Below are 57671 nucleotides of genomic sequence, written 5' to 3' on the forward strand. Positions count from 1 at the left end.
AGGAGAAGGATCGCCGCCCTCTACGACCGGGCGCTCCGGGACATCGAGGGAATAACCGTGCTCACCCACCCCCAAGGCGCCCTTCCCACCTACAACCAGTACACCGTCCTGGTGGGGGAGGGAAGGAGGGACGAGCTCGCGGAACACCTGCGGGAAAGGGGCATAGCCACGGCGGTCTATTACCCCGTGCCCCTGCACCGCATGGAGGCCTTCCGGGGGCGCGCAAAGGAACACGGCGGCCTGGAGCACAGCGAGAGGGCCTGTGCCCAGGTGCTGAGCCTGCCCGTGGACCCGCTGCTGGGAGGAGCAGAACAGGAGGTGATCATGGAGGCGGTGCGGAGGTCGATGGAACCGTAAACTCCTCGTGTGTCTGTTGTATTCTTATATAAGGCAAAGGGGTGAGGTGCCTCGGCGCGAAAAACGCGACACGAAAGCGTTACGACCCTCCATCATGGAGCGGCCGCTTAACCATATGCTTAGGGGTTTGAACGGGTATTGCCCATAGCGCGAACCTGAAAGACTTGGAACAGGAGCTGAGAGATGAAGAAGGTGCTGGTCACAGGGGGAGCGGGGTTCGTAGGCTCCAACCTGGTGCGTATGCTGGCGGTGGAATACGGGTGCGAGGTAACGGTGCTCGACGACCTTTTCACTGGTCGAAAAGAGCTTTTGGAAGGGATAGAGCACGAGTTCGTCGGAGGCTCCGTATTGGACGCCGACCTGCTCAATGGATGCATGTCTGGCATGGACACCGTCTTTCACCTTGCGGCCCGCAACATCATCGTCTCTATCGAGAGGCCGCGCGAGGATATGGAGGTGAACATAGGGGGAACCTTCAACGTCCTGGAGGCAGCGCTCAGGAATAAAGTGAAAAAAGTGGTCTACGCCTCCACCTGCTCCGTCTACGGGAACCCCAGGCACCTGCCCATATCCGAGGACGAGCCCCCCAGTTTCCTTAACTTCTACTCCGTTAGCAAGTATGCGGGCGAATGTTACTGCCGGACTTTCTACGAAGTATATGACTTCCCCGTGGCGATCGTGCGCTACTCCAATGTTTACGGCTACAACCAGAGCCCCGAGAACCCCTACTGCGGAGTGGTGGGCAGATTCATGGACAAGGCGCTACGAGGAGAACCCCTGCCCGTGCACGGCGACGGCGAGCAGACGAGGGACTTCACCTTCGTGGAGGACGCCTGCAGGGCGACCGTGCTCGCCGCCTTGAGCCCTAAGTCTCCGGGCGAGGTTTACAATGTCGGGACCGGCGTGGAGACCTCCGTCAACAGGCTCGCGCACGCCATCCTTTCCCTCGTTGGTGCGGCCAACGAGGTGGTCCATATTGACCGCCGGGATATAGACAACATCCGAAGGCGCGTGCTCAACGTGGAGAAGATACGGCAACACCTGAAGTTCTTCCCTTCCTATACCCTGGAGATGGGCCTGCGGAAGACGCTGGACTGGCACAGGAACACCTACCCAGAGGGATCAAGCTAGTCAAGAAAAGAAATGGGGTATTCTTCCATGGTCAAAATAGCACATATCGTCGGCGCGCGCCCGCAGTTCATCAAGTTCTCCGCCGTCTCCAGGATGCTGAGGGAAAGAGGCAGTAACGCGAAGGGGAGCCCCACGCAACACCGGCACGTCCTCGTGCACACCGAACAGCATTACGACTACGAGATGTCCAGGATATTCTTCGAGGAGCTGGGCATCCAGGAGCCCGACTGCCACTTGGGCGTGGGCTCGGATACCCATGGCGCGCAGATCGGAAAGCTTCTCCAGGGGCTTGAGAGCTACCTGCTCCAGGATAAGCCGGACGCCGTGGTGATCTACGGGGACACCAACACCACCCTGGCGGGAGCGCTCGCGGCCGCGCGCAACAAGATACCCGTGGCGCACGTGGAGGCGGGCCTTCGCAGCGGTGACCGCGGGATGCCCGAGGAGCAGAACCGCGTGGTGGCCGACCACCTCTCCGACCTTCTCTTCGCTCCCTGTGAGCATGCGGTGAGGAACCTGGCGCGCGAAGGGATGTCCCGTGTCTTCTCAGGCGGAAAGCTGGCGCCCCTGGAAGATTTGCGCGGCGAGTTGAAAGACCTGGCCCCGCGAGCGCTTGCGGACGAGCCCCTCACCGTGAACATAGGGGACATCATGTACGATTGCCTCCTCCACGCCCTCGAGCTCCTGAAGGATGAGGGGAAAAGGCTGGGCCGTTTGGGGCTTGAGCCCCAGGAATACTCCGTGCTCACCATACACCGGGAGGACACGGCCACGGACAGGGAAAGGCTTGAAGGCATCATAGACTTCGTAAACGAGGCCTCCGCCGGGGAGAGGGTCGTCTTCCCCATGCATCCACGCATGAAGAAAGCCTGCGCGGAGGCAAGCCGGCGCTTCGGTGACCACGTCATGCTCATGCCCGCCGCCGGGCATCTCGACATGATCTCCCTGGTCAAGAACGCCAAGACCCTCTTCACCGATTCCGGAGGTTTGCAGAAGGAGGCCTACTGGCTGCGCGTGCCCTGCGTGACCTTGAGGGAGAGGACGGAATGGGTGGAGACCTTGGATTCCGGCTGGAACGTCCTTTACCGGGACTACAGCGGCAAGCACGACCCTTCGCCGGAAGAGCCCCTGGCCTATGGCGACGGGCACGCGGCGGAGCGCCTGCTGGCTTTCCTGGAAGCTTTGTGCTGACATGGGAGAACGATGAAGGGGAGGCGCCCTCTTATGCGCGTCATACACTGCCCGGAGAACATCGCAGGGCAGGCCTGGGCCTACGCCAGGGCCGCGGAAGGATACGGGATCGCCGCCGACGTGGTGACCTACGAGCGCCACCCCTTCGGCTTTAAGGACGACCGTTGCCTGCACCTAAGCGCGGAGCCCTCAAGGCTGGCGCGGGAGCTGAAGAGACTCCGGCTTTTCCTCGAGGTCGTAAGGGGCTATGACCTGGTACACTTTCACTTCGCGCTCACCCTGCTCCCCAAGTACATAGATCTCGGGATCCTGCGGGCCCTCCGCAAGCCCATGGTCATGAGTTTCTGGGGAAGCGACGTAAGGCTGGGTGGGGAGGCCGCGCGCCGCAACCCCTATTTCCACCTCATACGGGGCTATGAGAGAAACGATGCCCTGACTATCATGAAGATGAGGAAAATCGCAAGGCATATCGGCGTGGCGATGGTGCCCGACCACGAGCTGTACGGCTATGTCGCAGGATATTTTAAAAAAACCCATGTGCTTCCCAACTGCGTGCCATGTCGGGAACTCGAGCCCGTTTACCCCAATCCCCGCGAGGGACGGCCGCTCGTGGTGCACTGCCCCAGCAACAGGGACATCAAGGGGACGCGCTATATCCTGGAGGCGGTGTCATCCCTGAAGGACAAGCGGCGATTCGAGTTCATGCTGTGTGAGGGAAAGAGCAACCGGGAGGTAAGGGAGATCATCGCGCAGGCCGATATCGTCATAGACCAACTGCTTCTCGGGGCGTACGGAGTCGTCGCGACGGAGGCCATGGCCCTGGGAAAACCGGTCATCTGTTACCTGCGCCAGGACATCCTGGAGCAGTACCCGATCCCGCCCCCTATCGTAAACGCCAACCCTGATAATATAGTGGACGTATTGCGCGACCTGCTGGAGCATACGGAGAGACTGGATGAGCTGGGAAGGCGGGGAAGGGCCTTCGTTGAGGATTATCACGACACGGGGGCGGTGGGGAAGAAGCTCGTGGATATTTACGCCGAAGCCTTGCGCGACAAAGGCGGCTTGAGCTTAATCGGTTGAGCGGAGGCCTGTGAGCGAAGGAAAATTCTTCCGTGGAACGGCTTTTACCCTGGCCAGCGGCGTCATAAGCCTCGTGGTGGGGTTGGGCACCTCCATAATACTCGCGAGGGTGCTTGGCCCCGAGGGCAGGGGCGTATACGCGCTGGCGACGCTGCTGCCGACCCTCATGGTGACCTTCGGTAACTTCGGCATCGGCCCGGCCACCGCTTTCTACGTGGCCCGAGAGGACTTTCGCCGCCAGGAGATACTAGGCAACAATGTCCTCCTCTCGCTCATCTTCGGCGCCTTGGGCATCGCGGCCGGGGTGGTGGTCATCGCCCTCTTCCGAAGCCGTCTCTTCCCGGGAGTCGCCCCCGGCTACCTCGTTCTTGTCCTCGCGCTCATACCCGTGGAGCTTTTCATGCTCTACTCGAAATACGTCCTTTTGGGCACGCAGTCGATCAGGAGATACAACTATGTCGAGATCATCCAGGGCGTGCTGTTCCTGGCCCTCATATCCCTCGCGCTGCTCGCCTTCGGCGCGGGCGTAGGCGGAGCGCTCGCCTGCCTGGCGCTCGCCCTGGCGACGACGGGTGCCGTGGCCTTCGTGTGGTCGAGGTCGGCTGCGGGAGGAGTCGAATTCGCTTTCAACAGAACATACATGCGGAGAGCCGTGAAGTACGGATTGCAGGTTCACCTGGCGAACATCCTCGGCTTCCTTAACTACCGCATCGACATGTTGTTTATCAGCGCCTTCCTGGGTCCCTCCGCGGTGGGGCTCTACGCCGTGGGGGTCGGCTTGGTCGAGAAGATCTGGCTTGTGTCCTATGCCGCGAGCACGGTCCTATTCCCGCGCGTCTCGGCGGAGAGAGACGAGGAGGAGAGGAACGCATTCACGCCATTGGTCGCCCGCACGGTTCTATGGGCCACGGCGCTCGGGACCATCGCGCTGGTCTTCCTTGGCCGGATCATCATCCAGGCGCTCTATTCGGACATGTACCTTCCCGCCGTGGGCGCCTTGCGGGCCTTGCTGATCGGAACGGTGACCTTGAGCGCCGGGCGGGTGTTGAGCAACGACATCTCCGGCCGAGGGCGGCCCGGCTTGAACATCTACATCGGCCTTGCCGCCGTGGCCTCCAACGTCGTTCTCAACTGGATATGGATTCCCCGATTCGGCATCTCCGGCGCTGCCTGGGCCTCCACCGTATCCTATTCCGTGTCCTTCCTGGGAGCGATGGTGTTTTACTGCCGACTTTCCGGGAACAAGTGGTATAAGCTCGTGTTGCCCCAAAGGGGCGATATGGCCGTCTATCTTCGCGCGCTGAAAAGCCTGTTCGGCCTGGTCCGCGCCGTTCTTGGAGGAAAAGGAAAAAAGCTTGGCATGCGGGGTAAAGTAGGGTGAAAATCATAAGAAGACCGCCTTTCGGCATGATGCGTGATCATGCGAGGCTGCCGTTTCCCGGTACGAGGAAGCAAATAGCGGTTAGGACATGGCAAAAAGAGCGCTGTTGATAACCTACTACTTTCCGCCGCGCCCGGGCATAGCTTCGCTGAGGCTACGAGGCCTCGCGAAATACCTGCCCGAGTTCGGGTGGGATGTGGTCGTTCTCACCCCGGAGCTGCCGGACATGCCGGAACCTCGATATGACGTCGTGCAGACGGATTATCCTGGAGAGGCGACCGATGTCTGGAAAAAGAGATTTGGGTTGGGGACGGATAAGAGGTTGCAGGACCAGGTGGGGATCCCAAGAGCCATATCCGAAAGCAAATACTCGCCGGTGTTAAAGGCGATCAACCTGCTGAGGGCGGTGATAGCCTTTCCCGACGAACAAAGAGGATGGCTTCGCCCCGCGACGCAGGCAGGGATGCGGTTGCTGGCCGAAAACCGCTTCGACGCGATCATCAGCAGCCACAGGCCGCCCACATGCCACCGTATAGCAAAGGCACTGAAGGAACGGCATGACGTTCCCTGGATCGCCGATTTTCGCGACCTCTGGACCCAAGATCATTTTTTCCCTTACGTGACTCGGGTGAGGGCGATACGCACCATGGAGAGGCGCCTGGAGATAAAGACCTTGGAGAATGCGGACGCCTTGGTGACGGTGTCCGAACCGCTGGCGGAAGAGCTCCGTTCGCTTCATCGCGGGAAGAAAGTCGTCAGTATACCGAACGGCTTTGACCCCGATGAAGTCGTCCCGGCGCCCTTGACCGAGAAATTCACCATTACCTACACCGGGCTTACCTATTTAGGCAAGCGGGACCCGTCCCCTCTCCTCCGCGCCGTGAGCGAGCTGGTGGCAGAGAGAAAGCTTGACAGGCAATCGATAAGCATCCGTTTTTACGGCACGATTGAATACTGGCTTGAAAGGGAGATAGAGAGATTGGGTCTCGATGACGTGGTGGCCCTGTATCCCCAGGTCCCACGAGCGGTTGCCCTGGACAGACAGCGCGAATCGCAAGTGCTGTTGCTCCTGAACTGGGATCATCCGGGCGAAGTCGGCGTTTACACCGGAAAGCTCTTCGAGTACCTCGCCGCGCGGAGGCCGATCCTCGCGATAGGTAAACCTGGAGGTGTCGTAGACGAGCTGCTGCGGGAGACCGGCGCTGGGATCTATCCGCCAGGATATGAGCAGCTCAAAGGGGTGCTGGAAGACCTTTACAATCAGTATAGAGCCTTGGGATACGTTCCTTTTACGGGCATAGAGGAGAAGATCGCCAGGTACAGCCATAAAGAGATGGCCCGGCGCTTCGCCGCATTGATGGATGAGCTGAGCCATGGAAGGTCGCGCGCGCAAGATTGAACGATGCCGTTGGCCGTGGTCCCCAACAACCCGCGGAACGAGCATTGCCGCAAAGAAGGAGCACACCCGACGGGGTCACATCTTCGATCATCGATCCCGGTAACTTATGCCTGTGCGAGCGGGCAGGGAAGCCCCCTTTCGCCCCACCTTCGCCTCTGGACCCCCGTAAATAAACCCGCATCGAAGATCGAAATTAGGACATATGTCCTAATTTAAAAAGGCTGCAGCATACGGAGCACAAGCACACCTGGCTAACATTCTTGGCTTCCTGAACTATCGGATCGATATGTTCATGGTAAATATATTTCTTGATCCTGCAGCGGTTGGATTATATGCCGTTGCGGTTGGGCTAATCGAGAAGATATGGCTGGTTTCTTATTCAGCCAGTACAGTTCTTTTTCCACGAATAGCGGCGGAAAGAGAAGAGGAGAGACAGAAGGACTTTACGCCTCTTGTGGCCCGCACCGTGTTATGGACAACCGCAATCGGAGCCTTGGTATTGGCGCTCCTTAGCCGCTGGATAATACTTTTTCTCTTTTCAGAAGCGTTCTTGCCTGCCGTCGGAGCGCTACGAGCTTTGATCATCGGGGTAATAGCGCTTAGTGCCGGTCGGGTTCTGGCCAACGACCTTGCCGGCCGCGGTTTTCCGCGGTTAAACATCTATACAGGCTTGGCGGCTGTGGTTACGAATGTGGCCTTGAACAGCATCTGGATTCCTCGCTACGGAATTGTCGGAGCTGCATGGGCATCAACTGCATCGTATTTGGTCACTTTCCTCCTGGCTCTATTTTTCTATTGTCGCGTATCTGGTAATAGGTGGATAAAAGTCGTGCTACCTCAAACAGGAGATTTCTCACTATACTGGAAGGCAGAGTTAAAGATTGGTCGTCGAATGTTTAGCAAGAAAAAGTAATACACCGAGGTTATTGTTGCATCATGGTTAGGCGAGTTCTCATTGTAAGTTATTATTTCCCAATTATATAATAAATCGTACTAATAAATCGTACCAACGGAGAATATATACCCCTCCCCGCCGGCACCCCCAGGCCGTCGCTCTTTCCCTCTTTCCGCGCCCCCGCTCAATCCTTGAGGACGGATTCCGGCCGTCCCAGGCCTCCTTCGCGCATGGCCGCGACGATCTCGCCGTAGACCTTCCCCGCCGGCACCCCCAGGCCGTCGTGGTCCCCAATCTCCCCGCGGTCGAAGTCGTATTCGTAGAGGCCGAAGCGGGGCTCGTAACTCCCCCATTCGTAGTTGTCGGTGAGGGACCAGTAAGAGTACGCGCCCACCTCGATCCCCTCCCCGAGGCAGGCCGCGATCTCCGCCAGCATACCCTTGAGGAAGACGTCGCGGGTGAGCCCGTCGCGGCGCGGCACGGCGGCAGCGCCCCTCGCCTGTCGGTGGCACATGCCGTTCTCCAGCACCAGTATGGGCATATCGTCCGCGCCCTCCGCGTGACCACGGATCACCTCTCCGAACTCACGGGGGTGGTAACGGTTCTCCCAGAGCGGGGTGTGCAGGAGGGGCTCCTTTTCGCGCAGGCGGCGGGGGGTGGGGAACTTGGGCGCGCCGGCGGCGGCGAAGGGATCGTAGATGTCCAACCCGAGATAATCTACCGCCCGCTCACGCGGTAGGGAGTACGCCGCTTCGATGGCGCGTTCCCGGTCCAGGGGAGCCGCGAGCCGGTCGTAAAGCCGGTCTATAAAGCGGTAGTAGGCGTACTGGAGGGAACCGCGTCCCCACCGTTCCTCCGCCAGGCGCGAGAACCTGCGCTCCCATGCCTCCCTGCGGTCATGGATATAATCCCTGAGCTCCCGCCTGGAGATCCCCCTGGAGGGCGCCAGGAGCAGGTCGAACCCCGCCCTGTCCAGGGCATAGAAACACATGCAGTAGTTGTTGAAGCCCACGCGGGGGTACTCCCAGCCCATCTCCTCGTACAGGGCGTGCAGAGCGTCGTAGGCCTGGAGGTGGGCGAGGGAGAGGTTCTCGCCGGCGCGTCTGGCGACGGCCACGCCTTTCCTGCCGTGGGGGTGTTCGCCGGTGACGTAGGTCAGGAGGCCCAGGAGGTTGGGCTCGTTTATGGTCACCCAAAAGCGCACGGGCCTCTTACCATCTTCTGACAGGCGGATGTTCACTTCCCGCGCCGCCCTCGAGGCGTAGGCGGCAAACAGTTCTGGGGCGCTCTCCTCCAGCCAGAAGTCCGTGCCGCACCAGGCGGGGTGGGTGAAGTGGTGCAGGGTGACCACGGGCTCCATGTCCGCCTCCACCACCGTCCCGATGATCTGCGCATAGCGGTCCAGGGCGGCCTCGTCCCAGGGAGGCGGGGAAGCCTTTCCCGACGAGGCGGCCGGCTGAAGCCGTGCCCACTCCAGGCTCATGCGGAAGGCATTGAGCCCAAGGGACGACGCCAGCTCGACGTGCTCCGCGTAGCGGTCCCAGAAGCGGCAGGCCTCTCCCGCTTTTTCCACCTTGCCCCCGCGTTCCCACTCCGCCCAGTTGTTGTGAGGGCCTCCCGGGCGGTTGTATCCTCCCTCCACCTGGAAGGCGGCGTTGCTCACCCCGAAGAGGAATCCCTCCGGCAAGCGGAAACCCGCCCCGCTCCCCTGCCCTTTCTCTCTTTCCATAACCCCTCCTTGTCAACGGAGAAAGAACGGCGACGTCTCTCCTGTGCCAACCCCGGCGCGGCTGCGGCCCCGACCGCCGCGCCCCTCTCCCGGAGCCATTATGTAAATAGACGCGCTCCGCCCCGCGGCCCCATTTCATGTCTCACGACGGCCGGGAAGGGCGAGGCGGCTGCCTCTCAATCGATCATGATGCCGCCGTCGATGATAAGTACGGGGTCAATACGGCGGCGTGGCATACGGCCTTATCTCTCAATCGATCATGATGCCGCCGTCGATGATAAGGGTCTGGCCGGTCATGTAGGTGGCGTCCTCGATGAGAAAGGCCGCCGCCCTGGCCACTTCCTCGCCCGTCCCGAACCTCCGCATGGGGATGCGCGGAACGATCTTGGCCCGGTAGTCCTCGGGCATCCAGGATATGAGCTCGGTCTCGATGTACCCGGGGGCGATGGCGTTCACCCGGATGCCGTGCCTGGCGACCTCCCTGGCCAGGCAGACGGTGAAGGCGGTGATGCCGCCCTTAGAGGCGGCGTAGGCGGTCTGCCCCGGCCCCCCGATCATCCCCAGGATGGAGGAGATGTTCACCACGCAGCCCCCGCTGCCCCGCCTGATCATGTCCCCCACGGCGTGCTTGGCCATGTAGAAGTAGGAGAAGAGGTTGACGCGCAAGGTGCGTTCCAGGTCGGAGTCCTCGAGGTCCTGGATGGGCGAGAGCTGCCCCATGCCGGCGTTGTTCACCAGGATGTCCACCCCGCCGAACTCCTCAACGCACCGGCCCACCACCGCGGCGGCGCCCCCCTCGGTGGCCAGGTCCGCCTGGGCGATCACCGCCCGGCCCCCCCGTTCCTCGATGATCTCCCGCACCTCGCGCGCCGCGTCCAGCCGGCTCTGGCAACAGACCACCACGTTGGCCCCGCGCGCGGCCAGCTCCAGGGCTATGGATTTCCCTATCCCCCGCGAGGAACCGGTCACGATGGCGTTGCTTCCCTCGATCACCCTTACCTCCTTTTTCCAACCCCGTCCCTCTGTCTGCGCGCCCCTTCTCCCCCGGCCGGAGGACCGGCGCCGGCGAGGTCGGGCCTGGGGCCGTGACCCTCCCGCCCGCAGGGCCGGCGGACCGTGTTCTTCATTCCCTCGCCAACCTCTCGCGGAGGAAGCGGCCCGCCTTCTCGAGTGCCGCGTTGCTCTCCGGCACCAGGGGCGTGAAGAACTGCCAGACATGGAACATGCCCTCTCCGACATCCAGCTCCACCTCCACCCCCGCCTCTCCCGCCCTCTCCGCCAGCCTCCTGGCGTCATCGAGGAGGATCTCGCGGGTGCCTACCTGGATGAGCAGGGGCGGAAGGCCCGCAAGATCCGCGTGGATGGGGGAGGCCAGGGGGTTCCTGGGGTCCTCCCCCGCCAGGTACATGGCGGCCTCACGCCTGAGCGCGCGGGCGGAGAGCATGGGGTCTTTTCTCCCCACCGTTTCCACGCTCCTCCCCCTGACCTCCAGGTCCGTCCACGGAGAAAAGAGGCATGCCGCCGCGGGCAGGGGAAACCCCCTGTCGCGCAGATAGACCATGGCCGCCACCGCCAGGCCTCCGCCCGCGGAATCCCCCGCCAGGGCGGTGCGCTCCGCCCCGCAGCCGGCGTCCAGGAGCCATTCGTACGCCCTCGCCGCGTCCTCGACCGCGGCGGGGAACGGGTTCTCGGGCGCCAGGCGGTACTCCAGGCTGAGGGCGTGGCAGCCCGCTTCCCTCGCCAGCCGGGATACCAGGGGGCGGTGGCTTCCGGCGGAGCCCACCACGTAAGCTCCCCCGTGCAGGTAGAGGATGACGGGCCCCTCTCCCGCCCCCTCCGGGACCGCCCACTCCGCCCGCAGACCCCGCACGTCCTCCGCGCGGTATCTCACCCCCTTTACGGGCGTGGCGAGGCGGGGCACCACCCCGTCGAACCACCAGCGCTGGTGGGCTACTGTGGAAAATGATTCCATCTGGACCACGCGGCTCAACCTCACCAGAAGCTCCGCGAGGCGAAAGCGCAGGCTGGGCATGCTCTCGTCCCCCTCTCCCCGGTCTCCCGCCGCCCGCCTCATTGCCGCGTCCGCGACGGTCCCGGAGACCCCGGAGCCCCTTGCCTGCGCGCCTTTCTGATGGCGCGGTCCATGGCCAGCTCCACCACCCCGGGCAGGTAACGCTTCATGATGTAGAGCATGCGGGCGGAACCGGGGCCGATGAAGAACCTCCCCTTCTCCATGCCCTCCACCAACGCCCGCGCCACCTCCTCCGGCTGCATGAGGCCGCCGCCCTCGCTCACCGCCACCGTCTCCGGCGGCTTGTTGCGGTTCTCCACCTCGAAGCCGGGGGTGTCGGTGTCCGGGGGGCAGAGGACGGAGACTCGTACCCCGTGGGGCTTCAGCTCGCTCTTCAGCACCTCCGAAAGACCGAAGAGGGCGAACTTGGAGGCGGCGTAGTCCGCGTATCCGAAGACCCCCATGAAGCCCAGCACGCTGGAGACGTTGACGATATGCCCCCGGCGTTGCTTGAGGTAGGGGAGCAGGGCCTTGATGGTGCACCAGTTCCCGTAGAGGTGCAGCTTCATGGTCTCGTCAAGCTGGCGGTAGGAGATGTTTTCGAAGTAGTCGGGGAGCGCCCTGCCCGCGCAGTTGATGAGGATGTCGGGGGGACCGAACTCCTCCACCGCCGCGCCCATGACCCGTTCCACCGCCTCCGGGTCGGTGATGTCCAGCTGCCTGCAGGCAAAGCGCTGCTCCCCGCCCGCCGCCCGTGCGGACGCCCTCTTCACCGCCTCCTCGAGGCGCTCCCGGCCCCGGGCGAAGATGATGACGTTGCAGCCGTGCTCCGCGAGGAGCTCCGCCGTCGCGAGCCCGATGCCGCTGGAGCCTCCCGTGATATAGACGTTCTTTCCCCTGAGATCGGATCTCTTCATCCCCCTCACCTCCGGAGGTCACCCCCGTGCAGGCCGCGTCCGCTACCGCCGCGCGCCGCCCCCTTCCCCGCCGGGGGACGGCTTCCGCCGACCCGCGCGCGGGCGCGTCCCGGGCGCGCCCGGCACATGAGACAAGCAAAGGATATAACGCTCGTTCCTCCCTGACAAACCGCCGCGGGAAAAGGTCGGCGCCCGAGCGGGCGGCCGCCTGAGGTACGTGGCCTTCTCCTTCGGGGGCGTCTCCACCGGCGATCGTCGAGGCGTCAACGGCATGTTTCGTTTGTCGGCGAAAAAGGCGACCGCGGCGCGGAGAGGGTCCGGGGACGGGTCCCGGGACATCGCCGTATGCCGGGAGTATGGGCGCTTTGTCCCGGAAAGCCTTGTCGTCGGGGCATATCAGCATCGGGGTGCTATCATTATTAGAAATGACCGGCACGCCAGGCTATCCCGTGGCGAAATCGCCTCGGCGGGAAGCGTTTACCCGCCGTTCTCGCCCGAAAGAGCAGCCATCGCGTTCAACGGGGCCGGCGAAGGGCCGGCGGTGGTGATGGCGAAAGGGGGGAAAGATGATCGGCCCTCGGAGCATCCTGGACACGGACCTCTACAAGCTCACCATGCAGCAGGCGGTGTGCAAGCTCTACCCTTGGTTCAAAGCGCGTTACCGGTTCATCAACCGCGGCGGGACCCCCTTCCCGCCGGGTTTCGGCGCGGAGCTGGCCGCCCGCGTGGAGGAGATGAGCGCCCTGCGCCTGAGCGCGGAGGAGAAGTCGTGGCTGGCGGGGAAGTGCAGGTACTTCAGCCCCGTCTACCTCGATTTCCTGGAGGGATACCGCTTCGACCCCTCCGAGGTGGACATCCGCCAGGAGGGCGGGGAGCTCTCCATCACCATCGAGGGCTACTGGTACACCACCATCCTCTGGGAGGTGCCCCTCATGGCCCTCATCAGCGAGCTCTATTTCGAGATGACGGGCGAGAAGGAGCGGGCATACCCGGAGGAGAGGATCCGCGCCCTCAACCGGGAGAAGGCGCGCTTCTTCCGGGAACACGGCATCCGTTTCGTGGACTTCGGCACCCGCAGGCGCTTCTCCTACGAGAACCACCGCCGGCTCATCCCCGACCTCATGGAGGCGGGGGAGTTCCTCCTGGGCACCAGCAACGTGCACCTCGCCCACCTCTATGACCTCACGCCCGTGGGCACCCAGGCCCACGAATGGTTCCAGTTCCACTCCGCCAAGTACGGTTTCCGCATGGCCAACCAGATGGCCTTGCAGCGCTGGATAGACGTGTACAAGGGCGACCTGGGCATCGCCCTCACCGACACCTTCGGGACCGAGAACTTCTTCCACGCCTTCGACGGATATTTCTCGCGCATCTTCGACGGGGTGCGGCAGGACTCCGGAGACCCTTTCCATTTCCTGGAATGTGCCATCGCGCACTACCGCAGGCTGGGCATAGATCCCGCGACCAAGACGGTGGTGTTCTCCGACTCCCTCAACCTGGAGCTCTCCCGCGCCCTGCACGAAGCCTGCGCGGGGCGGGTCAGGGACCTCTACGGCATCGGAACCTTCCTCACCAACGACGTGGGGGTCAAGCCCCTGAACATGGTGATCAAGATGGTGGCCTGCCAGCCCTTCTACGGCTCCGAGCGCTGGGTGGACGCCATCAAGATCTCAGACGACGAGGGCAAGTACACCGGCGCCAGGGAGGTCATAGAGCTGGCCCGCAGGACCCTTTTCCTGGAGGAGTGACGCGGCCTCGGCACGGCACGGCGAGCCGGCATACGGCGATATGCTGCCCTCGCATCTCCGCGGCACCCCGCCCGCGCGACGGCGCCGCGGCCCGGAGCGGGTGATCTTTACCGACAGTGCCGGTAGCCCTGCGCTCCCGGATCTCCCGCCCGGAGAAAGCGAGAGCCGGCCGCGCGGCGCTCACCGCCGATCCGGGCCCCGGCCCGGGGATCCGCCGGGATAGATGCATACCCTGCAGGCGGGGGAGCCGGCGGGGATGCTCTCCTCGATGACCAGACGGGCGCCCACGTACGCGAGCATGGCCCGGTCCTGCTCCATGGCCGCGTCGCAGACCCCGACGTGCTCGGGTCGGTGGAAGCCGTAGGGACATCTGGCCAGCACCAAATCCAGCCTTTCTCCGCCCTCTTTCAACTCCAGAAAATCGATGTCCATCGCCACCAGCGCCTTTTCCAGGTCCCTGCGCAGGGCAGCGACGGAGCCTCCGTCTTTCATCCCGTAGGGGGAATGATGCCCGGCGAAGGCGATGAGCCGCCCCATGCCCCTAACCGCCCCGTCCCCGACGACCGGCAGGCGGTAGAGCATGCGGTAGAGGAGGCCTAACCCCCTGATGATGCCTTTGCGTAGACCCATTGCGTTCACCTCCACGTCTTATCGCCGCCCCGCCGCCCCGCCCCTCGTTCCGGACCCCCTTTTCGACGTCTTTGCCCCGCGCCCGTGCCCCTCCGGCTCTTCCATCCGGACACGGGTTGCCGGCCGGGGCTGGGAAACCCTCACCGGAAATGGCACTCCTCGCCGGGAGGGCATGCCTCGATCTCCGGCTCCAGGGTGACGTGCACCACGTTGTGGTCGTGGCGCAGCATCTCCTTGAGCCCCCTTATGGTCTCCTGGAGCTCGCTCACGGACATATCCTCCACCACGACATGGGCGCTCAGGGAATAGAGCCGGGACCCGATCTCCCATATATGGAGGTCGTGGACCCCTCTCACGCCCGGCGCCGCGGAGAGGTCGGAGAGTATGTGCCGGTAGTCCACGCCCGAAGGGACGGATTCCATGAGGATATGCGTCGATTCGCGCAGGATCTGAAAGGCGCTCACCAGGATGAGCATGGCGATCCCCAGGGTGAGGGCGGGGTCCACGAAGGTCCAGCCGGTCAGCACCACCACCACCCCCGACACCACCACCCCCAGGGAGACCAGGGCGTCGGTGAGGAGGTGGAGGAAGGCGCTGCGCAGGTTCAGGTCCCCCCTGCCCCGCCGCAGCAGCAGGGCCACGCCGCCGTTGACCAGGAAGCCCGCCCCCGCCACGGCGACGACCATGCCCCCTTTTACCTCCACCGGGTGGATGAACCTGCGTATGGCCCCGTAAGCCAGCATGAAGCATATCCCCGTGATGAGCAGGGAGTTGACGAAGGCCACCACGATGCCCATGCGGTGGAAGCCGAAGGTCTTCCGCTCCGTGGCGGGCCTGGCCATGGTGCGCACGGCGATGAGGGAGAGGACGAGGGCGAAGGAGTCGGAGAAGTTGTGGCCCGCGTCCCCCAGCAGCGCCATGCTGCCCGCCAGGATCCCGAAGACCACCTCGAAGAAGAGAAAGGCGGTGTTGGCGGCCAGCGCCGCGGCCAGGCGCCGTGACGGATCGAAGGCGGGACCTCTTTCCCCGGTCATGGCGCCTTCCTTCCCAGCACTATCTCGACCGGCAGCCGCCACATGGATACGGTCTCGTGCTCCTCGATGCGGAATCCCGCCTCCTCGACAAGGCGGCGCGCGAAGACGGGACGGCAGTCCACGAGCCGGGGAAACCTGCGGTGCGCACGGAGGTAGAGCCGCGCCATCATGCCCTGCCGCCCCTGGGTGGACATGCAGGCCACGCAGAGGCGCCCTCCCGGCATTAGGACCCTCAGGCACTCGGCCAGGACCTGCGGGATCTCGGGCGGGTCGAAGAGCTCCAGGGTGAAACTCATGAAAACGGCGTCGAAGCAGGCGCTCCCGAAGGGCATGGCCGCGGCGTCGCCTCGGATCAGCTCCGTCCTTCCGGTAAGGCCCTCGCGCCGGAGGCGTTTCCTCGCCGCCTCCACCATGCCGCCGGAGAGATCTATCCCGCAGACCACGCCTTCCTCTCCCACCATCCCGGATATCGCCGCCAGCGCACGCCCCGTGCCGAAGCCTACCTCCAGGATGCGCTCTCCCCGGCGCGGCTGGAGGTGGCGCTCGACGGCGGCACTCACGCAGCTCCACTCCCCACCCGATGAGAGCAGGTCGTAGATACGGCTGAGGCGGTCGTAGCGGCGGCGGGTGTCCTCCCGGAAGCACGAACGCGTCCGGCTCTCCGCCCGTTCCGCGCCGTTTTCCGCCGTCATCACGCATCCCCTTTCCATCTCTTTCCCATTCCATCATTATTGGGTATTGAGAAGAGGGCGACAAAGGGCCCCGTCAAAGCCCGGGGGGGCAGGGGGGATGAGGCACCGGCCGGGACGATGCACATGGAGCCGGATGTCGCCGTCCGGGGTCGCCCCGTCGCCCTTACCGCCGCGTCTCCAGCAGCAGAGCCTCGTGCGGGGCCAGCTCCCACGCCCCGGCGCGCAGCTGCGAGCCTTCCTCGCGATGGGTGGAGAGAAGAACCTGGAAATGATTGCCATCCCATTCCCGTGGCCCCGCGGACAGCGGCAGGGCGCGCGGGGTGAAGTTGAGCAGCACCGCCACTTTCTCCTCCTCCAGCTCCCGCAGGTAGGCGAACACCCCCCGGGGCACGCCGTCGATGGCGCGGTAGCCGCCGGCGCGCAAGGAGGGCTTCTCCCCGCGTAGCCGGATCAGGCGACGGTACCAGTTGAGCAGACTGGCGGGGTCGGCGTCCTGGCGCTCCACGTTTCTCTCCACGTAGGAGGTGTCCACCGGCAGCCACGGCTCCGCCCGCGAGAACCCGGCGTGCTCGTCCGCGGACCACTGCATGGGAGTACGGCAGCCGTCCCGCCCCACCGGCAGGGGCCAGAACTTCTTCCCGATGGGGTCGTCCATGCTGCTCCGCGGGATGCGGCTCTGGGGCATGCCGATCTCCTCGCCATAGTAGATGATGGGGGTGCCGCGCAGGGTGAGCAGCATGGCCGCCGCCATCCTGGCCCTGGCCTCCGCGTCTCCACCCCTTCCCAGACGGGTGTACGAACGAGGGAGGTCGTGGTTGTTGAGATAATAGCACGGCCACCCCGCGGAAGGGATGTTCGCCTCCAGCCAGCCCACGGACTCCCGGAACGCCTCCGCGCTCCATCTGCGCCGCGCGAAATGCAGGTAGAAGGAGAGGTGGAGAGCGTCGGTACCCCCACCCAACAGGGCTACCGCGTCCTCGCGGGTGTCGGTGAAGACCTCGCCCATCATCATGCGTTCCGGGTAGGCATCCAGGATGCGGCGTAGCTCCCTCACCGTCTCCAGGCTCTCCGGGCGCGAGCGGTCGTAGACGTGCCTCTGCCAATCATAGGGGCGCAGCCCCAGCCTGCGGGGGTTGTCGCGCAGCAGCTCGTCCTCGTAGAGGAAGTTAATGAGGTCGAGGCGGAAGCCGTCCACGCCCTTCTCCAGCCAGGTCTTCACGATATCGAACATCTCCTCCTTGACCTCAGGGTTACGCCAGTTGAGGTCGGGCTGGAAGGGAAGGAAGGCATGGTAATAGTACTGCCGGGTGGCCGGGTCCCATTCCCAGGCGCTGCCCTCCACCACCGCCCTCCAGCGGTTGGGGGGCTTTCCGGGGGCCCTGCCGTCGCGCCAGATGTACCAGTCGCGCCTGGGGTTTTCGCGCGAGGACCGCGACTCCCGGAACCAGGGATGCTCGTCGGAGGTGTGGTTGAGCACCATGTCCATGATCACCCGCATGCCGCGGCGATGGCACTCGGAGAGCAGTTCCTCGTAGGTCGACATGTCGCCGAAGAGGGGGTTGATGCCGCTATACGAGCTCACATCGTAGCCGAAATCCCGCATGGGGGAAGGGAATACGGGGGTGAGCCACAAGGCATCCACTCCCAGGGATCGCGGCGTGCCGTCGTTGAGATAATCGAGGCGCCGGAGGATGCCGCGCAGGTCGCCGTTTCCGTCGCCGTCGGAGTCCGAGAAACTGCGCACCGCTATCTGGTATATGACTCCCCTCTTCCACCAGGGCTCTTCCGCCTGCATGCCGCTCTCCCGTCTCCACGCGCCGGTCCCCGCAAGATGATAACACGTCGCCCCGTTCCCCGCGGGGATGTCCGTCGCCATAACCGGAGCGTCCGTTCTTGGCCCGCAAGACGATAAAGCTTCGCCCCGTTCCCCGCGGGGCTGTTCCCTCCGGCCGCGCGGCGCGCGCCGGCCCCGCGGGACGGGAAAGGGCGCGCGGGAGGCAGCCCTCCGCCCCACCTGCACCTTTTCGCCGCCGCGGCGCGGGAGGATGCGGTCCCCACGTCCCGCCCTCATCCCGCGCCATCTGCTATATTGAGCTGAAAGGCGGCTTTCGACGCGGCAAGGGAGGGCGAGGCACATGGCCATGGCGCTGGAAGGCATCAAAGTCATCGACCTGAGCAGGCTTGCGCCCGGTCCGTACTGCGGCATGATCCTTGGGGATCTCGGCGCCGAGGTCATCCGCGTGGAGGCGATGGACCGGCGGGCGCGCGCCGAGGGGGTGCTGGGGCTGAGCGACGAGCTGGCGGAGATGCTGCGGGCCTTCAACCCCCAAGGGAGGAACAAGCGGAGCATCGTGCTCGACCTGCGCAAGGAGGAGGGCAGGGAGGTATTCATGCGCCTGGCCCGGGAGGCGGACGTGATCATCGAGGAGTTCCGCCCCGGGGTGGTAAAGCGCCTGGGCATCGACTACCCGGCGGTGCGGGAGGTGAACCCCGGGGTGATCTACTGCTCCATCACCGGCTACGGACAGACGGGCCCCTACGCGGGCCTGCCCGGCCACGACCTGAACTACCTCGCCATGGCCGGGGCGCTGGGGGTGATCAGGGACGAGCACGGCAAGCCCGTCTTCCCCTCCAACCTCCTCGCGGACATGGCCGCGGGCGGCATGCACGCCGCGCTGTGCGTCCTCGCCGCCCTGGTGGCGCGCTCCCTCCACGGCGTGGGACAGTACGTGGACTGCGCCATGACCGACGGGGTGGTGAGCCTGATGCACATGGAGCCCATCCTGCGCCACACCACCGGGCTGCGGGGCCTGCCCTATTACGGCGTGTACGAGACCGCGGACGGCAGGTGGTTCAGCGTGGGCAACGTAGAGCCCTGGCTGTGGGAGAACTTCTGCCGCGCCCTGGGGCGGGAGGACCTCATCCCCCTGCAGCGCGACCCCGGCAGGCACGAGGAGCTCCGCGCGGAACTGCGCGAGATATTCCTGGGCAGGACGCGAGACGAGTGGTTCGCGTTCTTCAGGGACAAGGACGTCTGCGCCGCTCCCGTGCACGAGGTGGAGGAGGCGGAGAGGGATCCCCACCTGCGGGAGAGGGAGATGTTCGTGGAGTTCGACCATGAGAAATATGGCAAGATCACCCAGGTGGGTATCTCCATGAAGCTCTCCGAGACCCCCGGCCGCGTGCGCTTCCTGGGATGTCCCCCGGGACTGCATACGGACGAGATCCTGGCGGAGCTGGGATACGGCGAGGAGGAGATAGGGCAGCTGCGCGAGAAGGGCACGGTGGCCTGAGGCGAGTGCGGGACTCCCGGGAGCCTGGATCTAGCCGGGAGGAGAAAGAGAAGGGGGAAGGGATGAAGAGGTTCGAGGGGATCTTCGCGGTCATGCTCACCGCCTACGACGACTACGGGAACATAGACCGCGAGGCGATGCGGGAGATGACGGAGTACTTGGTGGAGTCCGGAGTGCACGGCCTGGTGGTGCTGGGGAGCAACGGCGAGAACCCCTACCTCACCCACCACCACCAGAAGGACGCCATCGACACGGTGGTGAACGCATGCGAGGGGCGCGTGCCGGTGATCGTGGGCGTGAACAAGCGCGGCACCGAGCCCGCGGTGGACATGTCCACCTACGCGGAGGAGGCGGGGGCCGACGGCATCCTGCTGGCCCTGCACCGCTTCTACGATCTGGACGAGGACGCGGTCTTCTCCTTCTACGAGGAGGTATGCGGCAGTGTAGGCCTGCCGGTGCTCTTCTATAACTTCCCGTCCAACACCGGCCTCGCCCTTCCCCCCGAGAGCATCGCGCGCCTCGCGTTGATCGACAACCTGGTGGGGGCGAAGGAGACCGTCTTCGAGGTGGACGAGGTGAGGCGCCTGGTGGAGGCCACGGACGATGATTTCTGCGTCTTCACCGGCATGACCTTCAACCTGGCCGAGACCATGGCCGTGGGGGCGTGCGGAGCCATCTGTCCCCTCCCCAACTTCATCCCCCGCGTCACCCTGGACCTCTACGAGGCATGCAGGTCCGGGGACGGCGACAGGGTGGCCGAGCTGCAGAAGGCGGTCTACGCATTGGCTCCCCTGCTGGCGTCAACCCCCACTCCCCACGCCATGCAGAAGGAGGCCCTGCGCTTGCTCGGCCATCCCGTGAAGCCCCACGTCAAGGGGCCGCTGCCGCGCCTCACCTCCGATCAGGCCAGGCTGGTGCGGGAGACCCTGGAGAACGCAGGACTTATGGGGTCAGCCCCGGACATGGGACATTCGAGGCGAGACCCCTAGGGCCTCTCCTTCGGGGAGAGCGAGCGCATGGAGCTCATGGAGGTCCTTCCGGCCGGGCGCCGGAGGGCATGAGGCAGGAGGATGGCAGGTGAAGACCTGGGGCCTCTCCTTCGGGGAGAGCGAGCGCATGGAGCTCATGGAGGTCCTTCCGGCCGGGCGCCGGAGGGCATGAGGCAGGAGGATGGCAGGTGAAGACCTGGGGCCTCTCCTTCGGGGAGAACGAGCGCATGGAGCTCATGGAGGTCCTTCCGGACGGACGCCGGAGGGCATGAGGCAGGAGGATGGCAGGTGAAGACCTGGGGCCTCTCCTTCGGGGAGAACGAGCGCATGGAGCTGGAGCGCATCGTGCTGGACGGGGACAGCGAGGCGGCGCTGCTCTTCCTGCGCAAGGTCATCTACCCGAAGGTGAAGGAGAGCGAGAAGCCGGGGAGTTGTTTCCACGATCCCTCGAAGCCGGTGGAGCAGCTTGAACGCCCGGTGGACAAGCATAAGAAACTGGGTGATTTCCGCTGAGGCGCACCTACTCCCATGGCCGGCCCACCTCCGCGCCCTGCGGAGCGGGACATCGCCTGGCGCCGCTCCACGGCGAGCCGGGTTCCCCGGAGCGGCCATGCCCCGAAGCCGGGCGTGCTCGCCCGCAGGGGCTCTCGGACTCTCGTCGGAGGCAACGAGCGTGAAGGGAAGGACGGGCTTGGGCGGCGACGGCATGACCGGAAAGGGCGGCAAGACGTCCCCCGCGCTCCCCGCATCCCCCTCCCGCGGGAAACGGGGTCGGGAGGTCAGCGCCATCCGCCGCGGCCGGCGCCTGCCCCTCTTTCTGGCCCTCCTCCTCGCCGCCTCCCTCGCCGTTCCCGGCGGATGCTCCACGTCACCGGAACGGAGAGATGCCGAGACCACGGAGGTGCCCGTATATTCCTACGTGGTGGAGGCGGAATATCCCCATGACACCGGCGACTTCACCCAGGGGCTCTGCCTGGTGGACGGCGAGCTCTACGAGGGCACCGGGCTGTGGGGGAGGTCCCGCCTCACCAGGAGCGAGTTCCCGGGGGGAAGAGTCCTGGGCTCCGTCTCCCTCGCGCCAGAGTATTTCGGGGAGGGCGTAACGGTCATGGGGGACGAGGTGTTCCAGCTCACCTACACCTCTCACCTGTGCTTCGTGTACGACCGCGAGAGCCTGGAGCTCCGGCGCACCTTCTCCTATCCCACCGAGGGGTGGGGACTGACCCACGACGGGAAGTCGCTGATCATGAGCGACGGCAGCTCCACCCTCTATTACCTGGACCCGCGCAGCGGGGAGGAGCTGGACCGCGTCGAGGTCACTGACGCCGGCGGTCCGGTGGCGGACCTCAACGAGCTGGAATACGCCGCGGGCATGATATATGCCAATATATGGAAGACCGACCGCATCGCGGTGATCTCTCCCGAGAGCGGGGCGGTGAGGGCATGGATCGACCTCACGGGCCTGAACCCGGAACCGGAGAGGCTCGTCTACCCCTACGTCCTCAACGGCATCGCCTACGACGAAGGGTCGGGCGGCCTGCTGGTGACCGGCAAATGCTGGCCGCGCCTCTACCTCGTATCCCTGCGCCGGGGATGACCCGCCATCCGCCGTCACATAGTATTGGCATATATTGCCTGATGTGGAAAGGACGGCACCCCCGCTCGATGTAGGGTGCTCTCAGTGGGCCCTTTGAAGTCCGACATGGACCGCGGGTCCTCCTCATCATCCCGGAACGAGACAGATGTCATGAGACCGGGGTTTTCCAGGTTCTTCTTCCCATCCGCCATCTTGCTCACCCCGGGCGGGCACGGGAAAGAGGGTGAGAGGTCGATAATGCCCGCGGCGGTTTTTGCGTTGTCCGCTTCTTTCCCTTACAATAAGCTGGATGCCCGCTTGAGGGGCATCTCCCCCGCGCCAGGGTGTCGTCACGCGGGGAAGGCCTTAGAAAGGAGCTGAAGGTCGCACGATGAACATCTACGTAGGCAACCTGAGCTACGGTTCGACGGAGGAATCCCTGAGGAGCCTCTTCGAGTCGTACGGTACCGTCGACACGGTGAGCATCATCATGGACCGCAACACCGGACGTTCCCGCGGTTTCGGTTTCGTGGAGATGCCCAACGATGACGAGGCCAAGGCCGCGATAGCGGAATTGGACAACCGGGAGTTCGAGGGCCGCCAGCTTAGGGTGAACGAAGCACGCCCCAAGCCGGAGCGCAGGTCTAACTACGAGAGCTGGTAGGATCAGTTCCGCAACCGAATAGGGGTTCCGGCCCCGCAGGCTCCGTGCCTTCTCCCGCTCAATCCTGAGCAAAGGATCGGAAGCGGCTTCATGCACGGGCCGCAAGCCTAAGCATATCCAGGCAGGCGCCCGCGGTTTACGTTGCTCGCGCCATCAGGAAAGGCCATGCACGTATCACGCTTCGCGGTCAGCCCTTGGGCGCCCCTCTAGGGCGCGAACCCCGCCACCACGTGCCCTCCGCTCACCCCGCCGCCGCAGTCGAAGTATATGGGGCGCTCGGCGAGGATGGGCCGGTCGGACACCACGCGGGCCGAGAGCTGGTAGCCTTCCCCGGCGTGCTCGTTGACGAATAACGTCTGCCTGGTGCCCGCCGGAAGGCGCAGGGTCCTATCCTCCAGCGGACCCTCCTCTTCCGTGAAGTAACGGATGAGCACCAGGGCCTCATCCACGCCCGGATTATAGATGCACAGCCAGGTGTGGAACGACTCCCCGGTGTACCCTTCCGCGAAAAACCATTCTCTTCCAGCTGCGGTGGCGCCCATCACGCAATCGCCGCCGTCCCAGTCGGCGCCGAAGCCGCGGTAGCGGAAGTACATGGGACGCTCGGCGAGGAAGAAGGAGGTGGAGACCAGTACCACGCTCACGTCCTTTTCCCGTCCCACCTCTCCCGGCACGAAAACGGTGAGGCGTTTGCCCGGCTGCACCACGTAGGATCTCTCTACGGGGTCGCCCTGGCCCTCCCCGAAGCGGAAGGACGCATATACGGTGATGATGCGGGGGTTGGGGTTCTGGAGGGTCAGCCATTCCTCGAAGCCCTCCCGCGTGGTGCCCTCGGCGAAATAATACAACTGCGCCAGCCGCGTGGCCCCCGGCACGCAGTGCCCGCCCTTCCACCCGTGGCCCGCGGTGCCGGCGTAATCGAAATACACCGAGCGCTCCGCCACCACGGGGAGGTCCGAGGAGAGCTTCAGGGAGGCCTGGTAACCGCTTCCCAGGATGTCGTTGGCCTTGAAGCTGCGCCGCGAGCGAGGGGGCACGGAGAAGCCGTCCTTCACCACCTCGCCCTCCTCCTGGGTCTGGAAACGGAAGGTCAGGCCGGCCTCGCAGTCGCAGGGGTTGAGGACGCATATCCACTCCTCGAATCCGCTCCCCGTGTATCCCTCCGCGAAATACCACACCGTGGAGGGCGAGGGGACCCCCGCGGCGTCATGCCCCCCCGCGCGACCGCCCCCGTAACTGAAATACATGGGCCGTTCCCCCACCAGAAACCGGTCCGACTCGAGCACCGCGGAGACCTCGCGGTCCGTTCCCACATCGGCGTTGACGAAAAGGGTGACGCGGGACTCCGGCGGCACCGGCAGCAGCCTGGTGAGGCTGGAACCGTCGGGGAAGAGATAGGTGAGGGCGGCTCGCGCCGTCCGGGGGCCGGGGTTTCCCAGACAGAGGAACTCGCGGAAGCCCTCACCGGTATACCCCTCCGCGAAGTAAAGGACATGCGAGACACGCGCCCGCCACACCTGGGCGCCCTGGAGATTGCTCGCCGCGGCCGTGAGCTCGCCCCCCTCTACCAGCAAAGCCTGCGCCGAGATGTTCCCTGCGTCCCCAAAGCCGCCGTCGCCCTCGAGATGCCAGGATGAGCCGTCGTAGCGCCACACCTCGCACCCCGACTCCTCGTTGTAGGTGCCAGCGAAGAGGTCCACGGCGCCGGCGGCCAGGGAGACGGCGGAGAGGTTCGCCCGGTCTCCGAATCCGTCCCCTCCCACCCTGGTCCAGTTGGCCCCGTCGAAGGACCACACCTGGCACCCGCTCCCCCCGGAGGAATCGTAGGTGCCCACGTACAGGCCCGCGTTGTAGACGGCCATGGAGGCCGCCCGGCGGTTATCCGGGTCCCCGAAGCCGGGCGCCGTGGGCGTGCCCGAGGGCCCGCCTCCCACCTCCTGGGTCCAGCGAGTCCCGTCGAAAGACCACACCTGACATCCCGAGGTGTAATCGTTGTTGTATGTCCCCGCGTAGAGGCTGCCGAAATAGACCGCCATGGCGGAGGCGCCCTGGTTGCCCGCATCACCGAACCCACCCTCCGCGACCCGCTTCCACTCCCTGCCGTCCCAGCTCCAGACCTGGCAGCCCCCGGCGTTGAAGGTGCCGGCGTACAGCCGCCCCGAGAAGACGGCCAGGCTCGGCACGTCGGTGTTGCCGGGATCCCCGAAGCCGGGCGCGGTGGGCGTGCCCGGGGGCCCGCCTCCCACCTCCTGGGTCCAAGACCTTCCGTCCCAAGACCAGATGCGGCATCCGGTATCCGGGTTTCTCACTCCCAGGTAAAGACGCGAGGAGAAGACGGCCATGCTCGATACGTTGTTGTTCCGGGGGTCCCCGAAGCCGGGCGCGGTGGGCGTGCCCGATGACCCACCTCCCACCTCCTGAGTCCAGGAGAGGCCGTCCCATGACCATACCTGGCAGCCCGAAGGGTTATAGGTGCCGCCATAGAGGCGGCCTCGGAAGGATGCCAGGGCGTGGATCTCCGAGTTGCCCGGCACCCCGAAGCCGGAGGCAGCCTTGCGCTCCCAGGAAGAGGAACTCGCGGAGTGGGTCCCTCCCGCATACGCCCCGGGACCTGCAGGACCCGCCATGCGCTCCCGTGAACAAGGAGGGGCGGAGAGAGAGATGCCGGGCGAGGGCGGGCACCTGAAGGAGGCGAGAAGTAGCGCTCCCATGATTACGATGGCCGCTCCGGACACACTTCCCCGGCGATACACGCCACCCCTCGGGCCTGCCTTTCCGGGATTCACCCCCCTAAGGGCACTCATGGCCATTCCGCTCCTTCTCTCCCGGACGCGATCGCGGATATCCTCCCGCAGAGGAGCCCTTTTGCGGGTGCACCCCTCCGCGCGTGCCGTTTCGCCATCTTTACGACCATCTCCCTCCTCTTCCACCGGCGGCACTCGCTCCTGGTTTAAGTATTCCAGCCCCGCTTCCCCTGCACCTTCAGATACGGGCGCGTCTCCATGAGCCTCCGCCCACGGTTTTTCCATTAGCCTTTTATGAGCCTTCTGCGAGCCTTCCTTGAGCCTTCTGCGAGCACCCGGCCTCCCCGGCGTCGAGACCGGAGAGGGAAATCCCCTGCCGCCCCCCGTGAAAGATCGGAACCGGCACGGGATACGGGCCGACAGGCGGATGGCGGGCACCCAGGGACGCAGGCAGGAACCTCAACGCGGCGGCGCGGGCGGGCAACGGGTACGTGGGGGGCGCATACGGGTTTGGGGGGATTGAAACCGAGCCGGGGCGGCGTAGCGGGTGGACAGGGAAATGGTCTCCGGTCTCCGGCAAACCGCGCCATGACCGCTTATCGGGCCGCGGAAGTTGCCCGCAAACCCCTCCCGGGGGTTACCATATAGAGCATGAGGCCGGTCCGTACCAAGCGCATCGGCCGAGGCGGCGCAGGATCTTCGTCGTGGGGGATGATGAAATGCGCAAGGAAGAGCTCACGGAGATACTGGAGAGGGTGCGGCGCGGCGAGTTGGCTGTGGAGGAGGCGGTCTCGCGCATCGCCATGGAGCCGGTTACCGACCTGGGGTTCGCGGTGCTGGACCACCACCGCGAGCTGCGCAAGGGGCTTCCCGAGGTGGTCTACTGCGAGGGAAAGCCCCTGGACACCATCCGCCCCATCGTGGAGGCCCTGCTGGAGAAGAACCAGGGAAACATCCTGCTGACGCGCGCCTCGGAGGAGGTCTACGAGGAGGTGCTGCGTTCCTGCCCCCGGGCAGAATACCACCGCCAGGCCCGCTATGTGCTCATCCGCAGGGAGGAAAGGGAGCGGGTGGGAAAGATCGTGGTGGCCACGGGCGGCACGGCGGACATCCCCGTGGCCGAGGAGGCGAGCGTGGTGGCGGAGCTCACCGGGAACCGCGTGGAGAAGCTGTACGACGTGGGCGTGGCGGGCATGCACCGCGTGCTGTCGCGCGCCGAGGTCTTCGCGGGGGCCAACGTGGCCGTGGTGGTGGCGGGCATGGAGGGTGCCCTGCCCAGCATCGTGGGGGGGATGGTGGACTACCCCGTGATCGCGGTGCCCACCTCGGTGGGGTACGGAGCCAGCATGGGGGGGCTGGCCGCCCTGCTCGGCATGCTCAACTCCTGCGCCATGGGGGTGGCGGTGGTGAACATCGACAATGGCTTCGGCGCCGGCTACCTTGCCAACCTCATCAACCAGGCCGCCGTGAGGGGAAGCCGCAGCTGACCTCCGGTAAGGCGCCGCCCGGGGCGACCCTCGCGGCGGCGACGGGGAAGGAACCCTACTGAAAAGGACGGACCGGCAGGAGCTTTCTCGCTCCCCGAAAAGCCGCTCACCCCGGGCACAACCGCTCTGAGCTCTTGCCGATTCAGGTAAGATAAAAGCGCATGATGGTCTGGTGCTCTCCAGACCTCGAAACCTCTCTGAAACCCGCGGCCAGGAAGACTGGCTTGAGCCCCATGAAGCCCGACGAGCCCGAGAGCCTTTCCGGAACGTCCACGGGATAGCCCTCCACCACTTCCGCTCCCATCTCGCGCGCGTATGCCACCGCCGCCTCGAGCAGGTGGCGCATGAGGCCTCGGCGGCGGTAATCCTTGGCCATGTAGAAACATACCACCGACCAGACTGGCCTCTCGTCCACGCGCTTCAATCTGGGTGATCTTTCCAGGGACGCGAATCTCTCGCGCGGCGCCACCGAGCACCACCCCACCGCCCTGCCGCGGTGGTAGGCGAGTATACCCGGCACCTCGCCGGAATCGACGATGGCTTTCATGGCCAGGCGGTTCCCCTCTCCTACCTGCTTTTGGAAGCGAGCGCGGCTGATCCTCCACCACATACACCAGCATCCGTTGTAAGCCCCGTGCTCGCCGAAGAGCTCCTCGAAGTCGTCCCACCGCTCGGGAGTGAGGGGGTGGTACTCGAGTTCCTCCGCGCGTAATCTCTCCCCGTCCATCTCATCACCCACCAGACGATCCACTACTCTGCCCATTCTACATCAAACCCTTGCTCGCCGTTCATGCACGGCGCTTACGCGGGAACGGCACGGGAAGGCCGTCCTGCCCTACCTCTTTCTCCCTTCCCCCAACCGCACCGTCCGTTCCCGCCACCGCGGAGGCAGTTGCACCGCCCGCCAAACCGATCGCGGCCTGACGTCATTTTCATGCCTGTGACGGCATGGCATGATATGTTGAAGTCACGTTCAAACCCGCCGGCCCCGGGGGAACGGCGTCGGAGCAGACTGGAGGGTGCCCATGTCCAGCCCGTTATGGTTCGTGAAACTAGTGAGGAAGAGCTTCCCGCAGCGTTTCATCATGGCCAGGCTCACCAGGCTGCCCCTCATCGGCAGGGGCATCGATCACCTCCTCTTCGACCGCGACGACATCGTCTACCTACCAAAGGACCGGGCCATCGCCGTGAACGAGCAGGTGGAGGCGGAGGGAGTGGTGCTCCCCTCGCGGGTCATCGAGGCCTTCATCGAAAAGGCCAACTACCTCTGGATCATGAACACCTGCATCTGCCGCGAGGCTACGGGGTGCAGGGACTATCCCGTCGAACTGGGCTGCCTGTTCATGGGCGAGGCCGCCATGGACATCAATCCCAGGCTGGGACGCCGCGTCACCCGCGAGGAGGCCCGGGAGCACGTGCGCAGGTGCCGCGAGGCGGGGCTCTTCCAGCTCATCGGGAGGAACAAGCTCGACACCATGTGGCTCAACGTCCGCCCCGGCACCAAGCTGTTGACGGTCTGCTTCTGCTGCCCCTGCTGCTGCTTATGGAAAATGCTGCCAGTACTTTCTCACCGCATCAGCGACAAGGTCCACCGCATGCCGGGGGTAAGGGTCACGGTGACCGACAGGTGCGCGGGATGCGGCAAGTGCGCCGAGGACGTGTGTATAGCCGGGGCCATCCGGCTGGCGGGCAAGCGAGCGGAGATAGGCGAGGAGTGCCGCGGCTGCGGGCACTGCGTGGAGGTATGTCCCCGGGGGGCCATCGAGCTCGCCATCGAGGATCCCGCATTCATGGAGAGCCTCGTGGCCCGCATCTCCTCCCTGGTGGACGTGACCTGAGGGGTGCCATGGACTGGATAGATGTGACCGCCGCCATCTACAGCGGCATGCCGCACTGGCCCGGAGACGAGGAGGTGGCGATCGAGAGGACGCAGGACCTGGAGCGAGGCGACCCATACAATCTCTCCCGCGCTTCCCTGGGACTGCACGCCGGTACCCACGTGGATGCCCCTCTGCACTTCCTGCCCCGCGGGGCGGGGGTGGACGATATCGCCCTGCGGAACCTGGTGGGGCCCGCGCGCGTGCTGGAGATAATGGGTACCCGTGCCATCGGCCGCGCGGAGCTGGAAGCCCACCGCATCGAGGAGAGCGAGCGTATCCTGCTCAAGACCGACAACTCCACGCGAGCCTGGGAACGGGAGCCGTTCCGGGAGGATTATGCCTCCCTCACCCTGGAGGCCGCCCTTTTCCTGGCCGAGAGGAGGACGCTTCTGGCGGGTATCGATTATCTTTCCATAGCCCCGCCGGGCAAGGAGGCGGCGGAGGTGCACCGTGTGCTCCTGGGCGCGGGGGTGGTGATATTGGAAGGGCTGGTACTCTCGGGGGTGGCGCCAGGCGTTTACGAGCTGGTCTGCCTGCCGCTCAGGGTCGCCAGGGGGGACGGCGCGCCGGCGCGCGCGATACTCAGGTCCCTGCATTCATAGAGGGCGAGAAGGAGCCTGGGTCTCTTCCCCCTGCCGTCATCTTGTCTCCCGGTCCTCGCATCTTCGGAATCTTTCCTGGAGTTGTCGATCACGTGATTACCCGCCTTACCGCCGCTCGGGGCTTTCCCTCCCGGACCCGCTTGCGGCCTCCGTTCGCGGGCGCTCCGACCCGGCATGTCCGCCCGTGCCGCGCACCGGGATCGGCCTCCTGATCGGCGACTCGAGCCGGCGCGCCGCCCCGTCGCCTCCCCATCCTCTCTCTTGATCCCGTGCCACACGGCTTATTCATTCTTCTCTCCCCGAAGCAGATATCCTCCGATGTGTGCCGCGCCCGCTTCTCCCATCCGGCGCGCACTTCCTCCCCCGCGGGGGAATAATAGTCGCGTCGACGCCGGAGAGCGCGGGACCTCCGCGCATGTGCGGACCGGGGAGGTAGCGTCATGGATCTCGAGGGAAAGCGGGTCGCGGTGATCATCGGCAGGGGCTTCCAGGACCAGGAAGCCACGGTCCCCATCGCCTTCCTACGGGATGAGGGCGCCGAGGTGACAACGGTTGGGCCGGAGACCGGGGAGGTCAAGGGCATCCACGGCACGGTCATCGAGGTGGTAAAAACCTTCCGCGAACTGGACCCTGCCGCTTTCGACGCCATGGTGGTGCCCGGGGGGAGGGCTCCCGCCTACCTGCGAAAATTCGAGGAGGCGCGGGAGTTCGTGGCCGCCTTCGCGGCCACCGGGAAACCCCTGGCAGCCATCTGCCACGGAGGGCAGCTCCTTGCCTCAGCCGGGTTGGTGAAAGGCCTTACCATGACCGGGTACCCCAAGATCAAGGAGGAGATGGAGGAGGCCGGAGCCGTCTTCGTGGACCGCGAGGTGGTCATCGACCACAACATCATAACCTCCCGGGTGCCGGACGACCTGCCAGCCTTCAACGCCGCCTTGAAAGAGGCGCTGCTGAGATAGGCCCTTGCCGCGGGTCGGCCCGGAACCCTGGAGACAGGGGCCTCTCCGGTCAGACCAGGCCGGAAAGGACCTCACGCGCCCGCGACAGCGCGTCCTCCTCCCAAGTTTCCAGCGTCCTTCCCTCCATGACCGCGATGAAAGCCCGCAGCTCCTCCCGGATCCCTCGCTCTCTCTCCGCGCGTATGGCATCGTCCAGGGGGCGCGTGGCCTGGAGCTTCATGTTGCCCTCCAGCCACCCCTCGGGGAAGTACCAGTCCTTGAACCAGCGCAGCCCGGCATTCCATAGATAACGCCCCAGGGGTGTGGCCGGGGGAGGAAATCCCCGCTTGAGGCCCCTCTCCGTCTCCCGGAAAAGGGGGTGCTCCTCGGCTCCGTAGATGGCCATCATGGACCCTCCGGGCGGGATCAGCTCTCCCAGGACGGAGAAGAGCGCGGCGGTCAGGCCCTCCCCCTCCAAGTCGGCGTGCGCGCCCCCCGAAAAAGCCACATCCGGCCGGTATCGGAATTCCAGCCAGGGCCTTATATAATCGCCCCTGCCGGCGAAAAAGAGCCCCTCCACCACGGGATTTGACGAAATCCCGCCGTCCCTCAACAGGAAGAGGTGGAAATAGGTCTCCCTGCCCGTCCTCCCGGGCTTGAGGTCTCGGGGCAACAGCGAGTACCCGCCGAGGCGCCTCCCCTCCAGGGCTCGCATCAGGACCTCCGCGGGGCTTTCCATCACCTTTACATACCTCCTGCCAAAACACGCAAACGTCTCCGGTCCATATTGTTCCCCGCAAGGCCGTGCTGTCACCTCCCCTTACCCGCAACCCGGAACGGGTGAGTGCGGGGCGCAGGGAAAAGGGGTTATTCGCCCGGCACGGAGGGGAAAGATAACAGCGCAAGAGCAAGAGAAGGTAAGGGAAAGGAGGTTCGGAAAGATGCGTGAGATGACGGAGAAGTTCCTAAACGAAGCCTTCGCCGGGGAGAGCATGGCGCACATGAAGTACCAGCACTTCGCGGACAAGGCGGAGGCGGAGGGGCTCACGGAGATGGCCAGGATGTTCCGCGCCATCGCCTACGCCGAGCGCGTGCACGCCGGCAACCACCTGGAGGTGCTGGGAGGCCTGAAGTCCACCTCAGACAACATACAAGCATGCATCAACGGCGAGACCTTCGAGATCAACGAGATGTACCCCGCCTATAACGCCGTGGCCAAGTTGCAGGACGAGGACGGCGCAGTGCGCAGCACCTACTATGCCCTGGAGGCGGAGAAGATCCACGCCGACTGGTACAAAGCGGCCAAGGAGGCGGTGGACAAAGGCGAGGACGTGAAGGTGGGGACCATCCAGATCTGCAGCGTGTGCGGGCACACCCGCGAGGGAAACGCCCCGGACAAGTGCCCCATATGCGGGGCCTCGAAGGACAAGTTCGTGCAGTTCTGATCGGCTGAACGAAGACGGCGGGCGTCCGCCGCGAAGGAACGATAAAGGAGGTATGGACATGGCGGAGAGGATGGAGATCTACAAGTGCGAGATATGCGGCAACATCGTGGAGGTCCTCCACGGAGGCAAGGGCACCCTGGTCTGCTGCGGCGAGGAGATGGTGCTGCAGGTGGAAAACACCGTTGACGCCGCGGTGGAAAAGCACGTCCCGGTGGTCGAGGTGCTAGAGGACGGGGTGCTGGTGAAGGTGGGCGAGGTCGCCCATCCCATGCAGGACGACCACTACATCGAATGGGTGCAGATAATCGTGGGGGACAGGTGCTCTCGCATCTTCCTGAAGCCGGGAATGGCGCCGGAGGGGAAATTCACGCCTCCCAAGGAGGGGATCACCGCCCGCGAGTACTGCAACCTCCACGGGCTGTGGAAGTCGAGCTAGGGGCCGAGATCGCCCTGCCCGGGAAGTGGCGGACATGCGGGCGAGGAGGATAGGCAGAAAAGGGCGCCCGCGCGGGCGCCCTTTGCCGTGCCGCAAAGCTCAGAACGCGTTCTCCGGTTTCCATACCTTCCAAACCTTGCCGGCCAGATCCGGCCCGGGCTTGAGGGTGGGCTTGCCGGGCTGCCAGCCCGAGGGCATGACCTCGCCGGTCTTCGCGGTGTGCTGGTAGGCCTTGACCTGCCTGATCAGCTCGCTCACGTTGCGCCCCACCGGAGGGGTCATCACCTCCATGGCCTGGATTATCCCGTCCGGGTCGATGAGGAAGCGGCCCCGGATGTTCACGCCCGCGTCCTCGTCATACACGCCGTAGGCCCGCCCGATGCGCCCGCCGGCGTCGCTGAGCATGGGGAAGGGCACGCCTCCTTTCACCATCTTGGAGAGTTCCTCCTCCTGCCATATCTTGTGGGTGAACCTGCTGTCCACGCTCATGGAGAGGACCTCCACGCCCAGCTTCTTCAGCTCGTTGTACTTGACGGCGACCGCCGACAGCTCGGTCGGTCATACGAAGGTGAAGTCTCCGGGGTAGAAACAGAGCAACACCCACTTGCCCTTGTAATCCGACAGCTTCACGTTCCTGAAGCCGCCCTTAACGAATGCGCTGGCCTCGAAATCGGGCGCGGGCTTTCCGACTTGAGCGATCACATCTCCACCTCCCTGTGGCACCGCCGATCCGCTCTCCTTTGCCGCGGCAGCCCCAGGCTGTGAGATTATGCCCTTGGCCGGTTCCACGCATCTGTCTTTCGGTTCCGCCTTCGCCGCTGCCATAACATCACCTCCTCGCCGCTCGCGGGGGTCACGCCCTCCCGTCTTGCGTGTTCACGCCATGTAGCGCCCTTGGCGGAGAAGACACCGGAAGAGCCGCTGCCCTAGCCCTTGAGCTCCTCGACCTCTTCCTTCCCTTCCTCCAGCTCCTTGACCTGCTCCTCGTCCTCCATGAGCAGGAGGGCCTGGAACTCGCCCATGTGGGTCTTCTCTTCCCGGGCGATGTCCAGGAGCACGTCCTTGATGAGCTTGTTGTCGGTCATGGCCGCGAGCTGCTCGTAGAGGTTGACCGCGTCCAGCTCGGCGATCATGCCAACGCGGCATATCTCCCGGTCCAGCTCCTTCCGGCTCATCCTGGACAGGTCCTTGGGGATCTCGGAAAGCATCTCTCACCTCCTGATGGGTTCGCGCGCCCCTCCCGTGTCGCGTCGGGGCGCCCCTGCTCCTCCCTTGCGCGGCAGGGGGCAATCCCCATGCCTTGTGATAATTGTTCCCACCCCGTCGGGGACTTTAACGGGTTGGTGCAAAGATTTATATACTTATGCCCATTTCCTCTCATATATCTCATACAGGCCTTTCCTCCCATAAGGGCCTTCACCTCCGCCCTGTACCATCGGGGTGCCTGAAATTGGGCCGCGAGGGTCCTTCCGGCATGCCTGCCGCGGTCTGCCGGGTGACCGCCATCACCCCCGCGCCTACGGGGATGGAGCCGGGTAGCGGAGAGAGCCGTCACCCTTGGCTGTCTCCATCGATCCGGGCCCGGGCGGCACGGGGAAGACCGATATGAGCGCTTGCGATACTTTCTTATTTATAGTATTAAGGTACTAGAATATTATATATAAAGGAGCGGAGGACGCGGTGCGCGGGGTCCTGAACATCTCCGAGGCCTTTTCCCTCGCCCTCCACGCAGCCGTCCTGGTCGCCGCATCGGACGGCAAAAGGGAGACGGCGAGGGATATGGCCACGGCTCTGGGCGCCTCTGAAAACCATCTCTCCAAGGTGCTGCAGCGCATGGTCAGGGCCGGGATACTGGTCTCGACGAGGGGGCCGGGAGGGGGCTTCTCCTTAGGCAGGCCGGCCCGGGAGATCACCCTCATGCAGATATACGAATGCGTGGAGGGCCCCTTCCGCCCCGTGAGGTGCCTCGCCCCCTTGCCCGTCTGCGGAGGCGGAAGGTGTGTCTTCGGAGGCCTCCTGGAGAGGACCAGCGGCGAGTTCGGAAGATACCTTGAGGTCATGACCCTGGAGGACATCGGCGGGAGACCGAAAAGAGGCGTCAGCAATGAAAATGAAAAGAAAGATCGTGGAGATCGACGAGGAAAAGTGTGATGGTTGCGGTCTCTGCGCCGAGGCGTGCGCGGAGGGCGCCATCAGCATCATCGACGGCAAGGCAAGGCTGGTGAGCGAGAGCTACTGCGACGGCCTCGGGGCTTGCATCGGGGAGTGCCCGCGCGACGCCATCACCATCGTGGAGCGCGAGGCGGACCACTTCGACGAGGAAGCGGTGGCCCGACACCTGGCGGGCGGTCCGGAAAAGGAGGGGGGTAGCGGCGTCAAGGCGCAGAGCGATGAAGCGGGCCACCTCCCCTGCGGGTGCCCCGGATCCATGACCAGAGAACTGGAGGTCGAGGAATCGGCACTGCCCGCGGGGGACGAGATCCCAGCCGTCTCCCGCCTGCGCAACTGGCCGGTGCAGCTGAGGCTGGTCCCCGTCAACGCCCCTTATCTCAACGGCGCCGACCTCCTGCTGGCGGCGGACTGCACCGGGTTCGCGTGCCCGGATCTTCACCGTTCCTTCCTGGCGGGGAAGGTGCTCCTGGTGGGATGCCCGAAACTGGACGACGCCGCCTTCTACCGCGAGAAGCTCGCCACCATCCTGCGAGAGAACGAGATCCGCAGCCTTACCGTGCTCATCATGGAGGTGCCCTGCTGCTCCGGCCTCGCGCACCTCGCGCGGCAGGCGGTTGCGGACTCCCGGCGGGACATACCCCTACGCACCGTGACCCTGAGTATCCGGGGTGAGATATTGGTGGGATCTTAGTCCCGGCCGGGGAAGCAGATCATCCGGAAGGGTGTGACTGGAGAATTTTGACAAAGAGCGGCGTAGGGGGAGAAGCCGGCCGGGGAAGCAGATCATCCGGAAGGGTGTGACGGCTTCCGAAAGGAAGATCGCGGCGGAGACTGAGCCGGCGGCGCCTCGAAGATACCGCGAGGCCCATGCGGGTATAATTACCCTATGGATGAAGGAAAGAAAAAGAAGTTCTGGCTGTACGCGGTCTACGGGGCCATCGCGCTGGCCATCATCCTCAGCATACAGTACGCCAATCCCTTCCATCCCCGGGAGATCGACTACAGCGAGTTCCTCTCCCGCCTCAATGCGGGAGAGGTGACCAGGGTGGTGATCACCGACACCCGCATCGAGGGCAAGTACCGCACCGAGGAGGGCGAGCGTGATTTCACCGCGGGGCGCATACCCGACGCCGACATCCAGGACCTCATAAAGACCATGGAGGACAAGGGGGTCTCCTTTTCCGGCAGGATCGAGAACACCTTCTGGCGCGACTTCCTCTTCACCTGGATCCTTCCCATAGGCCTCATCGCCTTCATCTGGTTCTTCGTCTTCCGCCGCCTCTCGCGGCGCATCGGGGGCGCCAGCCCCATATCCTTCGGGCAGTCCAAGGTTAAGCTCTACGACAGCAGTGTGGACCGGGTCACCTTCGACGACGTGGCGGGCCTGGACGAGGCCAAACAGGAGCTGCGCGAGATCATCGATTTCCTGCGCAACCCCCAGAAATACCGCAGAATCGGGGCGAGGATCCCCAAGGGCGTGCTCCTGGTGGGACCTCCGGGCACCGGCAAGACCCTCATGGCGCGCGCCGTGGCGGGAGAGGCCGGCGTGCCCTTCTTCTCCATCAGCGGCTCGCAGTTCATGGAGATGTTCGTGGGGGTGGGGGCGGCGCGGGTGCGCGACCTCTTCGAGCAGGCCAAGGCCAAGGCGCCCTGTATCGTGTTCATCGACGAGATCGAGACCATCGGCAAGGTGCGCGGCGGCATCATCGCCAGCGGAGGCACCGAGGAGCGGGAGCAGACCCTGAACCAGCTCCTCTCGGAGATGGACGGCTTCGACCCCCAGACGGGAGTGATCATCCTCGCCGCCACCAACCGCCCCGAGGTGCTGGACAGCGCCATCCTAAGGCCGGGGCGTTTCGACCGCCAAATAATGATCGACCGCCCGGATATCAGGGGGCGGGAGGAGATCCTCAAGGTACACGTGCGCAAGGTGAAGCTCGCCGACGACGTGGACCTGCACAGGATCGCGGCCCGCACCCCCGGCTTCGCGGGCGCGGAGCTGGCCAACGTGGTCAACGAGGCCGCCCTGCTGGCGGCGCGCAAGAACAAGGAACAGGTGGAGGAGGAGGATTTTGAGCAGGCCATCGACCGCGTGGTGGGGGGCCTGGAGCTCAAGAGCAGGGTGATGAGCGAGAGGGAGAGGAGGGTGGTGGCCTTCCACGAGGTGGGCCATGCGCTGGCGGCCTCTCTACTGGAGCACGCCGATCCCGTGCACCGCATCACCGTCATCCCCCGCGGTATCGGCGCCCTGGGGATGACCATGCAGCTCCCCGAGGAGGACCGCTACATCATGACCAAGCCCGAGCTCGAGGACCGCCTCGCGGTGCTCCTGGGGGGCAGGATCGCCGAGGAGATCATCTTCGGCGAGATCTCCACCGGGGCCCAGAACGACCTGGAAAAAGCCACCATCCTGGCCCGCAAGATGGTGGAGGACTACGGCATGAGCGAGAGGATAGGTCCGGTGACCCTGGGGCTGGAGCGGGGCGCCCGTCTGCTCATGGGGGAGTTCTCCTACGGCAAGGAGGCCAATTACAGCGAGGCCACCGCCGAGCTCATCGACCAGGAGGTCAAGGGGATTATCATGCGCAACTACGGGCGCGTGAAGGCCCTTCTGGAGGAAAGACGGGCGCTGCTGGAGGAGATCGCGGAGGTGCTCCTGGACAAGGAGACCCTGGAGGGGGACGAGTTCCGCGCCCTCCTCGAGGGAAGCGAAGAGGAGCGCAGAGCGGCCATCACCTGACCGCGCCGGTATGAGACAGAGGCCGCGCCGGCCGGGTGCCGACCGCAGGGAGGCGCGAGATGGAGCGCGTGAGGGATGTGATCATCATCGGGGCGGGTCCGGCGGGACTCTCGGCCGGGGTGTACTGCGCCCGCAAGATGCTGGACACCCTGGTGGTATCGCAGAACGTGGGAGGCCAGGCCACCTGGTCCTGGGAGGTCGAGAACTACCTCGGTTACCAGCTCATCAGCGGAGTGGAGCTCGCGGAGCGTTTCCGCGAGCACCTGGAGAACTTCCCCGTGGAGCTGCGCGAGGGGCGCACGGTCACCTCCCTCGCGGTCGCGCCTCCAGGCGAGGGGTTCGCGGTGACCACGGACCGGGACGGCGAGGCCAAGGGGCGGGCGGTGATCGTGGCCTCGGGCAAGGTGCCGCGCATGCTGGGGGTGCCGGGAGAAAAGGAATACCGCGGACGCGGCGTCGCCTACTGTTCCACCTGCGACGCGCCCCTGTTCCGGAACCGCAGGGTGGCGGTGGTGGGGGGCGGGAACTCCGCCCTCGATGCCGCACTGCAGCTGTCCGGCATCGCCGAGCGCGTCTTCGTAATCACCAACGAGCCCGCCCTGGGCGGTGACGAGATCCGGCGCCGTCAGGTGCTCGCCTCTCCCGTGGTGGAGGTCCTATATTCCACGCAGGTCAGCTCGATCACCGGCGAGAGGTTCGTGAAAGGCCTGACCTATCGCGGGGAGGGGGAAGAGGGGACCCTGGAGGTAGAAGGGGTTTTCATTGAGATCGGGAGCGTGCCCAGCACCTCCTTCCTGCCCCCGGAGGTCGCCCTCAACGAGCTGGACGAGGTGGTGGTGGACTCCAACAACCGCACCAGCGTCCCCGGCCTCTTCGCCGCCGGGGACGTCACCGACGTCATCGAGAAGCAGATCATCATCGCTGCCGGGGAAGGGGCCAAGGCGGCGCTGTCCGCCTACGCCTGGCTGGTGGAAAGTGGCCTCGTCAGGGACCGGTGATAATCACGAAGGTGTGGGCGATCTTGTCGTGCCACGCCTGCTTGCGGTCGTCGAAACCCGCCCATATGTATCCCAGGGCGCACACCAGCCCCGAGAGGAACTTTCCCACGATCTCCCGGAGCGCGGCGGTACCGTAGGAGACCGGACCCATGTCCTCTCCCACCACCTTGAGTTTGAGGAGCATCTTGCCCAGCGTTGCGCCGTAGCGGCCCGTCATCACGGTGTAGTAAGCCCAGCCCACCCCGATACGGATCAGGTTGAAGAGGATCACCAGCCCCACGCTTACCCCTTCTCTCCAGTCCCAGGAGCCCCAGAAATTAAACCTGTCGCTCAGGGCAGAGAAGATGAGGTTGAGGGGCAAGAAGGCCGCGGAGACGATGATGCCGTCGATGAAGGCGGCCACGAAGCGGATCCAGAAACCGGCATAGCGCGGATAGCCGGGCTGCGGGTACTGATGACCGGGCGGGTATGCCTGACCTCCCGGAGGCGGTGGATAAGCCTGTCCGCCCGGCGGAGGCGGGTATGCCTGACCTCCCGGAGGCGGGTATGCCTGACCTCCCGGCGGAGGTGTTCCGAAGGAGTAGGCGCAGCCGGAACAGAAGGCTGCGTCATCGGGATTCTCCGCCCCGCAGCTCGGACACCTTTTCATGCTCTCGCCCTTTCTCTCCATGGATCGACCCGACCGAGACCCTGATACATTTTATCCCATGCTCGCTATTCCATGCTCGCCCCGGTGATGAAGACGGGTTCGTTTGCGGCTTGCATGCAAAGATCAGGCGGCGTTGATCCTGCTGCACCCGGACCAGAGGTCCCGACCGCGTTTTTCTTAGGCCAACAAGCCACCTCCGTGTCGGTTCTCCCCCCTGAAGCCCGAGATCCGGGCTGTGTTAATATATAAGAGGTGAACATGGCGATCCCGCGCCGGAGCCGGGAGTGCGGGCAAAACCCGCGCAGGGGAAGGCTCGGGCCGCACGGTTCGTGAACGGCACCTACACTGCTCGTGGCTCTTTCGTCCTGGGAGGGGTCCCATTATAAGGGGAGGGGGAGCATGGGAGAGCGGATCGTAGTCGGCGCGGGACTGGCAGGCCTGTGCGCGGCCATCAACATCCGGCGCGATGGTCACGAGGTCAGGGTGCTCGAGAGGCGCGACGGCATCGGCGGCCCGGCGCGCGACATGTCCACCGGGGAACTCACCTACGTCATGGCTGACGGCACTCCCATGGAGGTGGACAAGCTCTCGCGTTACATCGGTATCGATATCGGCCCAGCCTGCGAGCCCCTCCACTCCACGCGCATCTACAGCTTCGGGAAGCGTTTCGACCTGGCCTTCCCCGAGAACGTCCCGGCGGTGCTGGTCGAGAGGGGTTCGCGCAAGGACTCCCTGGACATGCACCTCTACCGCATCGCGGTGGATGAGGGGGTGGTCTTCGAGTTCAACCACCCCTTAAAGACGCGCCGGGACTTCGACGCCCTACCCCCCGGGACCATCATCGCCGGCGGGCTCTTCGAGGACGCCTACGCGGCGCTGGGCATCCCCTACGTGCGCGTGGAGGGGCTCTTCGGGCAGGGCATGGTCGCCGAAGACTACACCGGGCCGAGCGTCATCCTCTACATGGACCGCTATACGTGGGATTACGCCTTCTTCTCCACCATCCACGGCGTGGCCGGAGCCCTGCTCTTCCAGCGCAAGAAGCCCCTCTCCGCCGAGGCCAAGGAATGGTTCCCCGCCCGCCTCGCAAGGGACGAGGGAATCGAGTTCCCGGAGTGGCACGAGCTGGATGTGGGAGTCCTGCCCATGGGGTCCATCAACAACCCGCGCCTCTTCCACGACAGGTTCATCCTGGCCGGGACCCTGGCCGGGGCGCAGGACCCCGTCCTCCTCTTCGGGGTACACGGGGCCCTGGTCACCGGCAGGATCGCGGCCATGGCCCTGAGCCGGCCCGAGGAGGCGCGGCGGGAGTTCCGCAAGATCAACCTGCTGTGGAAGTTGAGCTACCTGAACCGGCTCGCCATCGAGCGCACCCATCCCTACGGGATCATGATCGCCAACCGGGCGGCCCTTCCTCTCTATCCGCTATATTCCCGGTTCCTGCTGCGCTACGCCTTCCTCTTCGTGCCGGGCTGGCTGAGGGTGTGAGTGAGGACCTGGGTGGGGATACGCTACCGGTGTCCCATGTCCGGGTCCGACCCCGCTGGCCCGGTTCCTGCTGCGCTACGCCTTCCTCTTCGTGCCGGGCTGGCTGAGGGTGTGAGTGAGGACCTGGGTGGGGATACGCTACCGGTGTCCCATGTCCGGGTCCGACCCCATTGGCGTTGCTCCGGTGTCCCATGTCCGGGTCCGACCCCATTGACGTTGGTTGTAGTAGACTGGAACCGAAATGTGGGGGCTGCGGAGGCGGGCCGGAGAAGGCGTGAGGTGGGATTATGCGTGGGGTCGAAGTGGGCTGGAGGGCAGGAGAGGATTTACGATGTCCCATGTCCGGGGCTGACCCCATTGTGAGGTGGAGGCGCCGCCGGTCTGGATGGCGGTCAAATGTCCCATGTCCGGGGCTGACCCCATTGGTGTTGATTTTGGTGGCGTGCTTTCTCGCAGGCTGCGGGGCGATAAGGGTGGGCGTGGATCCGGGCGGAAACCGAGAGGCGGAGAGTGCGGCAGACGAGCAGGCGATCCCGTCACCGCCGTCGGAGCCGGATCATGCCACAGGCCGGGTGACAGGGCTGCGCCAGCTCACGACCCTCCATGTGGAAGCGGGCCCCAAATCGGTGGAGCTCATGCCGGGCGGAGAGCGCATCTTCGTAAACGACCTCTACGCCCACAAGGTCTTCATCTTCGACGCCGACACTTACGAGGTCCTGAAGCGGGTCCCCCTTCCGGACGAGCCGGTGGAGGCGGGCTTCTCCCCCGACGGTCGCTACGCCTGGGTGTCCCTGTACAATTCCTCGAAGGTGGTGCTGGTGGACACAGAGGCGGGGACGATGGTGGGCGAGGTGGCCACCGGCAGCATCCCCAAGGAGATCGCGGTGAGCCCGGACGGGAGGTGGGTCTACGTCGCCAACTGGGAGTCGAACAACGTCACGGTGATCGACGCCGTGGCGCGGGCCCGGGTCAAGGAAATCCCCATGTACGGGACCCCGCGCGGCATGGTCTTCTCCCCCGACGGCAGCAAGGCCTACGTCTGCGTCATGGGCGGGAACACCCTGGCGGAGGTGGACGTGTCGGCGGGACATGCGGTGGCGCGGCAGATACCCTGCGGGGAGAACCCCCGCCACGCCGTGCTATCGCCCGATGGCGACACCATCTACGTCAGTAACAATCTCCCCGGCACCATAACCTACGTGGATCGTGCGGCCGGCGCTCCCTACGCCACGGTGAAGGTGGGAAACAAGGCCCGCACCATCGTCATCACCCCCGACGGCGGTTACCTCTTCGTGTGCAACTACGACGACAACACCGTGGGGTGCGTGGATATCGCGGCGCGCAAACAGCTCTTCACCGTCCCCGCCTCTAAGCCCATCGGCATGACCGTGGACACCCGGGGCGAGAGGCTCTTCGTCTCCAACTACGCGCCGCCACAGGTGACGGTATACGAGATCGCGCGCTAAAGGACTCGGTCGCTCCATGCGTGGTGCCGGACGTTGATCCGCGCACGGCGGCGAGGGATTCCCGGGTTAAAGCGCCGCGGCCGGTCCCGATAAGATTATCGGCGATGGAAGTCAGCCAGGCATGAGAAGAGGGATGGAGGTGAAGAGGTTTCTGGCGGCCTCCTTGCTCGCCCCGTTGATCGTCTCGCTGATGGCGGCCGCCGCGGGGTGCGGCGGCTTGGGGAGAGAGAAAAAGGAGGGACCGACGGGGTGCCGAAAGAGGCGGCGAACGGAGGTTCCGAAAAGGGTAAGGGCGAGGAAGGGCTCTCGGCGGTGGGGACCTACGAGTCGGCCGAGGGCAAGATGATCAAACATGCCTCGGACGGGAGTTTCCAGACCGAAGCCTGGGGCAACAAGAAGGGCACTTACGTCTTCACCGACGACCAGATGGCAAATGGGTGGACCTCACCTTCGACGACGGCTCCAAGGTCAGGCTGAGCGTGATGATGGCCATGGACGAGGTGGCGGCGATCTTGGACGGGGAATCGGGCACTCGGTACAACTAGACTGGGAAACTTTGCAAGTCCTCGACCAAGCCCAAGCGATCTTGTACGGTAAGTCGGGCACTCGGTACACCAGGCAATAGGAAACGACTCGCTTCAGGGGATCACCCCGGGAGACCCGGACGCAGGTGAGCGATCCCCGCCCCCCTAACGCCGGTTCGCCCGGCTCCCATGGTACGGTGAGGCGCGACCAGGTTGGCGCCGGTGCCCCTTTGCCAGGAGAGCAGGCCCTTTGCTGCAAGAGCGCCGGGCTCTTCAGGCTCGCATGCCGGCGATCCCCTCATCCGCAACCATACAGAGCATGCGTCAGGCATCGTTCAGTCTTGCATAGCGAGCATCAGGCAGGAGGTGAGGTCGGGAAAGACCCCCTTCACCCTGGAACGCCGGCGCACCTCCCGAAAGAGTCTATCCGCAGGGCCCCGGAGCGGATACGGCGCCAGTGCTTGCGTGGAAAGGAGTATTAGGCGAGGGCCTACTCCAGGTAGTCGCGGAGCTTGGCGGAGCGGGTGGGATGGCGCAGCTTGGCCAGGGTCTTGGACTCGATCTGGCGTATCCTCTCCCGGGTTACCCCGAACTCCCGGCCCACCTCCTCCAGGGTGCGCGGGTGGCCGTCGGTGAGGCCGAAGCGCAGGCGGATGACCTCCTTCTCCCTCTCGTTGAGGGAGTTGAGCACGTCCTCCAGCTGCTCCTGTAGGAGGATGAAGGAGGCGGCGTCGATGGGCACCACGGCGTCCGCGTCCTCGATGAAGTCCCCCAGGTGGGAGTCCTCCTCCTCGCCGATGGGGGTCTCCAAGGACACCGGCTCCTGGGACACCTTGATGATCTCCCGCACCTTCTCCGGGGTGAGCTCCATCTGCTCGGCGATCTCCTCCGGGGTGGGCTCCCGTCCCAGCTCCTGCAGGAGCTGCCGCTGCACGCGGATGAGCTTGTTGATGGTCTCCACCATGTGCACGGGGATGCGGATGGTGCGAGCTTGGTCGGCGATGGCGCGGGTGATGGCCTGCCTGATCCACCAGGTGGCGTAGGTGGAGAACTTGTAGCCCTTGCGGAAGTCGAACTTCTCCACCGCGCGGATAAGGCCCAGGTTCCCCTCCTGGATGAGGTCGAGGAAGAGCATGCCCCTGCCCACGTAGCGCTTGGCGATGGACACCACCAGGCGCAGGTTTGCCTCCACCAGCTTGCGCTTGGCCTCCTGGCCGACGCGCTCCTGGCGGCGCAGGGCCCTGAGCTCCTCGCGGGAGAGCTTGTCCCCCTTCTCGCGGAGGATGGCCGAAGCCTTCTCCCCGGCCTCGATCTTCTTGGCCAGGTCCACTTCCTCGGCGGCGGTGAGCAAGGGGACCTTTCCGATCTCCTTGAGATACATGCGCACGGGATCGTTGGTGGGCGTCTTCCCCGCCAGCTCCAGGTCCCGTTCCAGAAAGTCGTCCTTCTTGCCGCTTACCTCCTCTTCCTCCTCCTCCAGGTCGCGCAGGCTCTCCGCGGAGGGTCCGTCCACCACCTCCACGTTCATCTCCTCGAGCAGGGAATAGAGGTGGTCGATCTGCTCGGCGTTGAGGTGCAGGGACTGCAGGGATTCGTTGATCTCATCCTGGGTGAGTATGCCCCTGCCCTGCCCCTTGGAGAGCAGTTCCTTTATCTCGTCATAGTCGAGGTCTTTCCATTCGTCCACTTGAAACCACCTGAGAGAGGATTTCCAGATTGTTAATCGAGCGATATCCGCCTTCCCTTTAGCGCCTCAGCTCACGTTTCAGGCGCTCAAGAGAATAGATCTCCTCGCTTAGCGCCTGTTCCCGGTGATGGTCTCGGCGAGGAGCGTTGGATATCTCCTGCAGCTCCTTCTTCAGCCTGTTTATTTGACGCTCGTAATAGAACTCCTTCAGCGAGGCCAGGATATCCTCATATACGGCCGCCGCCTCGTCGCGGCCCATATTATCTACATTCCCACTCGCGTCGAAAATTAACCTCGTGGCCGCGTTCCTCGCCTGCTCGGACTCGATCCGCTCCACCACCTCCGAGGCCAGGCGCTCCCGCGAGAGGCCTTCTCCCCCCTCCGCGCCGTAACCGTCCAGGAGGGCAGGGAGAATTATAAGGCAAGCCCGGTCCTCGAACAAGCCGGCGTCTAGGTCGTTTCTCGCCTCCGCCAGCAGAAATGGCTGATGCAGCAGGAGCCGCAGCATCTCCCTTTCCGCCCGCGCCTGAGGGGGCATGGCTATGAGCTCCTCGGAGGCGGCGCGCCTGCCTGGCACCCCCCCGCGCGCCGCGCGGTAGAGGTCATAGACCGCCTGGTAACCGGAGCCCGCCCAGTCAGCTATGGCCCGGATGTGGGAGTCATCGCCCAGCTCGCGCCCCAGTCCGGCCAGCAGATGCACCGCCCGCCGCACCCCGCGCAACCGGGAATTGGTGTCCGCCGGATCGTGCTCCTCCAGCACCTTGCGGAGGCAGAAATCCACCATGGGCTCGCTCATCTCCACCCGCCTCAGGAACTCCTCGCGTCCGTGCCTGGCAACGAAATCCGCGGGGTCCATGCCCTCCTCCAGAGTGGCCACGCGGATGTCGAGGTCGAACTCCCTGTAGAGGCCAAGGCCCCTCTCGCTGGCGCTGACCCCCGCCGCATCCGCGTCGAAGGCGAGCACCACCCGGTCGGTGAGGCGCGCGAGCAACCTGAGGTGCTCGTCGCCCAGGGCGGTGCCCAAGGTGGCCGCCGCGTTGCGGATGCCGGCCTGCCACAGCCCGATGACGTCGGTGTATCCCTCCACCAGGAGCGCGAATCCCTCGCGCACGATCTCACGCCGCGCCAGGTCCAGGGCATAGAGATGGCGGCTCTTGGTGAAGACGGGGGTCTCGGGGGAGTTCAAGTACTTGGGTTGGCCTTCGCCCAATATCCTCCCCCCGAAGGCGATGACGCGTTCCTGGAGGTCGCGGATGGGGAAGATGATGCGGCCCCGGAAACGGTCATGGATACCTTTTTCACCCCGCAGACCGAGGCCCGAGGCCATGAAATCCTGCGCGGAGAAACCCTTGCGGGTAGCCTGGCGGTAAAGGAGGTCCCAGCGATTGGGGGCGAACCCGAGCTGGAAGGCCTTCACCGCCTCCTCCTCTATGCCCCGGGAGGCCAGGTACTCCCGCGCCACCTTTCCCGCCTCGCGGGAGAGCAGTATCTGGTGGTAAGTCTCCGCCGCCCACTGGTTGATGCGGTACAGCCGTCCCCTGCGGTCCTCCTCGCCGCCCTCCTTTCCGCTCGCGCCCTGGTAGTGGAGGGTGAACCCGATACGCCTGGCCAGCCTCTCCGCCGCCTCGCGAAAATCGAGCCCCTCCTTTTTCTTGAGGAAAGTGAAGACGTTGCCGCCCTCGCCGCAACCGAAGCAGTGATAGAGCTGCTTGGAGGGATCCACCATGAAGGACGGCGTCTTCTCGTCGTGGAAGGGGCATAGGCCTTTGAAGTAGCGCCCGGCCTTTTTGAGCTGCACGTAATCCGAGATGACCTCGACGATGTCCACCCGCTCCCGCAGGGCGTCTATGTCCTCGTCCCTTATCCTTCCCCTGGCCATCCGATCTCGCGCCTCACGTCTCCCTGTTCTATCCGTTCACTGGTTTCCCGGCCGCGGAAGTCGAAGCCCCGGGCCGCCATGCGTGCCTCACAGCTCCCCCACCCATACGCGGGGAAGGAAATGCTCGTGGTACTTGCGCATGGCGTAGCGGTCGGTCATCCCCGCCACGTAATCGCATACCCTGACCCTCAGGTCCTCGTCTCCCCCACGGTACTCCTCGGGCAACTCCCCGGGGTGCTCGAGGTAGAAATCGAAGAGGGAGCGCAGAACGGTTATGGCCTTGTCCTCCTCCTGCTTTGCTACCGAGCCTATGTACACACGCCGGAAGAGGAATTCCCGCAACTCGTCCAGGGCGTCCGCCACCCCGGGGCTCAAGCGGATATCGTCCCGGCCGCGGCTCTGCTCCACCATGTCCCTGACCAGGGTGTCTATGCGCTGGTTGTGACGGGTCCCCAGTACCTCGAGGGTGGACCGCGGCAGGTCCGACTCCACCAGGATCCCCGCCCGGATGGCGTCGTCAATGTCGTGGTTCACGTAGGCGATGCGGTCGGCGATGCGCACCACCCTCCCCTCCAGGGTCGCCGGAAGGGGGCTGTTTCCGGTGTGGTTGAGGATGCCGTCCCTCACCTCCCAGGTGAGGTTGAGGCCCTTGCCCCCGTATTCCAGCCTCTCAACCACCCTCAGGCTCTGCTCGTTGTGGCGGAAAGGGGTGGGCGTGAGGTCGTGGAAGGCCTCCTCCCCCATGTGTCCGAAGGGGGTGTGTCCGAGGTCATGGCCCAGGGCGATGGCCTCGGTGAGGTCCTCGTTGAGGCGCAGGGCGCGGGCGATGGTGCGGGAGATCTGGCTCACCTCAAGGGTATGGGTGAGGCGGGTGCGGTAGTGGTCGCCCTCCGGGGCTAGAAAGACCTGGGTCTTGTGCTTCAGGCGCCGAAAGGACTTGCTGTGGATGATGCGGTCACGGTCGCGCATGAAACAGGTGCGCAGGGGGTCCGGCCCCTCCTCGCGCTCGCGGCCGCGGCTGTTCCTGCTGCGCACCGCGTGAGGGGAGAGCCACGCCTCCTCCCGCTCTTCGATCTCCTCCCTGACCGTCATCACCCTGGTCCTCCTCGATCCATGACATCCTCTCACGAGGCCGATCCGGGGCCGCCCGGGCCTCACTGCTCACGCCAGGCCGCCGCGCCCACGCTCCGGACCCCGCCCTTCACCCCCTCATTCCCGGCCTCCCGAGGCCGAGGGCATCGGGTTTGTAGGTTTCGAAGCGCCGCCGCGGGCGCCATGCCCTCCTCGCCCCATGTGCCAGGCCTTGACGCGCGCGCCGCCCCGTCGGCGGAGACGATGCGCCCCTGCCCCGCCCTTCCTCTACGCTCCTCCCGACCTCTTGACCTCCCGGGCCAGGCGGATGCCCAGGATGCGTGCCCTCTCCAGGGCGAAGGCGTCCTCCGCGGCGGGATTCTGGGCGCATACCCCCTGGTGCCCGGCGTCGGTGTCGTCCGTGCCCTCGCCCACGATGCTCATGCCCTGGACGAGCAGCATGTCGTGCAGGGCCTTGAGGGTGGTCTCCTGACCCCCGAAGCGCGCCGCTCCCACGCTCACCGCCCCCGCCGGCTTGCCCACCAGGGAACGCCGGGTCCTGATGGCCCGGGTCTTGTCCCACAGCGCCTTCAACTGGGCGGACACGGTGCCGAAATACACCGGGCTGCCCAGCACCACCGCCGCCGCCCCCTCCAAGGCCTCGCAGGCCTCCCTCAACCCCGCGTCCTTCTCGTGGCACGCCTCCTTGCAGGGGCTGGAGCAGGCCACGCAGAAGGGATTTTTTTGCCCCTTCACGGCATCCATGACGTGCAGCAGCCTCCCTTCCACCCCCTCCGACTGCGCCGCCTCCAGCACCTTGCCCAGGAGTAGTGCGGTATTGCCCTCGCGGCGAGGGCTGCCGTTGATGGCGAGGATGTACATGCGCGATCACCTCTTTTCCGCTTTAAACGCGACCACTTGGATTCTACACCCGCGGTATGTCAATATCGGGCATCTTGCGGTGACCGAGGACGGGATGCGGCCCCCTCCGTATCCCGCGCGGAGGGGTTCCGGCCGGACGCGTGCCGGCGTGCCGCGCCCTCCCCGGCCCCTACGATCCCCGCCGGCGGGGGAGCGGACCTCGCCTCACTCTACCTGGTGGCGTCCTGCACGTCGCCCAGGGCGGCGTGGGCCGCCGCAAGCCTGGCCACCGGCACCCGGAAGGGCGAGCAGCTCACGTAATCCAGGCCCACCTCGTGGCAGAACCTGATGCTGCGCGGGTCGCCGCCATGCTCGCCGCAGATGCCCAGCTTTATGCCGGGATTCGCCCCGCGTCCCAGCTCGCAGGCCATGCGCACCAGCTTGCCCACCCCATCCACGTCCAGGGTCTGGAAGGGATTGTCGGTGAGGATGCCCTCCTCGATATACACGGGGAGGAACTTGGCCTCCGCGTCGTCGCGGCTGAACCCCAGGGTGGTCTGGGTGAGATCGTTGGTGCCGAAGGAGAAGAAGTCCGCCACCTCCCCTATCTGGTCGGCGGTGAGGGCGGCCCGCGGCAGCTCGACCATCGTCCCCACCAGGTAGTCGAGCTTAGTCTGCATGGCCTCGATGACGCCCTCCGCCACCGCCACCGCCTTCTGCCGCTCGATCTCCAGCTCCTTGCGGAAGGCCACCAGGGGGATCATGATCTCCACCCGCGGGTCCTTGCCCTTCTTCTTGAGGTCGCAGGCGGCCTTGATGATCGCGCGCACCTGCATCTCGGTGACCCCGCCCATGGTGCAACCCACGCGGCAGCCCCTCAGGCCTAGCATGGGGTTGGCCTCCGACTCCGCGCGCACCCTGGCCAGAAGCTTCTCCTTTTCCTCGTACTCCTCCCGCTCGCCCGGCACGTGCTTGAGCCTCTCCAACTCCACGCGCAGGTCCACCAGGTTGGGCAGGAACTCGTGCAGGGGCGGGTCCAGCAGGCGGATGGTCACCGGGAGGCCGTCCATGATCTCCAGGATCTCCTCGAAATCCCGACGCAGCAGCGGCTCCAGCTCCATGAGCGCCTCTTCGCGCCCATCCTCGTCCTCGGCGAGGATCATGCGCCTGACGATGGGCAAGCGGTCCTCGCCGATGAGCATGTGCTCGATGCGGCAGAGCCCTATGCCCTCTGCCCCGAAGTCCCTGGCCCTCCGCGCGTCCTCGGGGGTGTCGGCGTTGGTGCGCACCCCCAGGCGCCTGATCTCGTCCGCCCAGGAGAGCACCTTCTCCAGGTTCTCGTCCACCTTGGGCTCGATGAGCTTCACCTCTCCCAGGATGACCTTGCCGGAGGTGCCGTCTATGGTGATGGTCTCCCCTTCCCTCACCACCAGGCCGTTGACCTCGAAGATCCTCTCCGTTTGGTTGATCTTTATCGCCTCCGCGCCGCAGATGCACGGCTTGCCCATTCCCCGCGCCACCACCGCCGCGTGGCTGGTCATACCGCCGTGGCTGGTGAGCACGCCCTGGGCGGCGATGATGCCGTGGATGTCGTCCGGGGTGGTTTCCCAGCGCACCAGGATGACCTTCTCCCCGCGCGAGCCCCTCATCTCGGCGGTATCGGCGTCGAAGACCACCTCGCCCACGGCGGCGCCGGGGGAGGCGGGAAGCCCCTTGGCGATGACCTCGTACTTCGCCTCGGGGTCCAGGCGGGGGTGCAGGAGCTGGTCGAGCTGGTCGGGCTGGATGCGGCTCACCGCCTCTTTCCTGTCGATGAGGCCGGATTCCACCATGTCCACGGCGATCTTCAGGGCCGCGGCCGCGGTGCGCTTGCCCGTCCTGGTCTGGAGCATGAAGAGCTTGCCCTGCTCGATGGTGAACTCGATGTCCTGCATGTCGCGGTAATGCCTCTCCAGCTTGTCCATGACCTGGGTGAGCTGTTCGTACAGCTCCGGCATCTCCGTGGCCAGCTCGTCGAGGCCCTTGGGGGTGCGGATGCCCGCCACCACGTCCTCGCCCTGGGCGTTCACCAGGTATTCCCCGAAACGCTTCGCCTCCCCCGTGGAGGGATTGCGGGTGAAGCACACCCCGGTGGCGGAATCGTCGCCCTTGTTGCCGAAGACCATGGTCTGCACGTTCACCGCCGTGCCCAGGTCGTGGGGGATGTCGTACTGCTTGCGGTAGGTCACGGCGCGCGGGTTGCCCCAGCTCTTGAACACCGCCTGGATGGCCAGGTCCAGCTGCTCGCGGGGGTCGGAGGGGAAGTCGCGCCCCGCCCTCTCGCGCACGATGGCCTTGAACTTTTCTACCAGGTCCTTCCAGTCCTCGGCGGTGAGCTCCACGTCGAGCTTCACCCCCCGCTCCTCCTTCTTGCGGTTGAGCTCCTCCTCGAAGAACTCGCGGCTCACGCCCATGACGATGTCCGAGAACATCTGGATGAAACGCCGGTAGGCGTCGTAGGCGAAACGCTCGTCGCCGGTCTGGGCGGCGAGCCCCTTCACGGACTCGTCGTTCAAGCCCAGGTTGAGCACGGTGTCCATCATCCCCGGCATGGATATGGCGGCCCCCGAGCGCACCGAGACCAGCAGGGGGTCGTCCTTGTCCCCCAGCCTCTTCCCCATCCTCTTCTCCAGGCGCTCCAGGTGCTCGTCTATCTCCTCCGCCAGCCCCTCGGGGTATGCGCCCTCGCGGTAGTAATGGTTGCAGGCCTCGGTGGTTATGGTGAATCCGGGGGGCACCGGGAGCCCCAGCCTGGTCATCTCCGCCAGGTTGGACCCCTTCCCGCCGAGCAGCTTCTTCATGCCGGCGTCGCCCTCGTCGAAGTCGTAGACGTACTTGGTGGATGCCATCTCGCCTTCCTCCTCAAGTCCGATCCCGTGCCCGGGGCCCGGTGGCCCGGTCCTCTCCATCATCGCAACGGCGCCCCTCTCCCCTGGGGATGACGCCGGTATTCCCCCGTTCCCGCCGCCCTGCGCCCGCGGCGCGTCCCCCGCCGCGAAGGGACGCGGTTTCCCGTGGAGGCGTGGGAGAAACGAAAAACAGTCAAATTATATAGGATTTCCGGCCCAAACTCACGCCTTCAATCGCCCTCGGTCACCACCTGGGAGAAGTCGGCGAACTCCAGGAAGAGGGAGGCCACCCCGTTAAGCAGGGCCAGGCGGTTCTCGCGCAGAGCCTCGTCCTCGCCCATGACGAAGATGTCCTCGAAGAAGCGGTCCACCGCCGGCGCCAGCTCCAGCAGCACCCCCAGCGCCTCGCCGTGCTCTCCCGCGTCAAGGTGTGACCGCAGCGGTTCCTGGGCCCACACCAGCCGGGAGTAGAGCTCCTTTTCCGCCTCCTCGCTCAACAGGGACTCCTCCAGCGCCGTTCCGCTCCACTTGCGCGAGAGGTTGTAGCAACGCTCGAACCCGGTGTAGGCACGCTGCAACGAGCCGCGCTCCCGCGCCGCCTGCAGGGTCTCCAAGCGCCGCCTGGCCTCCCAGGGGTCGTGGGGTGCCGTGGGCATCACCGCCGCCACCAGGTCGTAATGGAAGCCCTCGTTGACGAGCATCTGCCTCCAGCGCTGGCGGCAGAACTCGGCCACCTCCCCGGCCACGCCCCCGGGATCCGAGAGGCCCAGGCCCTCCGCCGCGCGCCGCACCACCGCGGCGAAGTCCAGGTGCAGGGAGGCGGAGGTGAGGATGTTCATCACCGCCTGGGCCTGGCGCCGCAGCGCGTAGGGGTCCTCGGAGCCGGTTGGGGCGAGCCCGCTCCCGAAGCAGGCCGCCAGGTTGTCCGCCTTGTCCGCCAGGGAGAGCACCGTGCCCGCGGGCGTGCGCGGCAGCAGGTCGCCCGCGAAACGCGGCCGGTAGTGCTCCTCGATGGCCCAGGCCACCTCCTCCTCCTCGCCCGTGCGCAACGCATATATCCTGCCCATGATCCCCTGCAGGGAGGTGAACTCGATGACCATGGAGGTCACCAGGTCCGCCTTGCACAGCACGGCGGCCCTCTTCGCCCTCTCCTCCACCTCCGCTCCCAGGTGCGCCCGCTCGCAGATATCCGAGCTGAGGGCGGCCAGGCGCATGCTCTTCTCGTAGAGGCTTCCCAGGCGGGCCTGCCACACCACCGCTTTGAGGTCTTCCAGGCGCTCCTCCAAGCCGCGCCGCAGGTCCTCCTGGAAGAAAAAGGCAGCATCCTCAAGGCGCGCCCTGAGCACCCTCTCGTTGCCGCGCCTGATCACCTCCTCCCTGGCGGGGTCGCCGTTGTGCACCACCAGGAAGGCGGCAGCGATGCTCCCCCTCCCGTCCTCCACCGGGAAATAACGCTGGTGCTCCTGCATGGCCGTCTCCAGCACCTCCCGGGGCAGGCCGAGGAAGCGCTCCTCGAAACGCCCCAGGATCACATGCGGGTACTCCACCAGGTCGACCACCTCGTCGAGGGTGTCCTGGGAAGGGACGGCCCGCATGCCCGTGCCCGCGAGGGCCATCTCGATCCCCTTCATCACCGCCGCCCTGCGTTCCGCCTCGTCCGCCAGTACGCACGCCCCGCGCAGTGCCTCCCGGTAGCCAGCGGCATCCCCTACCTCCACCCCACCGGGGGACAGAAAGCGGTGGCCCCTGGTGACGCGGCCCGCGCGCATGCCCTCGAAGGACAGGGGGACCACCTCGGTGCCGTAGAGGGCGAGGAGCCAGCGCACCGGGCGGGCGAACCGGAACTCCCCGTCCCCCCAGCGCATGGACTTGCGGAAAGCGAGGGACCTTATCAGGCCGTCGAGGATCCCGGGCAGCACCTCCAGGGCGGGCTTCCCCTCCTCCTTAACGATGGCGAAGACGAACTCTCCCTTCTCCGTGGGGCGTATCTCCAGGTCCTCCACCCGCAGGCCCCGCGAACGCGCGAAGCCCTCCGCGGCCTTCGTGGGCCTCCCGTCCGGGTCGAAGGCCGCCTCCCGCGACGGGCCCCGGACCTCGGCAACCGCGTCCTCCTGCCTTTCCTCGAGGCCCCTCACCAGCAGGGCCAGCCTCCTCGGGGTGGAGTAGACCACCAGCTCCTCGTAGGCCAGGCGCTCGCGTTCCAGGGCCGCGGCGGCGTTGGCCTCCAGCTGCCTCCTCCCGTCCTGCACCGCTCCCCAGGGAAGTTCCTCGGTCCCGATCTCCAGCAGCAGGTCCCCGGCCATTCAGGAACCCCCCTCCAGCAGCGGAAAACCCAGCTCCTCCCTCTGCGCCAGGTAGGCTGACGCCGCGCCCCGGGCGAGGTCCCGCACCCTGGCGATGTAGGAGGTGCGCTCGGTGACGCTGATCACCCCGCGGGCGTCGAGGATGTTGAAGAGGTGCGAACACTTGAGCACGCAGTCATAGGCGGGGAGGACCAGCCCTTTCGCCATCAGCCTCTTGGCCTCCGCCTCGTAGCGGTCGAAGAGCTCGAAGGTCAGCCCGGTGTCCGCCTCCTCGAAGCAGTATGTGCTCCATTCCACCTCCGCGGTACGCTGCAGGTCTCCGTAGGTGATCTTCTCGTTCCAGCGCAGGTCGAAGACGTTGTCCACCTCCTGCACGTACATGGCCAGACGCTCCATGCCGTAGGTCAGCTCCACCGAAACGGGACGGCAGTCCAGGGAGCCCACCTGCTGGAAATAGGTGAACTGGGTGATCTCCATGCCGTCCAGCCAGACCTCCCATCCCAGCCCCCATGCCCCCAGGGTGGGGGATTCCCAATCGTCCTCGACGAAGCGCACGTCGTGCAGGGAGGGGTCTATCCCCAGGGCACGCAGGGAGTCCAGGTACACGTCCTGCACGTCATCGGGAGACGGCTTGAGGATGACCTGGAACTGGGTGTGCTGGTGCAGGCGGTTGGGGTTCTCCGCGTAGCGGCCGTCCGTGGGGCGGCGCGAGGGCTCAACGTACGCCACCCGCCAAGGCTCCGGCCCCAGGGCGCGCAGGAAGGTGGCGGGGTTGAAGGTGCCCGCCCCCACCTCCACGTCGTAGGGCTGGACCAAGACGCAGCCGCGCCGCGTCCAGTAGGCCTGCAGGGCCATGATCATGTCCTGAAAATACATGCGGTGACCTCCCGGTGCACGGATAGGCTCCCGGTGCACAGATAGGGCTATGATACCAGATAGCCGGCTCGGGTTGACAGCGTGAAAGCCTCGTGTCCCAATCCCTTGCGGATCACAGTAGATCGCGGACGGATCTGGCGTCGGGAGGAACCTGGACGTTCACCTCCACGCCGAAGGCGGGGAAATCGGCGGTGATCTCCAGGCGCGCGCTCTCGGGCAGGAGGGGGATTCCCGCCACCTTGCCCAGGTCGGGGAGTTCGACATCCGCGGCGGCCGCCACCTGCCTGATGATCTCCGCGTCCTTCTGGACGCATACCTCTATGGCGACCCCCGCGCCCTCGAGATATTCAACCACCTCTTCCTCGCTCATGCCCAACGCGGCTCCCACCTCCCGCACGGCGGGAAGGGCGGCGATGGCCGGCAGGTCCGGCTTGACCGAGAAGACCTCGCAGAGGTCATCCCCCACCTTCCTCTCGCCCACCTTCTCCACCTCTTCCGCCGCGGAAACGATCTCGGGCGCGGCGCCAAGGAGGCCGGCCAGCGCGGTCACCGCCTCCTCGTCGACCCCCTGCGCTATCTCGCCTTCCAGAACATACCATTGGCCTCCGAAACGTACATATGCCCTGCCCTCCACATAACGCACCGCGACCTCCATGCCGAGGACGGTGAGCCTCGCCTCCATGTTCCCCGCCTCCATGTCCGCCCACACGTCGCCCTGCACGTTCATGCTCGTGCCCTTCTCGCCCTCCCGGGGGGATACGGACACGAAGAGCTGCGCGTGCGCGCTTCCCGCCTCCCTGGCCGCCTTCGCGGCCGCTTCCAACCTCTCCCGCGGCGGCTGCCCCTTCTTCCCGCACCCGCACAGCCATGCCGGGATCAGAAGCAGGGCGGCCAGACCGAGGGCGAGCGGGATGGCGGCGAGGGCTCTTCTCTTCATCCCCGTGTCCTCCTTCAGCCCTTGTAGAGCATGGCCGGCTCGGGCCTGGTTATCTCCACTTCCTGATTATAGAGGGGGAAGGTGATCTCCATGATCATCTTCACCGTGTAGGAGGAGTCCTCCCCCTCCCCCTTCTCCACCATCTCGATGTTGTAAAGGGTGCGGCGCAGCACCAGGGTCTCCTTGTCGAACCAGTATTCGTAGTTGACGCTGGCGTCCTTCAGCTCCTGCTTGATCTCCTCGATCTTCTGCAAGGTCTCCTCGTCCAGCTGTTCCCTGTCCCCCCTGATCATGTCCAGGAACTGCTGGTTCTCCATGATGGCGTCGAAATTGGGCACCATGGCGATATGATAGCAGTCGCGCCCGTCCACCACCTCGTCCTGGAGGCGGGTGATCTTCTGGAAGTTGTCCATGTATTCAGCGGTGTTGCGGGTGATCTCGGAGATGCTGGGTATGCTCAGGGAGGAACCGGCTGGAAGCTCGTACCAGGTATCGCTTTCCTCCGTGCGGTAATACTGCACCCCCTCGTAGAGCACGTAATCGAACTCCAGGTCGAAGGACGGCCACCTCACGCGGGCCTTCGCGTTGCCGCTTGCCGCGTGGTAATCTCCCTCGCCGTTGAGGGCGACCTCGCTGGTGTAGGCCTGTTTGCCGGTGGGCGGTATCACGAAGGAGTAGTCGAAGAGGTAATGGAGGGTCTTCGCCTCGTCGGTGGCGTTGAGCCCTTCCAGCATGATCTTCTCGGGAGTGGCGTTCTCGGGCAGCTCGCGCTTCAGGAGGCCTTCCCCGCTCTTCTCTCCACAGGCCGCCACCAGCAACGCGGTGGCCACCGCCAGGCAGGCCACCAGGAGGCATGCCCCCTTCCCTCTCTTGCGCATATCCCCTCGCTTTCTCCGCTCCCGTTCCGCCCGGCTCGCCCTAAAAATAGCATAAGGCGCGGGCAAGTAAAAAGGGCGGGCCCGGAGGCCCGCCCGTGGTCTCGGCCAGCTACAACAACTGCGGGTCCCTCCGTTCCAGGCCCTCGGCCTCCACGCCGTTTATCTCCCGCAGGAGCATGAGCCCGGCGTCCCGGTCGGCATCTCCGCTGATGCCGTAGATGCGGGGCGCCATGACCTGCATGAAGGCCTTCACGACCCTCGGGTCGTATTGCACGCCGCTGTAGGCCTGTATCTCCTCCGCGGCCTCCCTGGCCTCCAGGAGCTGGCGGTAGGACCGCCAGGAGGTCATGGCCACGAAGGAGTCGGCCACGCTCAGGATGCGCGCTCCCAGGGGGATGGACTCCCCCTTCAGGCCGTCGGGGTAGCCCATGCCGTTCCACCATTCGTGGTGCCCGCGCACCAGCGGGATGAGCTCCCAGTTGGGGCGTATGGCGGCCAGCATGTCCGCCCCCACCACGGGATGCCTCTTGATCATCTCCCGGTCCGCTGCCGGGAGCTCCACGCCCTTGAAGGCCTGTTCCGAAAGGCTTCCCGCCACCTGCAGCATCCCGATGTCCATGAGGTTCGCGGCCTTTTCGATGAGACGGACGTAGTCGTCGTCCAGTTCCATACTGCGGGCGATCTCCACGGCATAGAAAGATACTCTTTTCCAGTGCCCCTTCATATGGGGCATCTTGCTCTCCAAGCGGGCGTGCAGGTCGTCCACGATGGCCACGAGCTTGGAGACCTCCAGCAGGTCGGTGAGGTCGGCGAGGCGCTCCTGCAGGTCCCTGGTGGTGGCGTTCAGCCGCCGGAATATCTCCTGGGTCTGGCGGCTGTAGGACTTCTCCCGCACGGCGAGATAAGCGATGAAGGCCAGGATGAGCAGTGCGAGGCTTATACGCACCATGTTGTTGAAGTAATCCGACTTGAAGAGGCTGTTGAGGAGCTCGAAGTTGAAGGCGTAGACGATGATCCCTATGCCCAGCACCAGGATCAGGGTCATGGCGAGGTAGAGGACCTCTTTCCTCCCTCTCTCCGCCCGCTGCACGCTCTCCTCGCCTTCGAACGCGACCGGCTCCACGCAGGTCTCCGAGGGCTTCAAGGCATTCTTTTCCCCCATCATCTCGCACCCCTTCTCGTGCCCGTCATACGTTTCGGGTATCGGCCCGGGAGCGCGTCATGACATCCCCCCCGGGGGTGAATATGCCCCGACCCGAGTACTACAGCCGTGGCAGTCCCGGCGGTCCAGCGAGGTCGGGGCGGGGGGCGCGGGCTCAGGATGGGACCCAGTCGCGGCGAGCGTCGATCACGTGCACCACCCTCCAGCCGCGTTCCTGGAGCGCGGCGGCGATATGCCGGCGGTGGCACTTCCAGGGCAGCAGCTCGGCGCATATCAGGGCGCAGGTCGCCCTCTGCGCGAGCTCCTCCAGCTCCTCCAGGCCGGAGAGGAACTCGGGGGTGCGCATGTGCGCTTCATAACCCCCTTTCCGGTATCCTCCCAGCCGGTCTCCGAGCCAGGAATAGGCGATGCCCGCCTCCTCCAGGGCCGAGGCAAGGGGCTGGCGCGAGAAATGTGGGTAGCGCCGGCTGACGGGGAAGGAGCGCACGTCGCAAACCCTGCTTATACCCCGCGCGCGCAGGAGGTCGATGAACTCGTCGAGGCCGCGGGTGCTCGTGCCCAGGGTGAAGACGGTCTTCTCCACCTCTCTTCCCTCCGCCCCCTCCCGTCGGCGCGGCCGCATCTTCCGTCCCTAAAGGGAATAGAGCTCCTCGTCGCTCAGCAGCTCCAGGCCCCTGCCGCGCAGGATGTCCTCCGCCTCCGGCAGCCTGTCCACCTCCACCACCAGGATGGCGGTCCTGCGGTCCTGAAAGACGAACCCGTAGGCGTCCTCGATGTTCACGCCGCTCTCCCCCAGCACGCGGCACACGCGGTGCAGCCCCCCGGGGCGGTCGTCCATGA

Annotated in this window: 51 protein-coding genes (1 of these 51 running past the window's edge); 25 read left to right on the forward strand and 26 right to left on the reverse strand. The window is 65.3% G+C overall.

Features of this window, described 5'->3' with window-relative positions; translation table 11 throughout:
• From H5T74_13615 to H5T74_13645, 7 genes are all read left to right on the forward strand, one after another.
• Positions 1–357 (forward strand): DegT/DnrJ/EryC1/StrS family aminotransferase (locus H5T74_13615; protein ID MBC7231411.1); only part of this gene is annotated, 357 nt, incomplete at its 5' end.
• Positions 358–540: 183 nt separating this feature from the next.
• Positions 541–1488, forward strand: a complete 948-nt coding sequence (locus tag H5T74_13620) for an NAD-dependent epimerase/dehydratase family protein (GenBank protein MBC7231412.1) — start codon at positions 541–543, stop codon at positions 1486–1488.
• Positions 1489–1515: 27 nt separating this feature from the next.
• The gene (locus H5T74_13625) at positions 1516–2679 is read left to right on the forward strand and encodes a UDP-N-acetyl glucosamine 2-epimerase (protein MBC7231413.1); all 1164 of its coding nucleotides are present in this window, start codon (positions 1516–1518) and stop codon (positions 2677–2679) included.
• A 33-nt stretch (positions 2680–2712) separates the two neighbouring features.
• Complete coding sequence (locus tag H5T74_13630; GenBank protein ID MBC7231414.1) at positions 2713–3762, forward strand: glycosyltransferase family 4 protein; 1050 nt, start codon at positions 2713–2715, stop codon at positions 3760–3762.
• Between the two features lie 10 nt (positions 3763–3772).
• On the forward strand, positions 3773–5143 hold the full coding sequence (locus tag H5T74_13635; protein MBC7231415.1) for a flippase: 1371 nt from the start codon (positions 3773–3775) through the stop codon (positions 5141–5143).
• Between the two features lie 106 nt (positions 5144–5249).
• Positions 5250–6542: a glycosyltransferase family 4 protein gene (locus H5T74_13640; GenBank protein MBC7231416.1), complete on the forward strand. Its 1293-nt coding sequence runs from the start codon at positions 5250–5252 to the stop codon at positions 6540–6542.
• A gap of 286 nt (positions 6543–6828) precedes the next feature.
• The gene (locus tag H5T74_13645) at positions 6829–7455 is read left to right on the forward strand and encodes a polysaccharide biosynthesis C-terminal domain-containing protein (protein MBC7231417.1); all 627 of its coding nucleotides are present in this window, start codon (positions 6829–6831) and stop codon (positions 7453–7455) included.
• A gap of 166 nt (positions 7456–7621) precedes the next feature.
• On the opposite strand, the gene H5T74_13650 is transcribed toward H5T74_13645, so the two are convergent.
• From H5T74_13650 to H5T74_13665, 4 genes are all read right to left on the reverse strand, one after another.
• Positions 7622–9166: a glycoside hydrolase family 1 protein gene (locus tag H5T74_13650; GenBank protein ID MBC7231418.1), complete on the reverse strand. Its 1545-nt coding sequence runs from the start codon at positions 9164–9166 to the stop codon at positions 7622–7624.
• A gap of 249 nt (positions 9167–9415) precedes the next feature.
• Complete coding sequence (locus tag H5T74_13655; protein ID MBC7231419.1) at positions 9416–10159, reverse strand: 3-oxoacyl-ACP reductase FabG; 744 nt, start codon at positions 10157–10159, stop codon at positions 9416–9418.
• Between the two features lie 130 nt (positions 10160–10289).
• On the reverse strand, positions 10290–11138 hold the full coding sequence (locus tag H5T74_13660) for an alpha/beta hydrolase (protein MBC7231420.1): 849 nt from the start codon (positions 11136–11138) through the stop codon (positions 10290–10292).
• 98 nt (positions 11139–11236) lie between these two features.
• On the reverse strand, positions 11237–12094 hold the full coding sequence (locus H5T74_13665; GenBank protein ID MBC7231421.1) for an SDR family oxidoreductase: 858 nt from the start codon (positions 12092–12094) through the stop codon (positions 11237–11239).
• A 566-nt stretch (positions 12095–12660) separates the two neighbouring features.
• Between H5T74_13665 and pncB the strand changes: the two genes are divergently transcribed.
• Positions 12661–13842 (forward strand): nicotinate phosphoribosyltransferase, encoded by a 1182-nt coding sequence (gene pncB, locus H5T74_13670; GenBank protein ID MBC7231422.1) that lies wholly within the window; start codon positions 12661–12663, stop codon positions 13840–13842.
• A gap of 180 nt (positions 13843–14022) precedes the next feature.
• On the opposite strand, the gene H5T74_13675 is transcribed toward pncB, so the two are convergent.
• The 4 genes from H5T74_13675 to H5T74_13690 form a co-directional block, all read right to left on the reverse strand.
• Positions 14023–14472, reverse strand: a complete 450-nt coding sequence (locus H5T74_13675; GenBank protein MBC7231423.1) for a hypothetical protein — start codon at positions 14470–14472, stop codon at positions 14023–14025.
• A gap of 140 nt (positions 14473–14612) precedes the next feature.
• Entirely contained in the window at positions 14613–15506 is an 894-nt protein-coding gene (locus H5T74_13680; GenBank protein ID MBC7231424.1) for a cation transporter, read from the reverse strand.
• Positions 15503–16198, reverse strand: coding sequence for a methyltransferase domain-containing protein (locus tag H5T74_13685; GenBank protein ID MBC7231425.1), 696 nt, complete (start codon positions 16196–16198; stop codon positions 15503–15505). Before H5T74_13685 ends, H5T74_13680 begins: the two co-directional genes overlap by 4 nt.
• Positions 16199–16361: 163 nt before the next feature.
• On the reverse strand, positions 16362–17993 hold the full coding sequence (locus tag H5T74_13690) for a DUF3459 domain-containing protein (GenBank protein ID MBC7231426.1): 1632 nt from the start codon (positions 17991–17993) through the stop codon (positions 16362–16364).
• Positions 17994–18333: 340 nt separating this feature from the next.
• Between H5T74_13690 and H5T74_13695 the strand changes: the two genes are divergently transcribed.
• The 5 genes from H5T74_13695 to H5T74_13715 all read left to right on the forward strand — a co-directional run bounded on the left by H5T74_13695 (position 18334) and on the right by H5T74_13715 (position 22720).
• Positions 18334–19491, forward strand: coding sequence for a CoA transferase (locus tag H5T74_13695; protein ID MBC7231427.1), 1158 nt, complete (start codon positions 18334–18336; stop codon positions 19489–19491).
• A 62-nt stretch (positions 19492–19553) separates the two neighbouring features.
• Entirely contained in the window at positions 19554–20480 is a 927-nt protein-coding gene (locus H5T74_13700) for a dihydrodipicolinate synthase family protein (protein ID MBC7231428.1), read from the forward strand.
• A 288-nt stretch (positions 20481–20768) separates the two neighbouring features.
• Positions 20769–20993 (forward strand): hypothetical protein, encoded by a 225-nt coding sequence (locus H5T74_13705; GenBank protein ID MBC7231429.1) that lies wholly within the window; start codon positions 20769–20771, stop codon positions 20991–20993.
• A 193-nt stretch (positions 20994–21186) separates the two neighbouring features.
• Positions 21187–22077, forward strand: a complete 891-nt coding sequence (locus H5T74_13710) for a glutaminyl-peptide cyclotransferase (protein ID MBC7231430.1) — start codon at positions 21187–21189, stop codon at positions 22075–22077.
• A gap of 370 nt (positions 22078–22447) precedes the next feature.
• Positions 22448–22720 carry an RNA-binding protein gene (locus H5T74_13715; GenBank protein ID MBC7231431.1) on the forward strand — a complete coding sequence of 91 codons (273 nt, stop codon included), beginning with the start codon at positions 22448–22450 and terminating at the stop codon, positions 22718–22720.
• A gap of 206 nt (positions 22721–22926) precedes the next feature.
• On the opposite strand, the gene H5T74_13720 is transcribed toward H5T74_13715, so the two are convergent.
• Entirely contained in the window at positions 22927–25347 is a 2421-nt protein-coding gene (locus H5T74_13720; GenBank protein ID MBC7231432.1) for a hypothetical protein, read from the reverse strand.
• An 836-nt stretch (positions 25348–26183) separates the two neighbouring features.
• Between H5T74_13720 and larB the strand changes: the two genes are divergently transcribed.
• Entirely contained in the window at positions 26184–26951 is a 768-nt protein-coding gene (gene larB / locus H5T74_13725) for a nickel pincer cofactor biosynthesis protein LarB (protein MBC7231433.1), read from the forward strand.
• Positions 26952–27093: 142 nt separating this feature from the next.
• Here the strand turns inward: larB and H5T74_13730 are convergent, their stop codons facing one another.
• Complete coding sequence (locus tag H5T74_13730; protein ID MBC7231434.1) at positions 27094–27678, reverse strand: GNAT family N-acetyltransferase; 585 nt, start codon at positions 27676–27678, stop codon at positions 27094–27096.
• A gap of 298 nt (positions 27679–27976) precedes the next feature.
• Here H5T74_13730 and H5T74_13735 point away from each other — a divergent pair, with 298 nt between their 5' ends.
• The 3 genes from H5T74_13735 to H5T74_13745 all read left to right on the forward strand — a co-directional run bounded on the left by H5T74_13735 (position 27977) and on the right by H5T74_13745 (position 30392).
• Entirely contained in the window at positions 27977–28789 is an 813-nt protein-coding gene (locus H5T74_13735; protein MBC7231435.1) for a 4Fe-4S binding protein, read from the forward strand.
• 8 nt (positions 28790–28797) lie between these two features.
• A complete protein-coding gene (locus H5T74_13740) occupies positions 28798–29433 on the forward strand; it encodes a cyclase family protein (GenBank protein ID MBC7231436.1) in 636 nt (211 codons plus the stop codon).
• Between the two features lie 440 nt (positions 29434–29873).
• Positions 29874–30392, forward strand: coding sequence for a type 1 glutamine amidotransferase (locus tag H5T74_13745; protein MBC7231437.1), 519 nt, complete (start codon positions 29874–29876; stop codon positions 30390–30392).
• Between the two features lie 49 nt (positions 30393–30441).
• Here H5T74_13745 and H5T74_13750 read toward each other — a convergent pair whose 3' ends face one another.
• Positions 30442–31110, reverse strand: a complete 669-nt coding sequence (locus H5T74_13750) for a DUF1122 family protein (protein ID MBC7231438.1) — start codon at positions 31108–31110, stop codon at positions 30442–30444.
• Positions 31111–31312: 202 nt separating this feature from the next.
• Between H5T74_13750 and H5T74_13755 the strand changes: the two genes are divergently transcribed.
• Together H5T74_13755 and H5T74_13760 are read left to right on the forward strand one after the other, a co-directional pair.
• Positions 31313–31816, forward strand: a complete 504-nt coding sequence (locus tag H5T74_13755) for a rubrerythrin family protein (GenBank protein MBC7231439.1) — start codon at positions 31313–31315, stop codon at positions 31814–31816.
• Positions 31817–31874: 58 nt separating this feature from the next.
• The gene (locus H5T74_13760) at positions 31875–32252 is read left to right on the forward strand and encodes a desulfoferrodoxin (protein MBC7231440.1); all 378 of its coding nucleotides are present in this window, start codon (positions 31875–31877) and stop codon (positions 32250–32252) included.
• Positions 32253–32351: 99 nt separating this feature from the next.
• Here H5T74_13760 and H5T74_13765 read toward each other — a convergent pair whose 3' ends face one another.
• Both H5T74_13765 and H5T74_13770 read right to left on the reverse strand, forming a co-directional pair.
• Complete coding sequence (locus H5T74_13765) at positions 32352–33077, reverse strand: peroxiredoxin (GenBank protein MBC7231441.1); 726 nt, start codon at positions 33075–33077, stop codon at positions 32352–32354.
• Positions 33078–33178: 101 nt separating this feature from the next.
• On the reverse strand, positions 33179–33460 hold the full coding sequence (locus H5T74_13770; protein MBC7231442.1) for a rubrerythrin: 282 nt from the start codon (positions 33458–33460) through the stop codon (positions 33179–33181).
• Between the two features lie 472 nt (positions 33461–33932).
• Between H5T74_13770 and H5T74_13775 the strand changes: the two genes are divergently transcribed.
• From H5T74_13775 to H5T74_13790, 4 genes are all read left to right on the forward strand, one after another.
• A complete protein-coding gene (locus tag H5T74_13775; GenBank protein MBC7231443.1) occupies positions 33933–34403 on the forward strand; it encodes an Rrf2 family transcriptional regulator in 471 nt (156 codons plus the stop codon).
• Positions 34363–35115, forward strand: coding sequence for a 4Fe-4S binding protein (locus tag H5T74_13780; GenBank protein ID MBC7231444.1), 753 nt, complete (start codon positions 34363–34365; stop codon positions 35113–35115). Before H5T74_13775 ends, H5T74_13780 begins: the two co-directional genes overlap by 41 nt.
• Positions 35116–35310: 195 nt before the next feature.
• On the forward strand, positions 35311–37164 hold the full coding sequence (locus H5T74_13785; protein ID MBC7231445.1) for an ATP-dependent metallopeptidase FtsH/Yme1/Tma family protein: 1854 nt from the start codon (positions 35311–35313) through the stop codon (positions 37162–37164).
• Between the two features lie 68 nt (positions 37165–37232).
• Positions 37233–38162 (forward strand): FAD-dependent oxidoreductase, encoded by a 930-nt coding sequence (locus H5T74_13790; protein ID MBC7231446.1) that lies wholly within the window; start codon positions 37233–37235, stop codon positions 38160–38162.
• Here the strand turns inward: H5T74_13790 and H5T74_13795 are convergent.
• Complete coding sequence (locus H5T74_13795) at positions 38149–38811, reverse strand: RDD family protein (GenBank protein ID MBC7231447.1); 663 nt, start codon at positions 38809–38811, stop codon at positions 38149–38151. The genes H5T74_13790 and H5T74_13795 overlap by 14 nt on opposite strands.
• Before the next feature lie 399 nt (positions 38812–39210).
• Between H5T74_13795 and H5T74_13800 the strand changes: the two genes are divergently transcribed.
• Entirely contained in the window at positions 39211–40299 is a 1089-nt protein-coding gene (locus H5T74_13800; protein ID MBC7231448.1) for an NAD(P)-binding protein, read from the forward strand.
• 605 nt (positions 40300–40904) lie between these two features.
• Entirely contained in the window at positions 40905–41765 is an 861-nt protein-coding gene (locus tag H5T74_13805; GenBank protein ID MBC7231449.1) for a beta-propeller fold lactonase family protein, read from the forward strand.
• Between the two features lie 1014 nt (positions 41766–42779).
• On the opposite strand, the gene rpoD is transcribed toward H5T74_13805, so the two are convergent.
• From rpoD to H5T74_13865, 12 genes are all read right to left on the reverse strand, one after another.
• Complete coding sequence (rpoD, locus tag H5T74_13810) at positions 42780–43976, reverse strand: RNA polymerase sigma factor RpoD (GenBank protein MBC7231450.1); 1197 nt, start codon at positions 43974–43976, stop codon at positions 42780–42782.
• A 58-nt stretch (positions 43977–44034) separates the two neighbouring features.
• Positions 44035–45855, reverse strand: coding sequence for a DNA primase (locus tag H5T74_13815; GenBank protein MBC7231451.1), 1821 nt, complete (start codon positions 45853–45855; stop codon positions 44035–44037).
• Positions 45856–45942: 87 nt separating this feature from the next.
• Positions 45943–46947, reverse strand: a complete 1005-nt coding sequence (locus H5T74_13820; GenBank protein MBC7231452.1) for a deoxyguanosinetriphosphate triphosphohydrolase — start codon at positions 46945–46947, stop codon at positions 45943–45945.
• 267 nt (positions 46948–47214) lie between these two features.
• Complete coding sequence (locus H5T74_13825) at positions 47215–47808, reverse strand: flavodoxin family protein (protein ID MBC7231453.1); 594 nt, start codon at positions 47806–47808, stop codon at positions 47215–47217.
• A gap of 209 nt (positions 47809–48017) precedes the next feature.
• Positions 48018–50675: a pyruvate, phosphate dikinase gene (locus H5T74_13830; GenBank protein MBC7231454.1), complete on the reverse strand. Its 2658-nt coding sequence runs from the start codon at positions 50673–50675 to the stop codon at positions 48018–48020.
• A gap of 230 nt (positions 50676–50905) precedes the next feature.
• Positions 50906–52978: a glycine--tRNA ligase subunit beta gene (locus H5T74_13835; protein ID MBC7231455.1), complete on the reverse strand. Its 2073-nt coding sequence runs from the start codon at positions 52976–52978 to the stop codon at positions 50906–50908.
• Entirely contained in the window at positions 52979–53854 is an 876-nt protein-coding gene (glyQ, locus tag H5T74_13840; GenBank protein ID MBC7231456.1) for a glycine--tRNA ligase subunit alpha, read from the reverse strand.
• Positions 53855–53966: 112 nt separating this feature from the next.
• Positions 53967–54791, reverse strand: a complete 825-nt coding sequence (locus H5T74_13845; GenBank protein ID MBC7231457.1) for a hypothetical protein — start codon at positions 54789–54791, stop codon at positions 53967–53969.
• Between the two features lie 14 nt (positions 54792–54805).
• Complete coding sequence (locus H5T74_13850; protein MBC7231458.1) at positions 54806–55669, reverse strand: hypothetical protein; 864 nt, start codon at positions 55667–55669, stop codon at positions 54806–54808.
• A gap of 109 nt (positions 55670–55778) precedes the next feature.
• Positions 55779–56834, reverse strand: coding sequence for an HD domain-containing protein (locus H5T74_13855; protein MBC7231459.1), 1056 nt, complete (start codon positions 56832–56834; stop codon positions 55779–55781).
• A gap of 151 nt (positions 56835–56985) precedes the next feature.
• Complete coding sequence (locus H5T74_13860) at positions 56986–57414, reverse strand: DUF488 domain-containing protein (protein ID MBC7231460.1); 429 nt, start codon at positions 57412–57414, stop codon at positions 56986–56988.
• A 48-nt stretch (positions 57415–57462) separates the two neighbouring features.
• Positions 57463–57671 carry the end of an ACT domain-containing protein gene (locus tag H5T74_13865; GenBank protein MBC7231461.1) on the reverse strand. 220 nt of this gene lie beyond the right edge of the window, so the window shows 209 of its 429 coding nt (coding positions 221–429); the start codon falls outside the window, past its right edge — the gene reads right to left on this strand; its stop codon occupies positions 57463–57465.

Source organism: Actinomycetota bacterium, from assembly GCA_014360645.1.
Lineage (GTDB): Bacteria > Actinomycetota > Geothermincolia > Geothermincolales > RBG-13-55-18 > Solincola_B.

Excerpts from the sequence above, each read along its gene's own strand:
- H5T74_13620 (MBC7231412.1), top strand. The coding sequence starts at position 541 with ATGAAGAAGGTGCTGGTCACAGGGGGAGCGGGGTTCGTAGGCTCCAAC.
- H5T74_13625 (MBC7231413.1), top strand. The coding sequence starts at position 1,516 with ATGGTCAAAATAGCACATATCGTCGGCGCGCGCCCGCAGTTCATCAAG.
- H5T74_13630 (MBC7231414.1), top strand. The coding sequence starts at position 2,713 with ATGCGCGTCATACACTGCCCGGAGAACATCGCAGGGCAGGCCTGGGCC.
- H5T74_13645 (MBC7231417.1), top strand. The coding sequence starts at position 6,829 with ATGTTCATGGTAAATATATTTCTTGATCCTGCAGCGGTTGGATTATAT.
- H5T74_13650 (MBC7231418.1), bottom strand. The coding sequence starts at position 9,166 with ATGGAAAGAGAGAAAGGGCAGGGGAGCGGGGCGGGTTTCCGCTTGCCG.
- H5T74_13660 (MBC7231420.1), bottom strand. The coding sequence starts at position 11,138 with ATGGAATCATTTTCCACAGTAGCCCACCAGCGCTGGTGGTTCGACGGG.
- H5T74_13665 (MBC7231421.1), bottom strand. The coding sequence starts at position 12,094 with ATGAAGAGATCCGATCTCAGGGGAAAGAACGTCTATATCACGGGAGGC.
- pncB (MBC7231422.1), top strand. The coding sequence starts at position 12,661 with ATGATCGGCCCTCGGAGCATCCTGGACACGGACCTCTACAAGCTCACC.
- H5T74_13675 (MBC7231423.1), bottom strand. The coding sequence starts at position 14,472 with ATGGGTCTACGCAAAGGCATCATCAGGGGGTTAGGCCTCCTCTACCGC.
- H5T74_13680 (MBC7231424.1), bottom strand. The coding sequence starts at position 15,506 with ATGACCGGGGAAAGAGGTCCCGCCTTCGATCCGTCACGGCGCCTGGCC.
- H5T74_13685 (MBC7231425.1), bottom strand. The coding sequence starts at position 16,198 with ATGACGGCGGAAAACGGCGCGGAACGGGCGGAGAGCCGGACGCGTTCG.
- H5T74_13690 (MBC7231426.1), bottom strand. The coding sequence starts at position 17,993 with ATGCAGGCGGAAGAGCCCTGGTGGAAGAGGGGAGTCATATACCAGATA.
- H5T74_13695 (MBC7231427.1), top strand. The coding sequence starts at position 18,334 with ATGGCCATGGCGCTGGAAGGCATCAAAGTCATCGACCTGAGCAGGCTT.
- H5T74_13700 (MBC7231428.1), top strand. The coding sequence starts at position 19,554 with ATGAAGAGGTTCGAGGGGATCTTCGCGGTCATGCTCACCGCCTACGAC.
- H5T74_13710 (MBC7231430.1), top strand. The coding sequence starts at position 21,187 with ATGACCGGAAAGGGCGGCAAGACGTCCCCCGCGCTCCCCGCATCCCCC.
- H5T74_13715 (MBC7231431.1), top strand. The coding sequence starts at position 22,448 with ATGAACATCTACGTAGGCAACCTGAGCTACGGTTCGACGGAGGAATCC.
- H5T74_13720 (MBC7231432.1), bottom strand. The coding sequence starts at position 25,347 with ATGGCGGGTCCTGCAGGTCCCGGGGCGTATGCGGGAGGGACCCACTCC.
- larB (MBC7231433.1), top strand. The coding sequence starts at position 26,184 with ATGCGCAAGGAAGAGCTCACGGAGATACTGGAGAGGGTGCGGCGCGGC.
- H5T74_13730 (MBC7231434.1), bottom strand. The coding sequence starts at position 27,678 with ATGGACGGGGAGAGATTACGCGCGGAGGAACTCGAGTACCACCCCCTC.
- H5T74_13735 (MBC7231435.1), top strand. The coding sequence starts at position 27,977 with ATGTCCAGCCCGTTATGGTTCGTGAAACTAGTGAGGAAGAGCTTCCCG.
- H5T74_13740 (MBC7231436.1), top strand. The coding sequence starts at position 28,798 with ATGGACTGGATAGATGTGACCGCCGCCATCTACAGCGGCATGCCGCAC.
- H5T74_13745 (MBC7231437.1), top strand. The coding sequence starts at position 29,874 with ATGGATCTCGAGGGAAAGCGGGTCGCGGTGATCATCGGCAGGGGCTTC.
- H5T74_13750 (MBC7231438.1), bottom strand. The coding sequence starts at position 31,110 with ATGGAAAGCCCCGCGGAGGTCCTGATGCGAGCCCTGGAGGGGAGGCGC.
- H5T74_13755 (MBC7231439.1), top strand. The coding sequence starts at position 31,313 with ATGCGTGAGATGACGGAGAAGTTCCTAAACGAAGCCTTCGCCGGGGAG.
- H5T74_13760 (MBC7231440.1), top strand. The coding sequence starts at position 31,875 with ATGGCGGAGAGGATGGAGATCTACAAGTGCGAGATATGCGGCAACATC.
- H5T74_13770 (MBC7231442.1), bottom strand. The coding sequence starts at position 33,460 with ATGCTTTCCGAGATCCCCAAGGACCTGTCCAGGATGAGCCGGAAGGAG.
- H5T74_13780 (MBC7231444.1), top strand. The coding sequence starts at position 34,363 with ATGAAAAGAAAGATCGTGGAGATCGACGAGGAAAAGTGTGATGGTTGC.
- H5T74_13785 (MBC7231445.1), top strand. The coding sequence starts at position 35,311 with ATGGATGAAGGAAAGAAAAAGAAGTTCTGGCTGTACGCGGTCTACGGG.
- H5T74_13795 (MBC7231447.1), bottom strand. The coding sequence starts at position 38,811 with ATGAAAAGGTGTCCGAGCTGCGGGGCGGAGAATCCCGATGACGCAGCC.
- H5T74_13800 (MBC7231448.1), top strand. The coding sequence starts at position 39,211 with ATGGGAGAGCGGATCGTAGTCGGCGCGGGACTGGCAGGCCTGTGCGCG.
- H5T74_13815 (MBC7231451.1), bottom strand. The coding sequence starts at position 45,855 with ATGGCCAGGGGAAGGATAAGGGACGAGGACATAGACGCCCTGCGGGAG.
- H5T74_13820 (MBC7231452.1), bottom strand. The coding sequence starts at position 46,947 with ATGACGGTCAGGGAGGAGATCGAAGAGCGGGAGGAGGCGTGGCTCTCC.
- H5T74_13825 (MBC7231453.1), bottom strand. The coding sequence starts at position 47,808 with ATGTACATCCTCGCCATCAACGGCAGCCCTCGCCGCGAGGGCAATACC.
- H5T74_13830 (MBC7231454.1), bottom strand. The coding sequence starts at position 50,675 with ATGGCATCCACCAAGTACGTCTACGACTTCGACGAGGGCGACGCCGGC.
- H5T74_13835 (MBC7231455.1), bottom strand. The coding sequence starts at position 52,978 with ATGGCCGGGGACCTGCTGCTGGAGATCGGGACCGAGGAACTTCCCTGG.
- glyQ (MBC7231456.1), bottom strand. The coding sequence starts at position 53,854 with ATGTATTTTCAGGACATGATCATGGCCCTGCAGGCCTACTGGACGCGG.
- H5T74_13845 (MBC7231457.1), bottom strand. The coding sequence starts at position 54,791 with ATGAAGAGAAGAGCCCTCGCCGCCATCCCGCTCGCCCTCGGTCTGGCC.
- H5T74_13850 (MBC7231458.1), bottom strand. The coding sequence starts at position 55,669 with ATGCGCAAGAGAGGGAAGGGGGCATGCCTCCTGGTGGCCTGCCTGGCG.
- H5T74_13855 (MBC7231459.1), bottom strand. The coding sequence starts at position 56,834 with ATGATGGGGGAAAAGAATGCCTTGAAGCCCTCGGAGACCTGCGTGGAG.